This window comes from Motilimonas pumila (assembly GCF_003596335.1).
Lineage (GTDB): Bacteria > Pseudomonadota > Gammaproteobacteria > Enterobacterales > CBDFNC01 > Motilimonas > Motilimonas pumila.
On the sequence record NZ_QZCH01000005.1, the window covers coordinates 57,672 to 115,342 of the forward strand.

Sequence of the window (57,671 nt, forward strand, 5' to 3'; positions counted from 1 at the left end):
GTATTGATACTGGTGTGTGCTTGTATCATTCCTAGTCTTATCATTGGTCTTATTGTTTCGATTTTTCAAGCTGCTACCTCTATCAATGAACAAACATTGAGTTTTTTACCGCGTTTAATCATTACCATTTTAGCTTTGATGTTCGGTGCTCACTGGGGCTTTGGCTTGCTGATGGACTTTTTCTATAACATGGTTGAACAAATACCGAGCATTGTTGGTTAATGAATCTACCTGCTGAAGTTGCTATTGAATGGTTAAGCATCTACCTATGGGCGTTAGCCAGAATAGGGGCCATGCTCATGGTGATGACAGCCATTGGCGCACAAACCACGCCAAAACGTGTTCGACTATTACTGACGCTGGCCATTACTTTTATGGTGGTGCCAGTCTTGCCTGCTCCGCCACCCATAGAATTGTTTTCACTGGCTGGTTTTTTGGTGGTCTTGCAACAGATATTAATAGGAACTGCGATCGGTACTGTTTCGGTATTTGTTATGCAAACTTTTGTTATTGCAGGTCAAATTATCGCGATGCAAACCAGTTTAGGTTTTGCGTCGATGGCCGATCCGATGAACGGACAAACGTCTCCAGTAGTGGGGCAGTTCTATTTAATGTTGGTTACTTTATTGTTCCTAGCGTTTGATGGTCACCTAGTAATGATAGCCATGATAGTCGAAAGCTTTACCACCTTACCTATTTCTATGGAAGGTATAAGCGCGATGCACTACCAAAAGCTGGCTGCTTGGCTTGGGATTATGTTTACCGCTGCACTGACCATGTCTATGTCATCGATTGTGGCGATGTTATTGGTGAATTTTTCATTTGGCATCATGACCCGAGCTGCGCCACAATTAAATATATTCTCACTGGGCTTTTCGATCAGTATGTTGTTTGGTTTATTCATTTTATGGCTCACCATCGGCAATGTGCTTGGTCATTTCGAGAACCAGTGGATCCGCGGCGCAGAGTTTATGTGTGAGTTGCTCAATGGCGCTTGTCGTCCTTAGAGAAGTAAGGGGAGCAGATGGCAGAATCTGACGGCCAGGAAAAAACGGAAGACCCCACGGGGAAAAAACTCTCTGACGCCCGAAAAAAAGGCCAAGTTCCCCGCTCAAAAGAGTTAGGTACCGCTGCTCTATTGATTATGGCATCCAGTAGCCTGCTCTTTTTAGGGGGATACTTAGCTGACGCCTTTATTGTGATGATGACGGATTTGTTCACTTTTGACCGCGACACCGCGTTTGATCCGAAACAAATGGAAGTGATGTTTGCCACTGGTATCGCCGAAATGTTGTTACCGGTAGCAGGGATTTTGATCATTCTATTTTGCACCGGCATCATTGCTAACATTGTCATCGGCGGCTTAAATTTTAGCACCGAAGCCATGATGCCAAAGTTCAGCAAGATGAGCCCATTAGCCGGCTTCAAACGTATGTTTGGTACGCAAGGCATGGTGGAACTGTTAAAATCTATTCTCAAGGTCTCAGTGATTGGCTGCGGCGTTTGGGGGATTTTACACGTCACTTTTGAAGATATACTCAACTTAAGTTCTACGCCACTTTCTGCCAGTGCACCTCGTTCACTTGATATGCTCACTTGGATGTTTATTTTATTGTGCTTTACCTTGATAGTCATTGTCGTGGTCGACGTGCCTTATCAATTGTGGAATCACAATAAGCAATTAAAAATGACCAAGCAGGAAGTGAAGGACGAACACAAGGATCAAGACGGTAAACCTGAAGTTAAGGCAAGAATCAGACGATTACAAATGGAAGCTGCACAGCGCAGAATGATGGGGGAGATCCCCGATGCTGACGTTGTCGTCACTAACCCAACACATTTCTCTGTAGCGATAAAGTATGACTCATCCCGTAATGGGGCACCGATTGTTGTTGCTAAGGGTGTTGATCATATTGCACTTAAAATCAGGGAGATAGCAAGGGAATATGAGGTTCCTGTCATGCGCTCACCGCAATTATGTCGCGCCATTTATCATACTACTGATTTAGATAAAGAAATACCCAGTCAGCTATTCGTATCAGTGGCACAAATACTGGCTTATATTTTTCAGCTGGAACAATTTAGAAAGGGCAAAGGCAAGCGGCCTGTCGCATTGCCAGCAGAATTTGAAATGCCAGATGGTTTTAAATACTGATTTTTTGAGCCAATGCAGGATTTATATTTGTAATGTGCTTTTCGAATCGGAACGTATATTGCATAATGGCCATTACGTCATTTTTTTGTCGATATCGTGAATGGAACTAAAATCAAACTTATCTAGCTTCTGGCAGCAAAGAGACAAGTTAATCAAAGGCATAGGAGCACCCGTGATGGTGCTCGCGACGCTAGGTATGGTGGTTTTACCTATGCCTGCGTTTTTGCTGGATTTATTGTTCTCGTTTAACATTGCTTTGGCAATGATCGTGCTATTAGTGTCTATTTACACCAAGCGACCGTTAGATTTTGCGTCCTTTCCTGCTGTATTGCTGATTGCCACCTTACTTCGCTTAGCCCTAAACGTAGCTTCCACTCGTGTCGTATTGTTGGAAGGCCATCAAGGTGGCGACGCCGCCGGTAATGTTATTGCGGCTTTTGGCTCGGTGGTCATTGGCGGTAACTACGCTGTGGGTTTAATTGTCTTCTTGATTTTGATGATCATTAACTTTGTGGTAGTGACAAAAGGTGCAGGTCGTATTTCAGAAGTAAGCGCACGCTTTACCCTGGACGCCATGCCTGGTAAGCAAATGGCTATCGACGCCGACTTAAATGCTGGCATCATAGACCAAGACCAAGCCAGATTACGACGCGAAGAAGTGACGCGTGAAGCTGACTTTTACGGCTCAATGGACGGTGCCAGTAAGTTTGTTAAAGGCGACGCGATTGCGGGGATCTTAATCCTGTTTATCAATATCATCGGCGGCTTCATTATCGGTATGGCTCAGCATGGCTTAAGTTTCTCACAAGCCGCCGAAATCTATACTTTGCTCACCATAGGTGACGGTTTAGTCGCGCAAATTCCATCGTTGTTATTGTCGATTGCAGCGGCGATCACAGTAACGCGTGAAAACCGTTCTGAAGAGATGGGTGAGCAAGTCATGTCGCAAATGTTTGCGAACCCAAAAGCGCTTGCGATCACGGCAGGTATTTTAATTGTTATGGGTATTGTACCTGGCATGCCCCATTTTGCGTTTATTAGCCTTGGATTAATGGCGGCTGCGGGCGCTTATTGGCTTAACCGTAGAAATAAGAAACAGGAAGAGACGGGCACGACAATGACTGACGCTCAGCTGGCTGCAGCACCTGCTCCTGAAATTAAAGAGCTTGGCTGGGATGATGTGCAACCTGTCGATACTATAGGCCTTGAGGTTGGGTACCGCTTAATTCCTTTGGTGGATAAGAGCCAAGGCGGAGAATTGCTTGAGCGCATTAAAGGGGTACGAAAAAAATTATCCCAAGAGCTGGGCTTTTTGATCCCGCCTGTGCACATCAGGGATAACCTAGATTTACCCCCTAATAATTACAACATAGCATTGATGGGTGTCAGCAGCGGTCAAGCTGAAATTTTCCATGACAAAGAGATGGCAATTAACCCAGGTCAAGTCTTTGGTGCGATTGAAGGCACCCCGACGATAGAGCCCGCATTTCAACTCGATGCTTTGTGGATCAATATCAGTCAACGTGAGCACGCACAATCTATGGGGTATACGGTGGTCGATGCAGCCACGGTTGTCGCCACGCATTTGAGCCAAATTTTAACCAATCATGCAGCCCAATTATTAGGCCATGAGGAAGTTCAGAACCTATTGGATTTATTAGCAAAAACGCATCCAAAATTGGTTGAGGGTTTAGTGCCTGAAATTTTACCTTTAGGTGTCATTGTCAAAGTTTTACAAAGTTTGCTCAATGAAGGTGTGCCGATCAGAGATATCCGTACAATAGTGCAAACTTTATCGGATTATGGTGTTAAAAGCCAGGACGCCGAGATTTTGACTGCGGCGTGTCGTATCGCACTCAAACGTATGATTAGTCAGAATATTGTCGGTTCAGACCCGGAAATCCCTGTGATTACCTTGTCGCCTGAGTTGGAGCAAATATTGCATAACTCTATTCAAGCAGGTGGCAGCGAAGGCGCCGGAATTGAGCCTGGTTTAGCTGAGCGCATACAAGGTTCATTGCATGAAGCTTCTCAGCAACAAGAGTTAGCCGGTCAACCTGCTATATTATTAACATCAGGGGTATTAAGGACAACTTTGGCAAAATTTGTGAAAAACACCATTCCAGGTTTACAGGTGTTGTCATACCAAGAAGTTCCTGAAGACAAACAAATACGCATTGTAAGCTCTGTCGGGCAATAATCGGCCGGAGACACTAGATTGAAGATAAAGCGTTTTTTTGCAAAAGATATGAGAGCCGCACTGGCTGAGGTCAAAGAGATCTTAGGGCCTGATGCGGTCATTATGTCCAACAAGAAAGTGACCGGTGGCATTGAAATCGTTGCCGCGGTTGACTACCAAAATTCAGAAAAAAAACCGGCGCCATCGAGAGACTTAAAAGAAGACAACGTGCAACTTTCGAGTATGCAAGCTCCTACTAGGCCAAAGCCGACTGGACCTCGCCCCTCCACCCTTGCTGAGCAATCGCAAGAGTTGGCTGACTCGCAAGCGACGCGCCAAGCAGAAAAAATAAATGGTCGCTCAGGTAAAGATTTAGCGGATTCATTATCGTCGTTACTGGCTAAACAAGGTCAAGCGACGGCCGCAGCTGCTAAGCCTCGACAGGTCCGCAGTGCGCCGCAACCTGCTACTTTAATGGAGCAGAATGAATGGGGCATGGAGGAGCCTTCGGCGAAACCGGCTCGGCGTCCCGTTCAAGCTTCGAAAGAAGAACAGGTGATAGAAGCGATGCGCGAAGAAATGGCATCCATGCGTAAACTGCTTGAACACCAAGTTTCTGGATTAATGTGGCAAGAGATGGAGCGCAAAGAGCCCGTTCGTGCCATGCTGATCAAATGGCTTAACAAATCAGGTTTTTCTGATGATATTGCAGACCAGCTTGCCGGCTGTATTCCTGAAACTTGCAGTGCCATGGAAGCCAAGCAGCATTTATTTCAACTCCTTGAAGGGCAAGTTGAAATTGGCGCCAATGAAATACTTAAATACGGCGGCGCGGTGGCTTTGTTAGGCCCGACCGGAGTCGGTAAAACGACGACGATTGCCAAGTTAGCGGCACGCTTTGCGATGGAGCATGGCGCAGAGCAAATTGGCATGATCACTACCGACACATTTCGAATTGGTGCCCATGAGCAACTAGCCACTTATGGCAAAATTTTAGGTTGTCCTGTGCGCGTGGCGAAAGATGCCGATGAAATGTCTGACATCTTGTATCAAATGCGTAATAAACGCTTGGTATTGATTGATACCGCAGGCATGGGACAAAGAGACGTGCGCCTGTCAGAGCAGTTAGAAACGTTGATGAAAAGCTCGAAGGTTAAAATTCGTAGCTTTTTAGTCATACCTGCCACCTCGCAACGGCGGGTCGTGCAAGAAGCAATCGAGCATTTTAGAAGAATCCCGTTATCTGGGTGCATTTTAACGAAGTTGGATGAAAGCCTTAGTTTAGGTGAGATTTTAAGCGTTACCATTAAGCACGCTTTACCCATTTCTTACATTACCAATGGGCAAAGAGTGCCTGAAGACATCAAAATTGCCAGTGCCAAATATTTGGTAAATAGCGCCTTGACCCTGATGGAAAAAGAAGTAGAACGCGAACAACACCAGTGGTACAGCGAAGAAGGTGATAGTCACAACTCGGGGTATTATGAATAAAGCTATGAGTGATCAAGCAAGCGGTTTAAGAATGATGAAATCAAATAAAGTGAAGGTAATTACTGTGACCGGCGGTAAAGGCGGGGTCGGTAAAACCAATGTAACTTTGAACCTTGCGGCATCGTTGGCGGCTCAAGGCAAGCGAGTGCTTGTTTTGGATGCCGATTTAGGATTGGCAAACGTCGACGTATTACTAGGCTTACGGGTGGAGAAAAATTTGTCCCACGTGTTATCGGGGGAGTGCACCTTAGATGAAGTTATCATCGAGGGGCCACAAGGTTTTATGATAGTACCGGCGACTTCAGGAACCAAGTCAATGGTAGAGCTCTCGCCGGCAGAGCACATTGGGCTGATCCGCGCGTTTAGTGACATGAAAACCCAGGTGGATGTGTTATTGGTTGACACCGCCGCAGGTATTTCTGACATGGTGTTAAGCTTTGCGAAAGCTGCACAAGATATAGTCGTGGTCGTGTGTGATGAACCAACCTCCATCACGGATGCTTACGCGTTAATCAAGTTGTTAAGTGCTCAGTATGGCGTGTTCCACTTTAAGATTGTGGCCAATATGGTGCGAAGCTTACGGGAAGGACAAGAGCTCTTTTCTAAGCTCACTCGGGTAACAGACCGATTTTTGGATACCGCATTAGAACTGGTTGCGTGTATTCCTTACGATAACAATGTCAGACAAGCCGTAAGAAAGCAGCGCTTAGTGGTTGAAGCGTTTCCGAAGTCGCCTTCGTCATTAGCATTTCGCGCGCTGTCGAGCAAAGCCGTGACATGGCCTGTGCCCAATCAGCCGGGTGGCCATCTCGAGTTTTTCATCGAAAAACTGCTTGATAATAACGACGCCGTTAAGGAAAACGTCAGTGATTAAACCCCATACTTATACCAGTCAGGTTCAACCTAATGAACTGGTTGAGCGATATGGTCCGTTAGTCCAGCGAATTGCCCATCATTTGATGGCACGCTTACCTGCCAGCGTGATGGTGGAAGATTTAATTCAAGCCGGCCTCATAGGTTTGTTGGAAGCCAGCCGTAATTTTGATGTCAGTAAAGGCGCAAGCTTTGAAACGTTTGCCGGTATTCGTATTCGCGGCGCCATGTTAGACGATATGCGTCGCGGTGATTGGGTTCCAAGAAGTGTACATAAAAATAGCCGTTCGATTGCCCAAGCAATTGATCATGTTGAAAAAACGCTCGGTCGTGATGCAAAAGATAACGAAATAGCTCAATATTTAGAAGTATCGGTCGATGAATACCATGCCATGCTTAAAGACGTAAACTGCGGCAAGCTTATGGGAATGGATGACTTAGGTGTCAGTGAGGACGCAATCAGTACTGCCGAGTCGGTACAAGAGAACGCGCCTTTTAGTGGCGTGTCGGATGACAGATTTCAGCGAGATTTAGCGGCTTGTATAAAAACTTTGCCAGAAAGGGAAGCAATCGTTCTATCTTTATATTATGACGAAGAATTAAATTTACGTGAAATTGGCGAAGTTTTAAGCGTCAGTGAATCGCGAGTGAGTCAGCTACACAGTCAGGCAATTCACAGATTGAAAGGCCGAATGACGGATTGGCAGACTTAGCGCACATTCAGTGACACAAGTAACTACTAAAGTATGAGTATTTGTGCATACTTAACTAAAAATATCAGATTAAAAGTGATAACCAACTGCCATAGAGGAGATTAAGTTGGATACAAATATGAAAATTCTCATTGTTGATGATTTTTCTACAATGAGAAGAATTATTAAAAACCTATTGCGTGATCTTGGTTTCAATAATACTCACGAAGCGGACGATGGCAGTACGGCTTTACCTATGCTCAAAAACGGGGACTATGAATTCCTGGTGACCGATTGGAACATGCCAGGCATGGAAGGTATTGAGCTACTTAAAGAAGTCCGTAAGGATGAAAACCTGCGCCACCTACCTGTGTTAATGGTAACGGCGGAAGCGAAGCGTGAACAGATTGTTGAAGCTGCTCAAGCTGGCGTAAATGGTTACATCGTTAAGCCTTTTACAGCCGCTACCTTGAAAGAAAAGCTAGACAAAATCTTTGAGCGAATTCAGTAAAGGATGAGCATGGCTGATACCGACGAAGCATTGATCACATTAGAGCAAGCGAATCAGCTTGTTGCTTTGTTAGAGCAAGGCGAGGTTACACAAGCCAACAATTTGGTTTCGAATGCTATTGCCGATCCTGCTAAGAGTGAGTTGTTTGAACAGGTGGGTATGTTAACCCGCCAATTACACGACTCTCTAGTGGACTTCCAAAATGACAATCGTTTATCAGAGCTTGCCAAAAATGAGATCCCTGATGCCAGGGATCGGCTGAGTTATGTCATCGAAATGACAGACAAAGCGGCCAATAAAACCATGGATGCGGTAGAAGAAAGTTTGCCTTTGGCAGACCGTCTAAATGATCACATCCAACAAGTCTTACCCGGTTGGAATGATTTAATGAACCGGAAGATAGATATTGGCCAGTTTAAAGTGCTTTGTCACAAACTGGATGAAATCCTTAAGGTTTCTGAACAAGATGCCGATAGATTAAGGCAGCTGTTAACAGAGATTTTAATGGCCCAAGACTTCCAAGACCTAACCGGTCAAATGATCCGACGGGTCATTACCTTGGTGCAGGAAGTGGAAGTTAAGCTGGTTGAAATGTTGACCATGTTCAGTGCTATTGAAGGTTCATCTGAGCAGAAAGAGACGCCAGAGAAAACAGTGAAATCTGGCATCGAATCTGAAGGTCCCATCATGAATGCAGAGCAACGTGATGACGTGGTATGTGGACAAGATGATGTTGATGACTTGTTATCAAGTTTAGGATTCTAGGGGTATAAAGAATGGGCTTTGAAGTCGACGAAGATATATTACAGGACTTTCTAGTAGAAGCAGCTGAGATTCTGGAGCAGTTATCAGAACAATTGGTGGACTTAGAAAAAAGCCCTGACGACTCTGATTTACTCAATGCAATATTTCGCGGGTTTCATACCGTTAAGGGGGGAGCAGGCTTCCTGTCATTGACAGAACTTGTCGATTGTTGTCATGGTGCTGAAAACGTTTTTGATACGCTCAGAAACGGTGGCCGTGAGGTCAATGCCGAGTTAATGGATGTTATCTTAGAAGCACTCGATAGCATCAACGATATGTTTACCCAAGTACAAGCTCGTGAGCCGTTAACTCCGGCTCGACCAGAGATCATAGCTGCCCTACACAAGTTGAGTGCTCCGGCCAGTGCGGATGAAGTTGTTGCGTCAGAGCCTGAACCCGCACCTTCACCTGAGCCGATCCCTGAGCCCGTTGTTGAAGCTAGCCCTTCTAGTGCCGGTGTTGATGAAATTAGCGATGATGAATTCGAGCGCTTACTTGATGAATTACACGGTTCGTCTGGTTCGCCGACCGCGAAAGCCGAGGCTACCCCTGCTCCTGAGGCGAGTGGCGATATTACTGACGATGAATTTGAGTCATTACTTGATGAGCTTCATGGCAAAGGTAAGCATTCTGGCCCCGCTGTTGTTGAGCCGAGTCCTGCTGAATCTGAGAATATTGACGATGATGAGTTTGAACGACTTTTAGATGAATTACACGGCGCGGGTGGCAGTCCTACTGCCGCGGATGCTAAGCCTGCTGTAACACCTGAGGTTACTCCTCCTGCACCGGCTGCTCCTGTTGCGAAACCACAACCTGCGGCGGCGAAACCTGCGGCTCCAGCGGCAAAAGATAAAACGGCGGAAAAACCGGCTGCTCGAACGCCTGCACCACAAGCCGAATCGACCGTTCGGGTGGATACTCGCACACTTGATGAAATTATGAACATGGTTGGCGAGCTGGTATTGGTGCGTAACCGTTTAGTCAGTTTAGGAGTGAATAGCAACGACGAAGCCATGTCAAAAGCGGTAGCGAACTTAGACGTTGTAACGGCTGATTTACAGGGCGGGGTAATGAAAACTCGCATGCAGCCTATTAAGAAAGTATTTGGCCGATTCCCTCGGGTTGTACGCGATTTAGCGCGCAGCCTGAAAAAAGAAATTAACCTTGAGCTTGAAGGTGAAGATACTGATCTCGATAAAAACTTGGTTGAAGCGCTGGCCGATCCGCTTGTCCACTTGGTGCGAAATGCAGTAGACCACGGCGTTGAAATGCCGGATGTACGAGAACAAAATGGTAAACCTAGATTGGGGCAAATTCGATTATCAGCGTCGCAAGAAGGCGACCATATCTTACTCGTCATTCAAGATGACGGTGCTGGGATGGACGCCGAGAAGTTGAAAGGAATTGCTATTAATAAGGGGATTCTCGACCCTGATACTGCCAATAGAATGTCGGATACTGAAGCTTACAATTTGATCTTTGCACCTGGCTTTTCTACCAAGGTTGAAATATCGGATATTTCGGGCCGTGGCGTAGGCATGGACGTTGTAAAAACCAGTATCACTCAGCTCAACGGAGCTATTCATATCGACTCTAAGTTGGGTGAGGGTACGCGTCTAGAAATTAAAGTGCCGTTAACGTTAGCGATATTGCCTACCTTGATGGTTCAAGTGGGTAAGCAGACGTTTGCGTTGCCACTGACTAACGTGAATGAAATTTTCCACCTAGATTTACAAAACACCAACATGGTTGATGGCCAACTCACTGTAATCGTGCGTGATAGAGCGATACCGCTATTTTACTTGCAAGATTGGTTGTTACGAGACGGTGAAGTTGCGAAAGAAAAACGCGAAGGCTTAGGGCACGTAGTGATTGTGCAACTGGGGACAAATCAAGTTGGGTTTGTGGTTGATAGCTTGATAGGCCAAGAAGAAGTGGTCATCAAAGCCCTCGACAACCTGCTCCAGGGAACCCCTGGAATGGCAGGGGCAACCATAACCAGTGACGGTGGTATAGCCTTAATCTTAGATATACCAAGTTTGTTGAAGCATTACGCTTAATAATTGATTGAGAGATTGAATGGCTATAAAGGTTTTAGTGGTTGACGACTCGAGTTTCTTCCGCCGACGTGTAAGTGAAATCATAAATCAAGAGCCGACTCTTGAAGTGATTGATACCGCAAAAAATGGTCGAGAAGCTGTGGATATGGCTGCACGACTAAAACCGGATGTGATTACCATGGACATCGAAATGCCTGTACTTGATGGCATTTCAGCGGTGCGTGAAATCATGGCCAGTACACCGACACCAGTGCTGATGTTCTCTTCCCTAACTCATCAAGGAGCGACTGCGACATTAGAAGCACTGGAAGCGGGTGCGTTAGACTTTATCCCAAAGAAGTTTGAAGACATTGCTCGAGATAAAGAGCAAGCGGTTGAAATGCTTCAACAAAGGGTTAAAGCTTTAGCTAGGCGTCGGGTATTTGCTTCTCGCCCAGCCAAAGCGCCGGCTAGCAGCACTTCTGATGCCAGTAACCGGTTATCATCTGCAAGACCTGCGCTCAAATCTTCGGCTAAAGCGAAACCTGTGGTGGCGTCTGCCATTGCGCCGTCGAAACCGGTGAGTTTTAAACGCAGTGGTAAAAGCTATGACATGCTTGCTATTGGGACCTCAACGGGTGGCCCTGTAGCATTGCAAAAGGTACTCACTGAGTTACCTGCTAACTTTCCATTACCCATCTTGTTAATTCAGCATATGCCGTCTACTTTTACTTCTGCATTTGCTGCTCGCTTGAATAACCTATGTAAAATCAAAGTTAAAGAAGCACAAGACGGCGACCCAATTGAACGAGGCGTGGCCTACTTAGCGCCAGGTGGCAAACAGATGTTAGTGGAAGGTCGTGGCGCACAAGCACGCATACGCATTGTGCTTGGGAATGACAAGGTCAATTACAAACCTTGTGTTGATATTACTTTTGCGTCTGTTGCTAAACTCTACAAAAACAAAACCTTGGCCATCGTGCTGACGGGCATGGGCGCAGACGGCCGGGAAGGCGGTAAATTATTAAAACAAGCCGGCGCGACCATTTGGGCGCAAGATGAAAAAACGTGCGTGGTTTATGGCATGCCTCAAGCAATGGCAAATGCGGGGCTGTCGAGTGAGTCACTGCCATTAGAACACGTAGCTAAACGCATCATGACGGAATTGACTTAATGGAAAGAGTCGGTCTACTGGGGTTAGTTGTTGCATTTCTTTCTCTCATAGTAGCTGAGTCTCTTTCCGGTGGTGAATTGTCCTTTTTGGTGAATTTACCGGCTTTTATCATTGTTGTTGGCGGCACCGTCGGCGCGGTGTTTTTTCAATCGAGTGTGCCGCAATTTAGTGGTGCCATGCTGGCGCTAAAAGACTTATTTCATCCCCCTCAATACGCATTTCATGAACAAATTTATCGCATTGAGCAATGGTCAAATACCGCTCGACAAAAAGGTTTTCTAGCGCTAGAAAAAGTCGCAGCAGACGGTGAACATGATGGTTTTACTGACAAGGGCTTAAACATGATCATCGATGGTGTTGACGCAGCAACCATGCGAGGCATCTTAGAACAAGATATTGATTTAAAACAAGAGCAACTAGAGCTGCAAGCGAAGGTTTATGAGGCGATGGGTGGCTACAGCCCAACCATAGGCATTATTGGTGCGGTAATGGGGTTAATACAGGCGATGTCTGCGATAGACGATCCCACCGTATTAGGGAAAGGTATCGCGGCGGCTTTTGTTGCTACTATTTATGGTGTAGGTTTTGCAAATTTACTGTTTTTACCGATATACCATAAGCTCAAAGTTATGAATCAACGCCGTGCTTGGTATCAAGAAATGACGGTGGAAGGTTTGGTTGCAATTGTTAATGGCGAAAACAGTTTAACCATTAAACGTCGACTGGAAGCGTTTACTGACGAGGGGCGCTAATGGCTAGACGCATTTCTCGTCGATTACATAATAACGACAAAAATGACGTTGAGCGCTGGCTAGTATCTTACGCAGATTATATGACGCTGATGTTTGCTTTGTTTGTGGTGCTATATGCCGCCGCTTCGGTAAACGAAGGTAAGTATGAGTATTTAGTCGATAGTTTTTACGCTGCAACCAAACAGTTTAACGGTGCCAATGACAAGGTACAAACGTTAGGCCTGTTAGACAATGATGGCCATGAGTTGATAGACCCAATGGGGTCGGGTTTACTCGATGACGCTGGTTCACCCATTGAAGCGGGCCAAGAGATGACACAGGTTGAAAATAAAAACCTCGGCGCGCCTTTAGCCACCATGAAAACAGAAGTTAACGAAGCCCTTTTAAAAGAGCTCGATAATGGTCAAGTTAAAGTCACTGTGGAAGATGATTGGATAACGTTAGATATTAGCGCGGGCTTAATTTTCCCCAGTGGAAGCGCGCGAATATCGCCCTCAGCAGAAAACTTGCTATCGCGGTTGACCAATGTCTTGGCGCAAAATAATAATTTTGTTCGTGTGAGAGGCTACACCGACAATCAAGCTATTAATACTGAGCTGTTTGCTTCTAATTGGGAGTTATCGGTTACCCGAGCGACTCAAATTTTAAAGCGATTTCAAAATCAGGGCATTACTCCACAGCGTTTGGCTGTAGAAGGGTATGGTGAATATGCACCAATTGCGAATAATGATACCGCGCAAGGGCGAGAGCAAAATCGCCGAGTGGTGATTGCGATTTCAAAATTTGCATATCAACCCCCTGCAACCCCAGAGCCTACTCTGGCACCTTCTATTACACCGGCTGTGAGCCAAGCTCCACAGCCTGAAGATAGCAAAGAAATGCAGGAAATAAAGCTACCTAATGGTGGCGTAAGATTTACGACAAGGCAGGAATAAAACGTTGATTGTTTGGACAGTAGCGAATCAAAAAGGTGGCGTAGGCAAAACCACCACTGTGATTTCACTTGCCGGCTTATTAGCTGAGCGGGGCCACCGTGTATTACTCATAGATACCGACCCGCATGCATCATTAACTAGCTACTTAGATTATGACTCAGACGTCTTAGAGGGCTCTTTGTATGAATTATTTCAAGTTTCAGCGCCAACCAAAGAAGACGTTAATCAATATACTTTAACAACTAAGTTTGAAGGGTTAAGCTTGATCCCTGCAAACATGGCGCTCGCGACCCTAGATAGAGTCTTAGGTAATCGCGAGGGTATGGGGCTATTTTTAAAGCGTGTGCTGGATGCTGTGCGCGATGAATACGATTACGTGTTACTTGACTGTCCACCCGTACTTGGGGTCATGATGGTGAATGCATTGGCTGCTTGTGACCGTATTTTGGTTCCGGTGCAAACGGAATTCCTTGCCCTTAAAGGTTTAGAGCGCATGATTCGCACCTTTGATATTATGCAGCGTTCGCGGCCCACGCCCTTTAAATATTGCGTAATTCCAACCATGTATGACAAACGCACCAAAGCCTCTTTGAGTACATTGCAGGCAATTAAAGACAGATACCCAAGGGAGGCTTGGAACTCTGTTATTCCCATCGATACTAAATTCCGTGATGCGAGTTTAAAGCACATTCCACCGTCGGCATTTGCACGCAGTTGCCGTGGCGTATTTGCTTACGAAACCTTACTTAACCATTTACAGCAACTTGAGCACAAAGAGCAGTTAAAACCATGACTCGATTACCCAATGAGGGAGCCATGGAAAGTTACTTTGCTGCCTTGTTAAATGAAGAAGAAAAAACGCTGCGCTCACCGGCGTCAGCGCAGGAAAAATCGAATGAGGCGGGAGACGCAGAGGCAACCACGCAAGCGGATGTGACTAAAAGCGTCAGCCGCGCCAGCGTATCTAATGAGCTTGCCTCGGGGGAAAACATGCGCCGTGCTCACAACCTATCTTCTTTACTTGAGAAAGTACCAGAAGTAGAAGCGGCACAAGTTCAACCCAAACAAGCGACTCATCCCGAACATGCTGAGCCTGAATCCTTGCCGCTGGTAAGCTTGCCAGAGGTACTGCCAGAGCAGCTAATCTTTGCAGAGCCAGAGCCAGAGCCAGAGCCAGAGCCAGAGCCAGAGCCAGAGCCAGAGCCAGAGCCAGAGCCAGAGCCAGAGATACCGATTTGGCAAAATATTGACCCAGGTGAAGAGTTTCAAGCGTTATTCTTTGAAGTTGCAGGCATTTCTTTTGCCGTATTACTGACAGAATTAGGTGGTATTCATCAATTAAGCGAAATCACCAGCTTATTTGGTAAGCCGGCGTGGTTCAGTGGCGTCATGACCCAAAGAGAGCAGCAGCTACACGTTGTTGACACGGCGCAATGGGTATTACCGAGTAGTCAACCTGAAGATGTAGCCTATCAATACTTGATCATGCTTGGCGAAACGCGATGGGGCCTCAGTTGCTGCAAATTATTGGGCACAGAGCTCTTGCACCGTGATGAAGTAAAGTGGCGAACTACCGCAGGTAAACGCCCATGGCTTGCCGGCATGGTCAAACAGAAGATGTGCGCGCTGATTCATGTCAAAGAATTGATTAAATTACTTAATCAAGGGGTAAACATTGAGGGTTTGTAGCCGATAACAAACCTATCAGGATAACAAGGTGTTTGAAGTAGCGATGAAAAACCGGCTGAATTGCTGGACTACTGCTAACATGATAATAAATAACGGCTCTCAAGAGTTGAGGATAACTAGATGAGTGAACAAAGAAATGTATCTGAGAATGTGACGGACGACGAAGTTGTACAGTGGGTCACATTTCAATTAGAGCATGAAACCTATGGTATCAACGTTATGCAGGTGCAAGAAGTATTACGTTATACCGAAATCGCTCCAGTGCCTGGCGCGCCAGCTTATGTGTTAGGGATAATCAACTTACGCGGTAATGTGGTTACCGTTATTGATACCCGTTCACGGTTTGGTTTGATGCCTTCTGAAGTGAGTGATAACTCACGTATCGTGATCATAGAAGCTGAAAAACAAGTGATAGGCATTTTGGTGGACAGTGTGGCTGAGGTGGTTTATTTACGTGCGTCGGAAATTGACATCGCACCTAATGTGGGCACCGAAGAAGCGGCCAAATTCATCCAAGGCGTCAGTAATCGCGATGGCCAGTTGCTTATTCTTGTGGACTTAAATAAATTATTAAGTGACGAAGAATGGGATGAATTAAGTTCACTATAAAATATGATATTAAATTACCTTGAATCGGGTGCCACGTGGTTGGCGCTCATTTTGGCTATTGTAGCGATAGTGTTTTGTTTTTTATGGCACAAAAGTCAGCAAAAAAAAATCCAAGCACTTGAGGAAATCATCAAAGAGCTAATCCGTTCAAAGGATAATTTAACTAAGCAAGTCAATGAGCTACATGTTGGTTCGGTAGGGTTGGGTAAAAAAGTATTTAGCCTAAATAGCACCATTCGTGATTCTTTAGAGCGGCAACAAGAACTCGTAGCTCATGATCCTGATAGTAAACTTTACACTCGTGCAGTAAAGATGGTGGAGTTAGGCGCGGACTTAGAAGAAGTCATGCGTGAGTGTGATTTACCTCGAGCAGAAGCCGAGCTGCTGCTTAACCTTCATGCCAAAGCTAGATAGACCTGCGACCCGCTGAGGGAAAGACGTAAGTGGCGTCATACCCTCTGTTTTTCTGAATGTAAGTTTCGGTAAAACCGCCTGAACACGGCTTATTCCTCATGCTTTTCTATGCTACTATCTGCCGGATCTTTAATTGAGCCCAAATATTATGCTGGAAGCACGCGCACTTTCATGTGTCAGGGAAGACAGGTTATTATTCAAAGACTTATCTTTTTCCGTCGATGAAGGGCAAATCTTACAAATTGAAGGCCCCAACGGGGTAGGCAAAACCAGCTTGTTTCGATTGCTTGCCGGTTTGCAACCCGCTTACGCTGGAGATGTGTTTTGGCACGACCACGCGATCGCGAGTATTCGGGAACAATTTTACCAACAACTGTTATTTCTTGGTCACTATACGGGCGTCAAGCCTGAACTCACCGCGTTTGAAAATTTGCGATTTTTCCAAAAAATGCATAACCCTACACAGCAGCAAGACTTATGGGCGGTTTTGGCTCAAGTTGGGCTCGCAGGCTATGAAGATTTACTGAGTTCGCAGCTTTCCGCAGGTCAGCAGCGTCGAGTCGCCCTTGCTAGGTTATGGCTTTCTGACGCCAATATTTGGTTGCTTGATGAACCATTCACCGCCATCGATAAAAAAGGGGTGAAAGTATTGGAGCAATTGTTCTTAAAGCATGCCGCGCGTGGTGGCAGGGTGATCTTAACGACCCACCAAGACTTACAACTTGATAATCAAATGTTCAGCACTCTTTCGTTACGTAAACCCGCTCCGGAGCAACAGTATGTTTAAAGCCTGTTGGAGTGTGATTGAAAGAGAATTACTCAGTGCCTCACGGCGAAAATCAGATATTCTAAACCCCATTTGGTTTTTCTTGATTGTTATTACTTTATTTCCATTAAGTATTGGCCCAAAAGCCAATACGTTAACCAGTATTGCCCCTGGCGTCATTTGGGTGGCCGCTCTGCTTTCTTGTCTATTATCGCTAGAGCGACTTTTCAAAGATGACTATGTAGACGGCTCCCTTGAGCAGCTCATGCTCACGCCGTACCCGCTCACTTTATTGGTCGCCGCGAAAGTGTTGGCTCACTGGTTGTTGACTTGCTTGCCTATTATTTTATTTAGCCCATTAATGGCGGTGTTCTTTTCTCTCGATTGGCCCACTTTTTGGGCCATCGCGTTGACCTTACTACTGGGTACCCCAACCATTTGTTTACTGGGTGCGATAGGCGTAGCTTTGACGGTAGGATTAAGAAAGGGCGGCATCTTATTAAGTTTAATCATGTTGCCTTTGAGCATACCGGTATTGATTATTTCAACCTTAGCGATTGATGCGGCATCGATGTCGCAGCCAAACATTGCCTACTTAGCCATGCTTGGGGCTATTTTAGTGGCCGCTATTACATTGGCGCCGATGGCAATAGCGGTATCGCTGCGGATAAGTATGAGTTAATGCCGCAACAATAATAACATTAAGCAATAACTAACAATGAGAGCAAACTAATGTGGAAGTTTTTACACCCCTACGCTAAAGCGCAGCGCAGTTATGAGCTAGCCGGTACCTTGTTGCCATGGTTTGCGGTATTGGCCGTTGTGTCTTTTGTGCTTGGCACCGCTTGGGGCTTGGCATTCGCCCCTGCCGATTATCAGCAAGGCGACAGCTTCCGTATCATTTACATCCATGTTCCTTCTGCAATTATGTCGATGGGCGTGTATACCAGCATGGCGATTGCCGCTTTAATTGGCTTGGTGTGGCAAATTCGTTTATCTGATATGGCTGTGGCCGCCATGGCCCCAGTGGGCGCTGTTTTCACGTTTATTGCCTTATTCACAGGCGCTGCTTGGGGCAAGCCAATGTGGGGGGCATGGTGGGTCTGGGATGCCAGATTAACTTCCGAGTTAATTTTACTGTTTTTATATCTAGGGGTTATCGCCTTATATAATGCCTTTTCTGATAAAGCCTTAGCTGGAAAAGCGGCCGGAATACTGACTTTAGTCGGTTGGATAAATGTGCCGATTATTCACTTTTCGGTTGAATGGTGGAATACCTTGCACCAAGGCGCCACTATTACCAAGTTTGCTAAGCCTTCGATAGCTGGCCCTATGTTATGGCCTTTGTTAATCATGCTATTGGCGTTTACTTGTTACTTTGCAGCAGTGATGCTGATTCGATTTAGAAATGAAATTCTGATTCGTGAAAGTCATCGTCCTTGGGTTAAGCAATTACTGCTTAAGTCGGCGTAACTTAGCCATCACCAGAGCATCAAATTGAGGTATTACTGTGGAATTTAATAGCATTGCCGATTTTTTAGACATGGGTGGCTACGCCTTCTATGTGTGGTTATCTTTTGGGGTAAGTTTTTTTGCGTTAATTGCACTGCTTGCAAGTAGCCTTCGTACTCAAAAGAAGATAAAACAAACCGTTCAAGCCAGAGCAGCGAGAGATGAGCGTGTCAAAGCTGCCAGCCAGTTGGAGAATACCTTATGAACCCAAGACGTAAAAAACGCCTTACTATTATTCTAAGCCTAGTGATTGGTTTGGGCAGTGCGGTGGGTTTAACGCTGTTTGCGCTATCGCAAAACATTGACTTGTTTTATACCCCGACTGAATTAGTTCAAGGCAAAGGTAAAGACAAGCGTTTGCCGGAAGTTGGCGACAGATTGCGTATCGGTGGCATGGTAGTGCCGGGGACCGTAAGCCGAGACAGTCAGAGTTTGCGTGTTAGCTTTGATTTGGTCGATGCTGGCGGACCTATCGTGACCGTGGAATATGATGGTATTTTGCCGGATCTATTTCGTGAAGGGCAGGGCATTGTGGCTATGGGCACCCTTAAAGACGCCACGACGGTTGTTGCCTCTGAAGTATTGGCTAAACACGACGAAGAATACATGCCGGCAGAAGTGGCTGAATCGTTGAAAGGCATGAAGCATTTCAAGCCAGAATACACAGATGAACAATTAAAAGGACAGCATTAATGATCCCTGAGTTAGGACAGTTTACCCTCATTATTGCTTTGGGGTTATCGGTGCTGTTGAGCATTTACCCTCTTTGGGGCGCTCACATTGGTCATAGTGGTATGATGAACAGCGCTAAAACACTGGCGGTGACCCAGTTTTTATTTGTCGGTTTATCCTTTGCGTGTTTAACCTACGCCTTTATCGTAAATGATTTCACCGTTGCTTACGTGGCCTCTCACTCAAACAGTGAGTTGCCCCTGCAATATCGCATTTCGGCAGTGTGGGGTTCGCACGAAGGGTCTTTGTTGCTTTGGGTGTTGATTCTTGCGGGGTGGACAGCTGCTGTTGCACTGCTTAGTAAGCAATTGCCGTTAGAGTCTGTGGCACGTGTATTAGCCGTGATGGGCATGTTGGGCGTGGGTTTTTACCTTTTTATCGTCATTACCTCCAACCCGTTTGAGCGTACTTTGCCATACTTCCCAGTAGACGGACGTGACTTAAACCCCTTGCTCCAAGACATCGGCTTGATTTTGCATCCGCCGATGCTGTACATGGGCTATGTCGGTTTTTCTGTTGCCTTCGCATTCGCGATTGCTTCACTCATGGCTGGCCAGTTAGACTCGGCTTGGGCCCGCTGGTCGAGGCCTTGGACCATGGCTGCTTGGATCTTCTTAACCATAGGCATTGCTCTTGGCAGCTGGTGGGCGTATTACGAGCTTGGCTGGGGCGGTTGGTGGTTCTGGGACCCGGTTGAAAATGCTTCTTTTATGCCATGGTTGGCCGGCACGGCATTGATTCACTCTTTAGCGGTGACTGAAAAACGCGGCGTGTTTAAGTCTTGGACCGTGCTGTTGGCACTATCGGCTTTTTCATTGAGTTTATTGGGTACCTTCTTAGTGCGTTCAGGGGTATTGGTTTCGGTGCATGCATTTGCCAGCGATCCAGAGCGTGGCTTGTTTATTTTAGCCTTTTTAATACTGGTGATTGGCGGCTCTTTGTTGTTGTTTGCCATCAAAGCGTCAGCAGTAAAAAGCAACGGGCGATACCAGCTATTTTCGCGTGAAACCTTCTTGTTGGGTAACAATATTTTACTGATCGCAGCTTTGATTGTGGTGCTATTAGGTACATTGTTACCGCTCGTTCATAAAGAGATTGGCTTAGGCAGTATTTCTATCGGTGAACCTTTCTTCAATAAAATGTTTACCTTGTTAATTGTGCCTTTCATGTTGATGCTTGGCGTAGGACCTTTAGTGCGCTGGAAAAAGCAACATGCGGACGATTTGCTCAAGCCTTTGTTGCTGAGTCTAGTGATCAGCGTGCTGCTTTGCGTAGCCTTCCTCAGCTTGTTTGCGCCTAGCATCACATGGTTAGCGATTTTAGGCGTTTTCTTGGGCTGCTGGGTCAGTGTGTCAACGGCACAAGAAACGTGGTTGCGAGCTACCCACAGAAATGCTTTTGTGGTTGGCATTCGTAAACTCAGTCTCAGTCATTGGGCTATGGCTCTCGGACATTTAGGGTTTGCTATTTGTGTCATAGGTATCACCATGACACAAAACTTTAGCATCGAAAAAGATGTACGAATGGTGCCCGGTGACAGCATTCAGTTCCAAGATTATGAATTTCAATTCGAAGGTGTTAGCCCGTTGAAAGGGCCGAACTTTGACGGCCACACCGGTGTGCTTCAGGTCTATAAAGGTGGCCAATACGTCACTGAACTTGCGGCTGAAAAGCGTTTTTATCGGGTGCAACGAAATGTCATGACAGAAGCGGCCATCGACGCAGGCATTACGCGAGACTTGTATGCTGCGCTAGGTGAACAGTTGGACGATGGTGCTTGGGCACTGCGCATTTATTACAAGCCGTTTATTCGTTGGATTTGGGGAGGCGCGCTAATTATGAGTTTAGGCGGATTACTGGCTATGCTTGACAAACGCTATCGCGTTCGTCGCCGACCTGTGCGCAAGGAGGCTATTGCATGAGTAAAAAGCAACGTTTGTTGATTTTTTTAGTGCCATTAGTCTTGTTTTTAGTGGCATGTATCTTTTTGTTTAAAGGCTTATTCTCAGACCCTACCAAGCTTGAGTCTGCGTTGATTGGGCAACCGGTTCCCGCATTCACCTTGCAAGATATTTATCAGCCAGAAAAGCAACATGACGCCAGTATTTTTAAGGGCAAACCCATGCTGCTTAATGTGTGGGCGACTTGGTGTCCAACTTGCTATGCAGAGCATACTTACCTTAATAAGCTGGCTGCAGAGGGTATTTTTATCGTTGGCATGAATTACAAAGACGATAGGAAAAAAGCAATTCGCTGGCTCAATGAATTGGGCGACCCTTACCAAATTAGCTTGTTTGATAAGGACGGCATGCTAGGTTTGGATTTAGGTGTCTATGGCGCACCAGAAACTTATTTAATCGATAGCCAAGGTATCATTCGCTACCGTCATGTTGGCGATGTTAACGACCAAGTGTGGAACAACACCTTGCTGCCTCTTTTTAAGGAAATGAAATAATGGCTAAGTTGTTATTCATTTGTTCATTGCTGATGCCCGGTTGGGCGATGGCGGCGATTGATGTGTATGAATTTGACTCTTCAGAACAAGAGCTGTTGTTTCATCAGCTCACAAAAGAGTTGCGTTGCCCTAAGTGTCAAAATCAGAATATCTCTGACTCCAACGCTCCTTTAGCGAAAGACTTAAGACAAAAAACGTATGAGTTAGTCAAGCAAGGTAACGATAGAGACCAAGTGGTTGATTACATGGCCGCACGCTTTGGTAATTTTGTTCGTTATGACCCGCCTATGACACCTGCCACCGTGTTTCTTTGGCTAGGTCCTGTGTGCTTTATTGCCATTGGGCTATTTTTCGTTTTTCGCCACGCCAGTAGGCCGAAAGCCAAAATGCAAGTGAGTGAATTGGCTACCCAAGAACAAGAAAAGTTGAACCGAATTTTGAACAAGGATAATACTGAATGATAGTTTTTTGGTCAGCCTGTGCGCTGTTACTGTTTTTGGCGTGCTTGGCATTCATAGTGCCAATTATCCGAGATAAAAAACCGTCACAGGTTGACCGTGACGAGCTCAATAAAGTCTTTTACCAAGGCAGAATGCAAGAGATTGAGCAAGACGACGAGCAAGGTATCATCAGTGATAAACAGAGTGTGATCACTGAGTTACAACGGGGCTTAGTGGATGACGTTACCGAGCAAAGTGCGCCTCAGAGCCGAGTATCGAATGCCAGTACCCTAGTACCAGGGGTGATAGTGCTGGTGCTATTGTGCGTAGGATTCTACCTGCAGTTTGGCAGTCATAAACAAGTGAGCCATTGGCAGCAAGTCATGGCTGACTTCCCCGCCTTACAACAAAAAATGATCATGGGCCAAGGCGCTGCGCCAACCGAGATTGAAGTCGATAACTTTATGTTAGCTTTGAGAACACAGCTATCAGAAAAGCCGGATGATGCAACCGGTTGGTTGATGCTTGGCCGTTTAGCGATTGCTGTGCGAGATGGACAACTGGCGTTAGATGCTTTAGCGAAAGCTTACGAGTTAGATGCTACCCGCTCAGACATTCGTGTGCCTTATGCTCAGGCTTTGCTGCAAAGCGGTGAACCCTTGAACATAAAAACAGCAGAAAACTTATTGGTTGCCACCATAGGTTTAGAGCCTAACAACCTACAAGCGTGGTCAATTTACGCCTTTATGGCACTGCAAAATGATGACTTTGAGCTTGCCATTGCCCGCTGGCAAAAAATGTTACCGTTATTGCAAGACGATCCTGAGAGGTTGCAGATGGTGCAAGGCAGTATCACTTATGCCCAGCAACAGCTAGGTGAAAAAGTGGCAGAGCAGGCGCCCCAAAAGGCGGCTGATATTGGCCATGAGTATACTGTCTCGGTGCAACTTGATCCAAAAGTGATGTTACCAACACAAGGATATGTCTTTATTTTTGCGCAAATGGTCAATGGGCCTGCGATGCCTCTCGCGGCTAAAAAATTGCCATTGGGGGATATTTTCCCGCTTACGCTGACTTTATCTGACGCTGATGCGATGCAAGCGTCTTTCAAATTAAGTCAGCAAGCGGAGTTTAAAGTAAAGGCGAGGATCTCAATCGATGAGAATGCTTCCGTGGCTGCGGGAGAGTGGGAAGGTGTTAGTCAGCCTGTACAATCGGGTGAAACGGATACCATCAAGGTTATCATCGACCAGCAAATGTAATTAAGCGAAATGGGGTGGGGTAGCCTAAAATAATACCTTGCCCTGTTTTATGTAAGGAAGGATCCAGTGCAACACGTTGCCGCTTATCGGTTAAGCCCCTATTTTCGCATGATCATTTTATATCTGCTGGTTATGCCACTTTTTACCATACAATACGCAATGGCTTCTACGGCAACCGATGAGCCCGAAATGCACACTGGTGTTTACGATCCTGCGGAAGGACTGAACCGCCAATTTTGGCAGTTTAACCTTCAAGTCGATAAGCATATTGCGAAACCAGCTACTGAGGTTTATGTGGAATATATTCCTCTAGCAGGCCGAGAAGCGCTGAATAACTTTGTGCAAAACTTTGATGAGCCCTCGAGTGCGGTGAATCATTTGTTGATGTTAGATATTACCGCTTCGATGGACAGTTTGATGCGGTTTATGTTTAACACCACCTTTGGTGTAGCTGGCTTTTTTGATTTTGCGGGTAATGCCGGTTTGACGAGGAATCGAGCAGAGTTTCAAGATGTCTTAGCCAATGTAGGAGTAGGACACGGGCCGTATTTAATGATCCCAATCTATGGCCCCGAGACCACCAGGCGTTTGGTGGGAAACGTGGTTGATGCCTTATATTTTCCATACAGTGAATTAACTTACTTTGAACGGTTTTTGCATTGGGGTGTAGACTCGGTGTACAAGCGAGCAGCGTTGCTGCCGCAAGATGCGTTAATTGAGCAGTCCCTTGACCCTTACATTTTTGTCAGAGACGCCTATATTCAATATCAAGACTTTCGAATTAATGGCGAGGTATTTATCCATCAGCAGCAAGATGGTTTGTCCGATGATGAACTCGATGCGTTGTTAGATGAATACGAATAAGGCAACCCTGTGAACCCATTACAAGCTCCGGATACTATTAGGGACCTCACTATCTTAGTGATTGAAGACGAGCTTGTGTTTCGTCATCAGATATGCAGCTTTTTAAAACAGCGAGGTGCGTTGGTCGCCGAAGCTGAAAATGGGCAACTGGGCATCGAGCTGTTGGCCGATTTACAACCTGATATCGTGTTATGTGATTTGAATATGCCGGTGGTAGACGGCCACCAAGTGATCAAGCATATTCTAACCCACAACGCCGAGACGCCGGTGGTTGTTATCTCCGCGCGTCAAAGTATGGATGATATCGGCAATGCGCTGCGCCACGGGGCGAAAGACTACTTATTAAAGCCGATTGACGACTGGCCGGGCTTAGAGCAGCTCATTCTGCGTTTGGTACATGGTAATACTAATGACGCTTGCGTGGATGTATTAGACGAGCAGTTATTGGCCGAGACAGAGTTAGCTGAACACTTGGTTCACTTTAAGCACAGCGATCCCGCTTCGACTCAGTTAATGAATGATCTGATCCCTGCTGCGCGCTACACCTTTTCACAGTGGGTATTAAAGGTTGAGCAGCAAGGCTTATCATTCTTGCCCGACATTTATACCCTCGACGAGCAATATTTTGCTTTTTTAGTGGTTGATTTATCCTTGTTTAAGGACGACAGCGCCATTACTGCGGTATTAATCAAAAGTCTGGTTAATGAGCCTTTTCGCCAATACCAGTCAGGTGAGAGTGGTATGATGCTTTCTCCTAGCGCGCTGTTAAATTATTTGAATAAGCAGCTTTATCACGCGGGCTTATCTCAAATGTTGAAAGCCATGTACGTATTAGTGGATATGCAATCAAAATCGATTCAATTTGCGAATGCGGGGTTTTTACCTGCCCACCCTGCGATGGCCTCACCTCACCCTGGCTTAGCGCTTGGCGTGCTAGAGACCGCACGTTATGAACAAGGAACCATGGACTTATCTGCGCCAATAGAATTTACCTTTGAATCAGATTTACTGTCGCAACTGACACTGACATTAATGCATCAGTAAACCTTGCGCAGCCATCACCGCAAGCTGCGCCAGAAGCCTATTTCACTGACAATAAGGCTTTATTTTTGGTTAGAATGGATTCACCAATCCCATCTACCTGGGTGATTTGTTCAACGGTCTCAAATTGACCATGTTGTTGCCTATAAGCAACAATGGCTTGTGACTTAGCATCCCCAACTCCATTGAGCTTACTTAACTCATCGGCACTGGCCGTATTAATATTTACGGTTTCGCTGGATTGTTCGCTAGTTGTAACTGTTGCTGCATTATCAGCAGCTTGCGCATTTAGCGCGCAGCTGGCAATGGCAATCATGGCCGCTAGGCTTAAAGAGCGAAATGACATAGTACACCTATTTGTTGTGAGTGGAATGTTAAACCTAGGTGTAAATAACATTTATATCAATAATATTTTTTATTTCGATATTTTAGTTACATTGACTAAACTCAGACTGTGGTATTGGTAAGTCAGTGGTAAAAAATGCGGGGTAACCTGATACTTTTGGTATGTTGAACTTTTAACAGTCTCGTTGTTAACTTACTAATAAGGGTATGCTGAGAGTGGCAGCTACAATGATTTAGAGAATCACCTTGAGGGTATTACACAATAGTAAGCTGTCTAGGGCTTGTCTCGCCAAGACAAGCGGTGGCCGAACAGGGCGACCACACTTGTCAACCGGTTACTGAGGTAATACCAGCTTAAAGGGCTTTACGATGACGTTGGCATAAACGCCAGCATCACAATAGGGATCAGCGTCAGCCCATTCTTGCGCCGCAGACAGGGAATCGAACTTTGCAATCACCACTGAGCCAGTAAAGCCTGCTGCACCAGGATCTTCAGCGTCAACAGCAGGCGAAGGCCCAGCAACTAATAACCTTCCTTGTTCGTGTAAGGCTTCTAAACGGGCTAAATGAGCAGGGCGAGCTTGTTTTCTTAGGGGTAAGCTTTCAGGGACGTCTGTTGAATAAATGGAGTACCACATGGCGTTATTCCTTTTCATCTTTTGGTAAATATTTATACAGGTATACGCCGGTAAAAATGGTAAACACTAACATTAATCCCATGAGGCCGAAGACTTTGAAATTAACCCAGAAATCTTGTGAGAGATAAAACGCGACGTAAATATTGAGCAGGCCACAAAAAGTAAAGAAACCGGCCCAAGCCAGATTCAATTTACTCCAAACCGGCTCAGGTAACTTGAGCTCTTTACCTAGCATTTGCTTAAGCAGGTTTTTCTTAAAGCCATAATGACTGATTAACAAGCCGGCAGCAAAAAATGCATATACAACCGTGACTTTCCACTTAATGAAGGCATCATCTCGTAGCAGTAGCGTGAGGCTACCAAAACCAATGATCATGACGAAAGTAATGATGTGCATTTTTTCAAGCTTTTTATATTTGAGCCAGGTGACAAGTAACATCACACCCGTAGCGACCATCAGCGCGGCCGTGCCGACATATATGTCGTATAATTTGTATGCGGCAAAGAAAATAATCAGTGGAATAAATTCAAAAAACTGTTTCATGTGACTCTCTAATGACGTTAGGTGACACTTAGTCTACTGATTAATCAGCGAGACATAAAGTGTCACACACTAAGATTTAGGTTTTGCCCGGAGCATTATCCAGAGCCTGATCTAAAGCGAACTTTAATGATACTTGTTGTGCTTTATCTAAGGCTTGGTTTTCTTGGGTCGTAAGAATAAATAAATCCTCAACCTGTTCGCCAATGGTGGTGATTTTTGCATTGTGTAGCACCAAGTTGGCTTGCTGGAAGATCTCACTGATTTTGGCCAGTAGGCCTGGCGCATCAAACGCGGTGAGCTCAAGCTCGGTGCGGCGGTTTCTATCGGGTAAAAAGTTTACTTGGGTTTTTACGCTAAATTGACGCATTTGGCGTGACATTCGCGGGATGCGTTTTACTTGTGCTTGAGGATCAACTAACGCTTTGACTATTGCCGGCTTTATTTGTTGAGTGCGGTCAACCGCAACTGGGCTGCCATCTGGCTCAAGTACCACAAAAGTGTCTAAGGTATAACCGTCTTTACTGGTTAAGATAGTTGCGTCGTGAATGTTTAAGTTTTTGTTCGTCAACTCCGTTACTACTGTGGCGAAAAGAGAATGATCATCTTTACTGTATACGAATATCTCTGTGCCACCACGGCTGGCATTTTTACTGATAAGTACCAGTGGTTTAGGTTCGTTATTATGTTGAATAATATACTCACAATGCCACGCAATTTGCGCCGGGGTGTGGCGCAAAAAGTAATCCGCTTTAAAGCGGCGCCATAAGTTCTCTATGGTACTGTGACAAAATGCTTTGCTTAATAACTTATCTAAGGCAGCCTGTTTATTCTGGCGAATGATAGAGCGCACGCTAACAGGCTGTTCATGGCCTTGCTGAATATAATGGAGTGTTTGGTAATATAAGTCTTTCAGTAAGGCCCCTTTCCAGCTATTCCAAACGTCATCATTAGTCGCGCAGATGTCGGCTACGGTGAGTAACAAAAGGTTATTCAACCTTTCTTTGGTTTTTACGATGGCCGCAAATTCGCTGACCACCTCGGGATCTTGAATATCTCGGCGTTGGGCAGTAACCGACATCACCAAGTGATTTTTTACTAACCAAGAGACCAGCTCAGCTTCTTTCTCGCTAAAGTCATGCATTAAACAAAATTCTTTGGCATCTACCGCACCCAGCTCCGAGTGGTCTCCTCGTCGCCCTTTGGCAATGTCATGAAAAATTGCACCTAAAAATAACAGCTCAGGCTGTTTAATAGTGGGAAATATCTCACCACAAATCGGGTGTACCTTGCGCGACTTTTCGGTAGGGTAGCGGTATATATACTTGATTAATCTGTGAGTGTGTTCATCCACAGTATAAGCATGGAAAAGATCGAACTGCATTTGTCCAAGGATTTTACTCCACTCAGGTATGTAAGAAGCAAGAATGCCATATTTGTGCATCAACGTGAGTGGGCGACCCATGCCTCTTGGGTGTTTTAGTAAGGCAATAAACTTGCTTCGGCATGCAGGAAAATCTTGCAACCAGTAGGTTAAGCGACGCCGGCTTTCTCGAATCTCACGTAAGGTGGTGGCATATACCCCTTTGATTTGAGGGTTGTCTGCCATATGTAAAAACAAATCGAGAATGGATTCCGGTTGATGGAAAAACAGTCCAGGAGTTTTTAAATTAATCAACTTACCTTTGAGTTGAAAGTGTTCGTCTATGTCTTGACTTTCGGCTTCATCATGGCCAAGAATACTTTCTTCAAAATGCTGCAGCAGCATTTCATTGAGCTCTGATACTCGGCGTATGGTACGGTAGAATTCTTTCATCATGGTTTCTACCGCTTCGTAGCCTTTGCCTTCAAAGCCCAATTTAGATGCTACATCTGATTGAAAATCAAATAATAATCGATTATCAGCGCGCTTAGTGACCAAGTGAAGAGCAAAACGAATTTTCCAGAGAAAATTCTGACATTCAGAAAGTTCACGGTATTCCTCTTGGGTGAGGTAGTTTTCAACCGTCATCTCTAGTAAGTTAGCTGCGCCGAAGTGGCGCCTAGCAACCCAATAAATGGTGTGGAGATCCCGCAATCCGCCGGGGTTGCTTTTTATATCTGGTTCGAGGCTGTAGCCATTATCAAGGTAGTGGCTGTGCCGCTCTTTTTGCTCGTCTCGTTTGGCGCGAAAAAACGTTTGAGAAGGCCAGAAATCACTTTTATGAAGGCGGTGCTTAAGTTCAACAAAAACCGTGTTGTTACCGCAAATTAACCGGCTTTCGATCAAGTTGGTAGCTATGGTGATATCTTCAAGGCCAAGGTGAATACAGTCATCGACAGTTCGCACGCTTTGCCCCACCTCTAACCGTAAATCCCACAACAGAGTAATAAACTCACTGATCGCAGACTGCGTTGAATCAGCCAATAAATCGCGACTTAGAATGAGTAAATCAATATCTGATTTAGGGTGCAGCTCACCGCGGCCATAGCCCCCTACGGCTACCAAAGAGAGATCGTTTACCGCACCCAGGCCAAGTTGCTGCCAAATCTGCGTAAGCAAGGCATCCATAAAGCCGGCCCGCTCAAAAATTAATTCGTTGGCTTCTTCTATGCCTTCAAAAGCGCGGGCTTGTTGTTCATTAAATGCTTGCAGTTCGCCTTTAAGCTGGGGTAGATGCAATGGCGAAGCCACCGTAACTTGAGGCAGCTCTTTGGTTGGCTCCGAAATATAGGGGGTCATGCTTTATCCTTAGCTCGCGACGTTAACAAATTACGCAGAAGGTGTTCTTTCAATCGCTTCATCGCTGCGCAGAGTAAGGATTTCGACACCCGTTTCCGTCACCAGCAAAGTATGCTCCCATTGAGCCGATTTACTGCCGTCTTTTGTGGTGACCGTCCAGCCGTCTTTTTTGTCCAGTTTGGTATGACGTTTGCCTAAGTTAATCATCGGCTCTATGGTAAAACACATGCCAGCTTCAAGGATGAGCTTGGCGTTTGGATCGGTGTGAGATTTGTAATGAAGTACCTGAGGGTCTTCATGAAATACAGCCCCAATGCCATGGCCACAATATTCACGTACCACTGAAAACCCATTTTTTTCCGCGTGCGCTTGAATCGCTGCGCCAATATCGCCAAGTCGTACGCCCGGTTTAACCAGCTTTATGCCCATGTAAAGACATTCTTGTGCGTTGTTGACCAGTTTTTTTGTTAATGGGTTAGAGTCACCCACGATAAACATTTTAGATGTATCGCCGTGATAACCGTCTTTGATGACCGTGATGTCGATGTTTATGATATCGCCATTACGCAATTTTTTATGGTTCGGGATACCATGACAAACCACTTCATTGACCGAAGTGCAGATAGACTTAGGAAAGCCATGGTAGTTTAGTGGCGCTGGAATAGCCCCTTGTTCATTGACAATATAGTCGTGACAGATTTGATCTAGCTCGCCAGTCGTAATGCCCTTAACAACGTGAGGTCCAATCATCTCAAGTACGTCCGCTGCAAGTTTGCCGGCAATCCGCATCTTTTCTATTTCTTCTGGTGTTTTAATCACGACGTTCATAGCGTTACTCTTTTTAATTTTGGTCCATGTTCTGGACGCTGAAAGGGAAGTTTTTTAAGCAAAAATTCCATCTCAGATTGTGGTTAGTTGTGGGATATGGTATAAAGCGCGCCGGGAATTGGCAATGTGAAAATGCATTGTTAACCGATAAACCACTATTTTTTATAACACACACACATCGACACGTGATTCGGGGTGCCTTTTTAGGTCGAATTCATGGGATGTGTGGAGGCCTAACCCCAAGAGGAAATTAAAATGGCTAATGTATCTATGCGTGAAATGCTGAAGGCAGGTGTGCACTTCGGTCACCAAACTCGTTACTGGAACCCAAAGATGAAGCCTTTCATCTTCGGTGCACGTAACAAAGTTCACATCATCAACCTTGAGCAAACAGTTCCAATGTTCAACGAAGCACTGGATTTCATCTCTGGTGTATCTGCGAAAAAAGGTAAAATCCTTTTTGTTGGTACTAAGCGCGCAGCAAGCGTAGCAGTTAAAGAAGCAGCAGAAAGCTGTGACCAGTTTTACGTAAACCACCGCTGGTTAGGCGGCATGTTGACTAACTGGAAAACTGTTCGCCAGTCAATCAAGCGTCTTAAAGATCTTGAGCAACAAACTCAAGACGGCACGTTTGAAAAGCTAACTAAGAAAGAAGCGCTAATGCGTACTCGTGAGCTTGAAAAGCTAGAGAAAAGCTTAGGTGGTATCAAAGAAATGGGCGGTCTACCTGACGCACTATTCATCATCGATGCTGACCACGAGCACATCGCAGTGAAAGAAGCTAACAACCTAGGTATTCCTGTAATATCTATCGTTGATACTAACTCTAGCCCTGACGGCGTTGATTACATCGTTCCTGGTAACGATGATGCAATCCGTGCAGTACAACTTTACCTAAGCTCTGCTGCTGACGCAGTGAAAGCGGGTCGTCAACAAGACATCGTTGTACAGGCTGAAGAAGACGGTTTCGTAGAAGAAGCTGCTGAGTAATAACGGTCTAAAGCCCTTATTAACCAAGCCAATTTTTGGTTAGCAGGGGCCTACTTAGGCCCCTGTTTTTCATCTAATTTTTATTGAGGAAACTCAAAATGGCAATTACTGCTGCCCTAGTTAAAGAACTTCGCGAACGTACTGGCGTTGGCATGATGGACTGTAAAAAAGCGCTTACAGAAACCAACGGTGATATCGAAGCCGCAATCGAGAATATGCGTAAATCTGGCCAAGCGAAAGCGGCTAAGAAAGCGGGTAACATCGCAGCTGAAGGTACTATCCTAATCAAGAGCGAAGGCAACGTAGCTGCGCTAGTTGAAGTTAACTGTCAAACAGACTTCGTAGCGAAAGATGATAACTTCCTTGTATTCGCTAACGCTGTTGTTGACGCTGCAGCGGCTAACAGCCCTTCAATTGAAGAGCTACAAGCACAGTTTGAAGAGCAACGTGTTGCGCTAGTAACGAAAATTGGTGAAAACATCAATGTTCGTCGCGTTGAATACGTAGAAGGTACAGCCCTAGCTTCTTACCGTCACGGTGGCACTATTGGTGTAGTTGTTGCAGGTGAAGGTTCTGAAGAAGATCTTAAGCACATTGCAATGCACGTTGCGGCAAGCAAGCCTGAGTTTGTTAACCCAGAAGACGTGCCTGCTGAGCTAGTAGAAAAAGAAAAAGCAATCCAAATCGACATCGCGATGGGCGAAGGTAAGCCTCAAGAAATCGCTGAGAAGATGGTTGCTGGTCGCATGAAGAAGTTTACTGGTGAAGTTTCACTGACTGGTCAAGCATTCATCATGGAACCAAAGAAAACAGTTGGCCAAGTACTAAAAGAGAAAGGCATCACTGTATCTGGCTTCACTCGCCTAGAAGTAGGTGAAGGCATCGAGAAGAAAGAAGAAGATTTCGCAGCAGAAGTTGCGGCTCAAATCGAAGCTGCTAAAGCTAAGTAATCTCTTTTTGATGAATAATTAGCCGCGACATTTGTTGCGGCTGTTTTGTAGATAGCGGTATATTTTCTAGGAAAAGCTTAAATATGAGTACCAATCCAAAACCTTCTTATAGACGAATTTTATTAAAATTAAGCGGTGAAGCATTAATGGGCGAAGAAGGCTTCGGCATCGACCCTAAAGTGCTTGAGCGCATGGCACAAGAAATCAAAGAATTGATTGAGCTAGGTGTGCAAGTTGGCTTGGTAATTGGTGGTGGCAATTTATTCCGCGGTGAAGGTTTAGCAAAGGCAGGTATGAATCGTGTGGTAGGCGATCACATGGGCATGTTAGCCACTGTGATGAATGGCCTTGCAATGCGAGATGCACTGCACCGCGCTTATGTCAATGCCAGACTAATGTCTGCGATTCCGCTAAAAGGTGTGTGTGATGATTACAACTGGGCAGAGGCGATAAGCTTATTGAAATCTGGCCGTGTTGTTATTTTCTCTGCGGGTACTGGTAACCCATTTTTCACCACCGATTCAGCAGCGTGTTTACGCGGCATTGAAATCGAAGCCGACGCAGTATTAAAAGCCACGAAAGTGGAAGGCGTTTATGATAGTGACCCGGTGAAGAACCCAGAAGCTAAGCTTTACAGCGAAATAGATTACCAAACGGTATTAGAAAAAGAATTAAAGGTAATGGACTTGGCAGCATTTACGCTGGCTCGTGACCATGGTTTGCCTATTCGTGTATTTAATATGAATAAACCGGGTGCACTTCGCCGCGTAGTAATGGGCGAAGACGAGGGCACAGTGATTCGAGACCATGTAGAAGAAGCCTTATAATTCATTTGCTTGTGGTATGCTTACCAGATGCAAAAACGAGAAGGAATTAAGTGTGATCAATGAAATTAAAAACGATGCGCAAACGCGCATGGGTAAAAGTATTGACTCTTTAAAGTCGCAGTTGTCGAAGATTCGTACCGGCCGTGCTCACCCGAGCCTACTGAGTAATATCTCAGTTTCTTATTACGGTGCAGACACGCCATTGAATCAAGTAGGTAACATCAGCACTGAAGATTCGCGTACGTTAACGGTTACCGTATTTGACCGCAGTATGATCCAAGCAGTCGAAAAAGCCATTATGGCGTCGGATTTAGGGTTAAACCCAAATTCTGCAGGCACGGTCATTCGTATTCCGTTACCGCCGTTAACAGAAGAGCGCCGTAAAGATCTTATCAAGGTAGTGCGCGGAGAAGTAGAAGGTGGCCGTGTTGCTATCCGAAATATTCGTCGTGATGCTAATAGTGACCTTAAAGCACTAGAAAAAGAAAAAGAAATCAGTGAAGATGAGCTGCATAAAGCGGAAGATGATATTCAAAAGCTAACTGATGCAGCAATTAAAGACGCGGATGCGATCCTTGCTGATAAAGAAAAAGAGCTAATGGAAATTTAATTTTTCGTTACGTCATCTGTCTAAACGCCGTGTATTTTCACGGCGTTTTTATAACTACAGGGGTTGTGTGTGCCTGAATCGAGAGGGACGCCAAAACACGTTGCTATTATCATGGACGGTAACGGTCGTTGGGCAGAACAAAAAGGCAAGATCAGGGTTTTCGGTCATAAAGCTGGCGTAAAAACCGTGAGACAGTGTGTCAACTATGCCGCTAAACAGGGGGTGGAAGCCTTAACTCTGTTTGCATTTAGCAGCGAGAATTGGAAGCGGCCAAAGGAAGAAGTAAGCACTTTGATGGAGCTATTCATGATGGTGCTAAATAGTGAGGTGAAAAAGCTTCACAAGAACAATATTAAGTTGTGTATTCTCGGTGATGTACGAGGTTTTTCCACAACGCTTCAAGACAAGATTGCCAAGTCTGAAGCGTTGACAGCTAAAAATACTGGCCTAGTACTTAATATCGCGGCTAACTATGGCGGTCGTTGGCACATTGCTGAAGCTGCCAAAGAGTTGGCAAAAAAGGTCCAACAAGGCGAAATGGCTGCTTCCGATATTGATGAGTCAGTATTAGACCAACAAATAGCATCTTGGCCACTTACCGATGTCGATCTAATGATCCGCACCGGAGGGGAGCAAAGGATCAGTAATTTTCTGCTATGGCAGCTAGCATATGCAGAATTATTTTTTACTGATACACTTTGGCCAGACTTTAACGAACAGTGTTTTGCCGATGCCATTGCAAGCTTCTCTCATCGTGAAAGGAGATATGGTCATACTAGCGCGCAAGTTCAAGCATCGAAACAAGGGTAACTTTTGTTAAAACAACGAATTCTTACGGCGGCAGTGTTGGCGCCAATCACTATTGCTGCCATTTTCTTTCTCCCTCTAAAATTGTTCGCCTTGTTTGCGGCGGCAGTCTATTTGTTAGCTGCTAGAGAATGGGGTGGCTTTGTTAATAGATCTTGTCAATCTTGGTTTATATATCCGTTGGGCTTGATACTGGCAGCGACTTTAGTGGTGGTACCTATTGATGCTATTTGGGTTCCGCATTTACATCAAGGTGCTAAGTATTTGCTCATAGTTGGCGGCGCATGGTGGCTGCTTTCGGCTATCATGGTACTTTCTTACCCAACGTCTTCCTCTATTTGGACTAAAAATGCTTGGTTCAAAGCGCTGTTTGGCATCTTGACTTTGGTTCCTTTCTTTTGGAGTTTAGTCACCCTTCGCGGCGCTGATGCTATGCATGATCCGTTACACGGTGCTTGGTTAGTCCTCTTTGTGATGTTACTAGTGTGGGGCGCAGATACGGGAGCTTACTTTTCCGGTAAAGCTCTAGGTAAGCATAAGCTGGCCCCTAAGGTGAGCCCAGGTAAAACCATAGAGGGTTTTGTTGGTGGCCTACTGACCACTTTGGTGGTGGCGATCATTGCCATGTTTTTGTTTGAAATCCCAGGTGATCGGCAAGGATATTTCATTTTTTCAGCTGTGATGGCGAGTTTGGCTTCAACATTGGGCGATCTCAATGAGAGCATGTTTAAGCGTGAAGCGGGCCTTAAAGACAGCGGTAACCTACTCCCAGGTCATGGTGGTGTGATGGATCGAATTGATAGTCTTACGGCCGCACTGCCAGTTTTCACGCTTTGTTATATTGTGTGGTTTAACTCATGAAAAAGCTTGCTGTTCTGGGAGCCACTGGCTCGATTGGCGATAGCACTCTTGCGGTAGCTAAGTTACATCCTGAGTTGTTTGATGTTAAATTGCTGAGCGCTGCCAGTAATGCAAATAAAATGGCGAATTTGTGTTTAACGCACAATGTTAATTTTGCCTATATGTTTGAGCCCCAAGCGAATGCTGAGCTGGCTAAGTTGCTTGCTCAAGCTTCCACGCAAGTTTTGGTCACTGAAGCCGAATATTTGGCTTGTATCGCCAGTGATGAAGTTGACACTGTGATGGCCGCAATTGTTGGCGCGGCAGGACTCATGCCAACTCTAGCAGCAGTAGAAGCGGGTAAAACGGTACTGCTGGCAAATAAAGAAGCCTTGGTAATGTCGGGTGCATTATTTATGCAATCAGCAGAGCGCTCTGGCGCACAAATATTGCCCGTTGATAGTGAGCACAATGCGATTTTCCAGTGTCTTCCGCCTGAATGTCAAAGGCAGTTAGGTTACTGCTCGTTACAACAGCATGGCATTTCACATTTGATTTTAACTGGTTCCGGTGGCCCATTTCTAACTAAGCCATTAGCCGAGTTTAATAACATTACCCCTGAGTTAGCAGTCAAGCACCCTAATTGGTCTATGGGCCCCAAAATATCTGTCGACAGTGCTACCATGATGAATAAAGGCTTGGAGTACATAGAAGCCAAGCGTCTGTTTAACACTGAAAAATCTGAGATCCAGGTGCTTATTCACCCGCAGTCGGTTATTCACTCTATGGTGCAATATTGCGATGGTTCAGTGCTCGCGCAACTGGGGCAGCCTGATATGCGCACGCCAATAGCCCATGTCATGCAATACCCTGAGCGGATTCGAAGTGGCGTGCAAGGGCTAGACTTTAATCAAATTAGTCAATTGACTTTTGTTGAGCCAGATTTTGCAAGGTACCCCTGTTTAAAACTTGCCATCGATGCTTGCTACTCTGGTCAAGCGGCGACAACGGTACTTAATGCTGCGAATGAAGTGGCAGTACAACGCTTTTTAGACGGGGATATTGCATTTACAGACATTGCTGAGTTAGTGACGCAAAGCCTCGATGGTCGAAATTGCGAAACTTCCCAGTTAGATATCGAAGGCATTCTTGCGCTGGATAAAGAATCAAGGCGACATGCTTTGTCTTGGACTTCGTCTACTAAAGCCTGGAGTATTTAATGCAGGATTTTTTATGGAATACCGCCTCTTTTATCATCGCCCTTGGCATACTGGTCACGATTCATGAGTTTGGCCACTTTTGGGTAGCCAGGCGTTGCGGCGTAAAAGTGCATCGTTTCTCCATCGGCTTTGGCCCAGCAGTACTAAAGAAAGTGGCTGCAGATGGTACTGAGTATGTGGTTGCGCCGATACCTTTGGGTGGTTATGTAAAGATGTTAGACAGCCGCTTAGAGCAGGTGGCTGAAGAAGAGCTTAAATATGCTTTTGATCAACAGAGCGTTTTAAAACGCATAGCCATTGTGGCTGCTGGCCCGTTAGCCAATTTCATTTTGGCCATCGCTGCGTTTTGTCTTATGTATTTAATTGGGATTAACAATGTGAAACCTATGGTTTCTGCAGTTGCGCCTAATACTGCAGTAAGCCAGTTAGCGGATATCACCCCATTTGAAGTGGTGTCAATTGGGCCGCAAGAGACTCAAGATTGGGAATCGGTGAATTTTGCTCTGGCGGGGATCATCGGCCATTCTGAGGTGACGTTAAGTTATCGCCAAGAAGGTAATTCTCGAGTCGAAAGTACGCAGTTAGATTTATCTGATTGGTCTTTTGATCCAAAAACAACCTCGCCAATCAGAAGTTTAGGCCTGATTCCCTTTCAGCCTGAGGTTTACTTAACCTTGGCCAATGTGTTGCAAAACAGCGCCGCCGACAAAGCGGGTTTAATGGCAGAAGATGAAATTGTTGCCGTCAATGGTCAAGGGATTACGCAGTGGTCAGGTTTTACCGATATAGTCAGAAACCATCCTGGTAAAGCTTTACTGATCACTGTTATCAGGGAAGGGCAACAAATACAGTTAACCGTTACTCCTGATAGTACTGAGCGAAACGGTCAAGAGATAGGTTATATAGGCGTAGTGCCAGACGCGCAGACTTATCCAAAAGAGTACATTATTACGAGTCAATATGGCTTAATTGACGCATTTGCAAAAGCCAGTCAACGAACTTGGGACTTAACCGTTCTCACTTTTGATACAATTGGCAAGCTTATTGTAGGGACAATTTCTATAAATAATTTAAGCGGCCCTGTCTCGCTTGCAAAAGGCGCGGGTGCCAGTGCTGACTACGGATTTGTGTATTTTTTGAGCTTCTTGGCTCTGATTAGCATAAATTTGGGCTTAATTAACTTATTTCCTTTGCCAGTACTTGATGGTGGCCACTTGCTTTATTACTGTATAGAATTAATCAGCGGTCGTCCGGTGCCAGAGCACATTCAGGAAATAGGCTTCAAGATTGGCCTAGGCTTCATATTATTTATCATGAGCGTAGCAATATTAAACGACTTCAACCTGCTATAAAGGTAAAGGTTTAAAGGAAGAATAATAACAAAATGGCTAAACGTAGATTTTTTGCTCCAAGCTTAGTCGCGGGCGCATGCTTGCTGTCTCAGTCTGTTATGGCTGAAGTGTTCACTGTTGAAGATATCAAGCTTGAAGGCCTGCAGCGTGTTACCTTAGGTGCGGCCTTGTTGAATTTACCTATTCGCGTTGGCGATGAAGTTGACTCTTTTACCCTGTCTCAAGCGGTTAAAAGCCTGTATCGTTCGGGCAACTTTGAAGACATTACCGTGTTTCGTGATGATGGCCAACTCATCCTCAAGGTACTAGAGCGGCCCACCATTAACAATATCGAGCTTTCTGGTAACAAAGCCATCAAAGAAGAGCAGCTGCAAGAAACACTCGATGCTGCCAATGTGCGCGTTGGTGATGCTCTTGACCGTACCTCGTTAGCGAATATTGAAAAGAGCTTAGAAGATTTTTATCACAGTGTAGGTAAGTATGGGGCTCAAGTTACCGCTGTTGTTACGGCTTTGCCTCGTAACCGGGTAGACCTTACTTTTGAATTTGTAGAGGGCCGTAGCGCCGAGATTCAGCAAATAAACATTATTGGTAATACCTTATTTGCCGAAGAAGATCTAATAAAGCAGATCGAGCTCACCGACAGTGCGCCTTGGTGGAACTTTTTAGCAGACAATAAATATCAAAAACAAAAGTTGGCCGGTGACTTAGAAACCATCCGTAGCTATTACCTTGATCGCGGTTATATTCAGGTTAATATCGATGATACCCAAGTATCGATGACCCCGGACCGAAAAGGTATCTACATCACGGTGAATGTGGAAGAGGGCGAACAGTTTACGGTTAAAGATGTTACTTTAAGCGGTGACCTACTTGGAAAAGATGATGATATAAATCAGTTGGTTGCTGTTAGCGCTGGCGATATTTATTCGGGCGCAGACGTACGGAGTGTAGAAGAGAGTATTAGCAAATTTCTGGGGCGTCACGGATATGCTTATCCTAAGGTTACTACTTACCCGCAAATCAACGATGATGATAAGACGGTTTCATTAACCGTCTCAGTCGACCCTGGAAAACGCATTTATGTGCGCCGTATTAATATCTCGGGTAACCAAGAAACTAAAGACGTGGTACTTCGGCGAGAAATGCGTCAAATGGAGAGCAGTTGGTTATCCAGTGAAAATATTGAGCTATCAAGAGGGCGCTTAAATCGACTCGGTTACTTTGAAACGGTTGATATTAACACTGTGCGGGTTCCTGGCCGTGAAGATTTAGTAGACGTTGATGTGACTGTAAAAGAGCAAGCCGCAGGGTCTATTAATGCCGGTATTGGTTACGGTACTGAATCTGGTTTAAGCCTATCAGCAGGTGTGCAGCAAAGTAACTTCTTAGGCTCGGGTAATAAAGTGGGCTTTAATGCTTCCACCAATGATTACTCTAAAAATGCTGATATCAACTTTACCAATCCGTATTTTACCAAAGACGGGGTCAGCTTGGGTGGGCGTATTTTCTATACCGACTTTGAAGCTGCTGAAGCCAACATTGTTGATTATAACAATACGACTTACGGTATCAGGGGTACCTTAGGCTTTCCTGTCAATGAATATAACCGTTTGAATTTTGGCGTAGGTTATGAGCGAAATAAAATCTCACAGTTAAAGGCTTATTTGCAAATACAGCAGTTCTGGGATATTTATGAAAGTCAGGTAGAAGATAACGGCTCGGTAACTTTTGATACGATAGATTTTACCGGTAGTTGGACACGTAACACCCTTGATAGAGGTCAGTTCGCTACTTCTGGTTCGTACCAGTCTTTGTCTGGTAAAGTCACTACACCAGGCTCTGATTTACAATATTTTAAAATTAAATATGAACTTAGAAACTATTTCAGACTCTCAGAAGACGGTGATTGGAGCTTTTTAGTACGCGGTACAGCAGGTTACGGTAATGGTTATGGTGATATAGATGGTAATGACCAAATCTTACCTTTCTTTGAAAACTTTTATGCCGGCGGTTTTTCTACGATTCGCGGCTTTAAGAGCAATACCGTGGGACCGAAGGCCTTACACAACAACCACAATAACGGCAATAACAGCATAGTGGCGACCGATGATTCTGTCGGTGGTAACGCTGTATACACCTTAAGTGCTGAGTTTATAGTACCAACCCCATTTTTAGATGAAGCCTATACGCGTCAGGTAAGAACTAGCTTATTTGTTGATGCGGGTGAAACCTGGGATACCGAGTTTAATCCTGATTGGGCTAATCCTGATTACTGTAGCTACAATTGTAACTACCTTGGGGATTACTCTAAGCCAGGCCGAGTGAGAGTTTCAGCGGGCGTTCAAGTTCAGTGGATTTCACCTATGGGCCCGTTAGTATTTACACTTTCCCAACCATTGAAAGAATACGATGGCGACAAAACAGAAGTATTCTCGTTTAATATTGGGCAAACCTTTTAATTGTTAAGGAGCAAAGCGTTGAAAAAGTTATTTAAAGCTGCCAGTTTAAGTTTGGCATTGATTGCCGGTTCATTTTCAAGTGTTGCAATGGCAGCTGACAAAATCGCGGTTGTTTTCCCGAATGAAATCTTTCAGCAAATGCCTCAGAAAGATCAAATTATCAACAAGCTGAAAAAAGAATTTCAGCCTCGTATTAACGAGATGAAATCGTTAGAGAAAAAAATTAAATCTAAGCAAGAAAAAGAAAAGCGTGATGGCGCATTAATGTCTGACAAAGACAAAACTAAGCTGTCTCGTGAAATTCAAAGCTTGGTGGCAGATTACCAACTTAAGCTGAAAGCGTTTGAAGAGGATAACCGTCGTCGTCAAGCTGAAGAACAAAACAAAATGCGTGAGAAAGTCGTGAAAGCAATCGAAGCGATTGCTAAGCGTGAAGGTTACGATCTTGTTGTAAATGGTGAAGCAGCAGTGTTTGCTAAGCCTAGCTTGAATATCTCTGACAAGGTTGTCGCTGAAATCGGTAAGAGAAAATAAGCGTGCATAACATTTCGTTAGCCGAATTAGCCAACAAAATTGGCGCAACGGTTGCTGGAAACGATGAGCATATCGTTTCCAGAGTCAGCTCTTTTGCTAAATCGAGTAAAGATGCGGTTATCTTTGTGGTTGATGAAAAGTACCTCAAACAGCTTGATGTTGTTGATTTTGGTGCGGTTATCTTAAAACCTGAACACGCAGAAGGTTTTGAAGGAACTGCTTTGGTCATGAGCAACCCTTATTTAGGGTTTGCGCTTGCCACTCAGTTGCTTGATACCACTCCCGCGCCTGCAAAAGACATTGCCCCCACTGCTGTGATCGATAAAACGGCCAAGTTGGGCAGTGGCGTCGTGGTTGGTGCGAACGCGGTCATTGAGTCAGGTGTTGAGATCGGCGCGAATACCGAAATTGGCGCGGGCTGTTTCATTGGTAAAAATACTAAAATTGGCGAAAATGGCCGCATTTGGGCCAACGTATCTATCTATCATGAAGTGGTGATTGGCCACTCTTGTTGCATTCAAAGTGGCACAGTGATTGGCGCTGATGGTTTTGGTTACGCTAATGAAAAAGGCCGCTGGGTTAAAATACCTCAACTAGGCACAGTGTTAATTGGTGACAGGGTTGAGATTGGCGCTAATACTTGTATCGATCGCGGCGCTTTAGATGACACGCTCATCGCTGATGGCGTTATTATCGATAACCTTTGCCAAATAGCGCACAATTGTGAAATTGGCGAAAATACCGCTATTGCCGGTGCAGCCACTTTTGCAGGCAGTTTAAAAATTGGTAAAAACTGCATGGTTGGCGGTGCCAGTGTGCTAAATGGCCACATGGAAATTTGCGATAACGTGCATATTACCGGCATGAGCATGGTGATACGACCGATTGATAAGCCTGGTGTTTACTCGTCAGGTATCCCACTGCAACCGAATAAAGAGTGGCGTAAAACAGCTGCGCGAACACTCAACATAGACAGCATGCATAAACGCATCAAAGAATTAGAAAAACAATTAGCCAGTAAAGCTAAGGACTAAATTTTGAGTAACGAATTAAACCAATTACAAATCCAAGAAATCATGGACTTGTTACCTCACAGATACCCCTTTCTTTTGGTTGATCGTGTATTAGATTACAAATCTGGTGAAACCCTTCATGGCATTAAAAACGTGTCATTTAACGAACCTCAGTTTACCGGACACTTTCCCAATACACCTGTATTCCCAGGCGTAATGATACTTGAAGCTATGGCGCAAGCCACTGGCATTCTTGCGTTTGCAACTTACGGTAAGCCAAAGGACAACGAGTTGTACTTCTTAGCATCTATTGATAATGCGCGTTTTCGCAAACCTGTGGTGCCAGGTGACCAATTAGAATTATTTGTAGATTACCTCAAAGAGCGTCGTGGCATGGGTAAATTTGCGTGTACCGCCAAGGTCGCAGGCGAGGTTGTTTGCAGTGCTGACATCATGTGTGCAAGAAGAGAAGTGTAAATGACTATTGCCAATGAGCTTATTCACCCGACCGCCATTATTGATGATAGTGCGGTGATTGCAGAGGGCGTAGAAATCGGGCCTTATTCAATTATCGGCGCGAATGTCGAGATTGGTGCGAGCACTTGGATTGGTCCGCATGTTGTTATAAAGGGCCATACCAAAATTGGCCAGAACAACAAAATATTCCAATTTGCGACCGTGGGCGAAGATTGCCAAGATTTAAAATACGCGGGCGAGCAAACGTATTTAGAAATTGGCGATCACAATATCATTCGTGAAAGTTGCACTATTCATCGCGGTACGACGCAAGATCAGGGGCTGACTAAAATTGGCAGCTACTGTTTATTTATGGTGAATGCCCACGTTGCTCATGACTGTATTATTGGCGATCACTGTATCCTTGCTAATAATGCAACGTTAGCCGGACATGTTGAGATGGGCGATTACGTAATCTTTGGCGGCATGTCAGCCATTCATCAATTTAGCAAGATTGGCGATCATGCCATGATTGGCGGTTGTTCTGCTGTTAACAAAGATGTACCGCCCTATTTGATGGCCAGTGGTAATTACGCTGAAGCCCATGGTATTAACTCGGTCGGGTTAAAGCGCCGCGGATTTAGCTCCAGTCAGATTATGGCGATTAAACGTGCATTTAAGATTATTTGCCGTAATGGTAATACCTTGGATGAAGCGCGTGTTTTATTAGAAGAGATGGTCAAAGAAAGTCCAGAAGTTCAACCTATGCTGGATTTCATCAGCACAAATACCCGAGGAATTGTGCGCTAATATGAGCGCACCGCTTCGTATAGGTATCATCGCGGGTGAGGTGTCCGGAGACATCTTAGCCGCGGGCCTTATTAAATCCCTCAAAGCTCGTCATCCTAATATTCATGTTGAAGGTATAGCTGGCCCAGAAATGGTGCAACAAGGCTGCCACTCGTTATTTAATATGGAAGAGCTGTCAGTGATGGGGTTTGTTGAAGTCATGGGACGGTTACGTCGAATCTTGACCATTCGAAAACAAATAACCCAGCACTTTCTCGATAATCCTCCTGATATTTTTATCGGAGTAGATGCCCCTGACTTTAATCTTGATGTTGAGTTAACACTCAAACAGTCGGGAGTTAAAACCATTCATTATGTCAGCCCTTCTGTCTGGGCTTGGAAGCAATGGCGGATCCATAAGATTGCCAAAGCGACGGATCTCGTGCTGGCTTTCTTACCTTTTGAAAAGGCTTTTTACGACAAATTTAAGGTACCGTGTAAATTTGTTGGTCATACCTTAGCTGAACGATTGCCTATCGAACCTCAGAGTGCGGATAATAGATCCTTATTAGGGTTGAAAAGCAACGCTCCGTACCTAGGTATTTTACCGGGAAGCCGCAAAGCGGAAGTCGAGCTACTAACACCTTACTTTTTACAAGCAGCTAAGGTGATTAAACAACGCCATCCTGAAATCGAATTTGTTGTGCCTATGGTTAATGCTACTCGAAGGCAGCAGTTTGAGCAGTTATGGCAGCAACATGCCCCAGAGTTAACAATCGCGGTTGTTGATGGCAAAGCGAGCCAAGTGCTCCAGGCCGCTGATTATGTACTGTTAGCGTCAGGAACGGCCTCACTAGAAGCCATGCTCGCGAAATGCCCCATGGTGGTCGCTTATCGAGTTAACTGGCTTACCTATCGCATAGCCAAAGCTTTGGTAAAAAGTAAATATGCGTCTCTTCCTAACTTACTGCACGATGGCCCATTAGTGCCAGAATTGCTGCAATACGATTGCACCGTAGACAATATTGTAACGGAGCTGGATAAATTGATTGCAGAAGATAACACTCAACTCTTAAAGCGTTTCACCGAGTTACACCAAAGCATCCGTTGCCAAGCTGACGAACAAGCTGCGACTGCGGTTTGCGAACTGCTTGAGTTAAAATAGTCCTTTCTCTTTTTAAATAGGTTGTGTCATGGATACCATTAAATATCCACCTGGAAAAATTGTTGCAGGTGTCGACGAAGTGGGTCGAGGGCCCTTGGTAGGGGATGTGGTAACCGCCGCGGTAATATTGGACCCTCAAGCCCCCATCTCTGGCTTAGCTGATTCGAAGAAGTTAAGTGAGAAGAAACGCTTAGCTTTATTTGAACAAATACAGCAGCATGCTTTAGCCATTGGAGTGGGCCGCGCATCTCCCCGTGAAATTGATGAGATCAATATTTTACATGCGACTATGCTTGCTATGCAGCGAGCGGTAGCAAACCTGAGTATAGAGCCTGGCTTTGTGTTTATTGATGGCAATCGTTGTCCGCATTTAGCCATGCCTGCAGAAGCTGTCGTAAAGGGTGATTCAAGGGTTGCTGAGATCAGCGCAGCTTCAATCATCGCTAAAGTAATTCGAGACCAAGATATGAAAACGCTGGATGAGCAGTTGCCAGAGTATGGTTTTGCTCAGCATAAAGGGTATCCGACAAAAGCCCATTTTGCAGCGCTTGCCCAATATGGACCGACCGAGTGGCACAGAAAAAGTTTTAAACCAGTGCAAAATGCGTTGAAAAGGTAACTTATGAATCAGCCTAAATTTATCCATCTGCGCGTACACAGTGATTTCTCAATGGTTGATGGTTTGTCGAAAGTCAAACCGATCATAAACCGAGCCAGTGAATTAGGCATGCCTGCTATCGCGGTAACAGACCAGACCAATTTATGTGGCTTGGTTAAGTTTTATGGCGCAGCCCATGATGCAGGCATCAAACCCATCGTCGGGGCTGACTTTTGGGTTCAAAGTGATGAGCTTGGCGATGAAGCGTTTCGTGTTACGGCGTTGGCAATGGATAACGATGGCTATAAAAATGTAACCTTACTCATCTCACAAGCTTATTTGCGTGGTCACGTGAATGGCAAACCTATGCTAGATAAAGCTTGGTTAGCAAAATACAACAAGGGCGTATTGCTGTTGTCAGGAGCCAAAGATGGTGACATAGGTAAGTCATTACTCAAAGGCAATCAAAGTCTTGCTCAGCAATGTTGTGAGTTCTATAAAACGCACTTTCCTGATCGCTTTTATATTGAGCTTGTGCGCAGTGAACGCCAAGACGAAGAAGTCTACTTACATATGGCGGTTGATTTTGCGCTTGCGCAAGACTTGCCTGTTGTCGCGACCAATGAAGTGGTGATCCTAGACCAAGACAAGTTTGACGCTCACGAAATACGTGTCGCGATCCATGATGGCTACACCTTAGCAGATAAAAATCGCCCGAAATTATACAGCCCGCAACAATACCTGAAATCTGAACAAGAAATGTGCGAACTGTTTGCCGATATCCCAGAGGCGTTGGCAAACAGTGTGGCTATTGCTAAGCGTTGTAACGTGACGGTAAGGTTAGGGGAGTACTTTCTTCCTGACTTCCCAACGGAAGGCATGCCAATAGAAGAGTTCTTCTGTAAAGTGTCGTGGGAAGGACTGGAAGAACGATTAGACTTTTTGTTCGATCGTAATAGCCCAGACTTTGCAGAAAAAAGAAAGCCTTACGATGAGCGCCTGCAAATTGAACTCGATGTTATCAACCAAATGGGTTTCCCTGGCTATTTCCTGATCGTAATGGAGTTTATTCAGTGGAGCAAAGATAATGATATTCCAGTAGGGCCTGGACGGGGCTCTGGTGCGGGGTCGTTGGTTGCTTATGCGCAAAAAATTACCGACCTCGACCCGCTTGAATTTGACCTGCTCTTTGAGCGATTTTTGAACCCAGAGCGTGTTTCCATGCCCGATTTCGATATCGATTTTTGCATGGACCGTCGTGATGAAGTGATTGACCACGTTGCCGAATTATATGGCCGTGACGCGGTATCCCAAATTATCACCTTTGGAACCATGGCTGCTAAAGCCGTTATACGTGATGTTGGGCGTGTGTTGGGACACCCTTATGGCTTTGTGGATCGTATTTCTAAATTGGTCCCGCCCGATCCTGGTATGACCTTGGCAAAGGCTTTTGACGCCGAGCCAAAATTGCCAGAGTTGTACGATCAAGATGAAGAAGTACGCGATCTTATCGATATGTGTCGCTTATTAGAAGGTTGTACTCGAAATGCCGGTAAGCATGCCGGTGGTGTGGTGATCTCTCCGACTACCATTACGGATTTTGCACCGCTGTATTGTGATTCAGAAGGTAACTTTCCAGTTACTCAATTTGATAAAAATGACGTTGAATACGCCGGCTTGGTTAAGTTTGATTTCTTAGGCTTGAGAACTCTGACCATAGTGCAGTGGGCGATTGATATGGCGAATGTGCATAAGCAAGCGCGTGGTGAAGATACCATAGATATCGCTAGAATAGACGTGGCTGACCCCGCGTGTTTTAGGTTGCTGCAAAACTCAGAAACCACCGCGGTGTTCCAGTTAGAATCTCGCGGTATGAAAGACCTTATTAAACGTCTTCAGCCCGATTGTTTTGAAGATATGATCGCATTGGTGGCGCTGTTTCGACCTGGTCCGCTGCAATCAGGCATGGTTGACAACTTTATCGAACGTAAGCATGGCCGTGAGGAAGTCTCGTATCCGGATGCAACCTGGCAGCACGAGTCACTCCAACCGATTCTTGAGCCGACCTACGGCATCATTTTGTATCAAGAGCAGGTTATGCAGATTGCCCAGGTGCTTGCGGGCTATACCTTAGGTGGAGCAGACATGCTTCGCCGCGCCATGGGTAAAAAGAAACCCGAGGAAATGGCCAAACAACGGGCCGGCTTTGAAGCGGGGGCGGTCAAAAATGGCGTTGATGGCGAGCTCGCCATGAAAATTTTTGACTTAGTTGAAAAGTTCGCGGGTTACGGCTTTAACAAATCACACTCTGCCGCTTATGCTTTGGTGTCTTACCAAACGCTGTGGATGAAAACCCATTATCCGGCTTACTTTATGGCCGCAGTAATGTCTGCTGATATGGATAACACGGATAAAATCGTTACCCTAGTGGACGAATGTGATCGCATGGGGCTGCCGCTTTTACCCCCAGACGTGAATTTAGGTTTGTACAAATTTAACGTGTCTGAGCAAGGTGAAATTATCTATGGCATAGGCGCAATTAAAGGCGTAGGTGAAGGGCCAATTGAAGCCATTATTGACGCCCGAGAACAAGGTGGCACATTTAACGACTTGTTTGATTTTTGTACGCGGGTTGATCTAAAGAAAATTAACCGCCGGGTACTTGAAAAACTGATCATGGCGGGAGCGATGGATAAACTTGGCCCACATCGCGCGGCGTTAATGGCGACGTTACCTGATGCGATGCAAGCGGCGGTGCAACACGCGAAAGCAGAGGCTCAGGGCCAAAGTGATTTATTTGGCGTACTGACTACCGAGCCTGACGATATTCAGCATGCCTTTGCGAATGTGCCTGAATGGACCGATAAAGTATGGCTTGAAGGTGAAAAAGACACTTTAGGACTTTATTTAACGGGCCACCCAATCAATCAGTACTTAAGTGAGTTACGCCATTACACGTCTGGACGATTAAAGGATTTAGTGGCTACAGATCGAGGCAAAAATACTAACGCTTCGGGCTTGGTGATTGCGACGCGGGTAATGATGACTAAAAAAGGTAAAAAGATGGGGCTGCTTACCTTAGACGATAAGAGCGCTCGTTTAGAAGTGATGCTATTTTCTGATGCGTTTGACCAATACGAGTCTTTGCTTGTTAAAGATAAAATTTTAGTGGTCTCGGGTCATGTTAGCCATGACGATTTTTCAGGTGGTTTGAAATTAACCGCAAGGGAAGTATTAGACGTTTCAGAAGCCAGAGAGAAGCACGCCAAAGGGCTACAGCTCAATCTTGACCACGGTCAGCTCAATGATAAGTTTTTCCCTCAATTTAGCGATATTATTATGCCTTTTAGTGGTGGAATGTGTCCTCTGCAAATCAACTATACGCGGCCTGGCGCCCAAGCACAGTTAACTTTGGGCACTCAGTGGCGAGTAACGCCAACCGACGAGTTAATTGAAGCCTTGGCTGAATTGTTAGGGCCAAAGAAAACCAAGCTGGTATTTCATTAGGAGATAAAGCCTTGGCGCAACCATCGGACATCGTCGGTCAAGTTAAACAGCAGCTGCAAGCTCACCCTAATCCGCAACGCTGCCTAGCACTGAGTGGCGGTGTTGATTCAGTGGTGTTGTTGCATATTTTGGTTTCGCTGAGAGACTCGTTAGGTTTTACTTTATCCGCGGTGCATGTTGATCATGGCTTAAGCGCTTATGCGCACGATTGGGCACAGTTTTGTCAACAGCTTTGTCGACAGTGGCAAGTGCCGCTTCATATCAGCAAGGTCAGTGTGCCTCAGCACGCTCGGCAAAGCTTAGAAGCGAATGCCAGAGCGGCAAGATACCAAGCGCTAGGTAGCGCTTTGACTGACGGAGGTCAATTGCTCACCGCTCAACATCAAGACGATCAAGTTGAAAGCTTCTTACTTGCCGCAAAACGAGGCAGTGGCGTAGCAGGACTGGCGGCAATGCCAATGTGTAAATCTTTTGGCCAAGGCGAACATTGTCGGCCCTTATTGGCATGTTCCCGGCAGCAAATAGAAGCTTATGCGCAGGTTAACGCATTAAATTGGGTCGAAGATGACAGTAATCAAAGCACACGGTTTGACCGCAACTTTTTGCGTTTAGAAGTGTTGCCGCTGTTACAGTCGCGTTGGCCGCAAGTATCGCAAACCATGGCCAGAAGTGCTGAGCTTTGCGGCGAACAGCAAGCGTTATTAGAGCATTATGTAACCATGGATCTTGATCGTTGCCAATACACTGATAATAGTTTGCTAATCGCTGAGCTAGCAAGCTGCAATCCCGCTCAGCGTATGGCTATTATTCGGCTATGGCTGAAACAGCAAGGCTTTCATTGCCCTGCGGCCGCAAGGCTTAAACTGGTTTGGCAACAAGTCGCTCAAGCGGCAACATCTGCTGAGCCGGAGATGGATTTCAAGCAGTTTTCCATTCGCCGCTATCAACAAAGGCTATATTGTGTTGAGCCGCTTGCTGAGATCCCGAGCAAGCCCATACCTGTGATGCCTAATCAAACCGTTGCATTAGCTAATGGATTGACTTTGTGCTTGACCAAAGCCTGCAAACCAAACAGTTCTGACTCACAAGCAGGGGAGCACTCTTTGGGTGTTAAGGCCGGAGACTGTCTTTTAACACTCAGGTACCCTCACTCTTTAAACATGAAGGTCACGCCATACAAAAAGCGTCAACAAAGCTTGAAAAAAGTGCTGCAAGGGGCTGGTATTCCCCCTTGGCTTCGTCCTCGTACAGGCCTGCTTTATCAAGGTGATGATTTAGTTGCTGTTATTGGAGTATGCCAATGTGAACGACTTAATCACCAGCCAATCGATTATCGAATGACGTTATCCTCGGCAAAGACGTCTTGAATGAGATCGCGATAAAACCGACTACTGCTTGCGCATGCTGCTTTTATTGCTGCTTGGTTATCATCTGACTCGGTGCGAATAAAACTGTGGGAAGGTATTACCCAATAACACAATAATTGCTGAATACTGCCTAGAGGCAGATTGTGTTTAATATTTTGCAACAAATAATCGACTTCGTTTAGGCACTTATCCATGGCGCTAAAGGTTACTGCGGGGGGTAAGTTACAACGCAGCAAACTGGTAAGCTCGTAGATTTTACTCAACAACAGCAGACATTTTTGTTGTAAAGAATGCTGTTGGCTTGGCGTTAGTTGACCAAACAATAACAATTCCCCTAAAACGGCTTGTAAGTGAGAGAGCTTTTTAACCGCAATAAAGTAATTGAGCTCTTTTGCCTTAAATTTGCCAATGGGGCGAAATCGATATCTTGCGGCATAAATAAGCTGACTCATACTATAGCCGTAGTGAGAGAAAATGTGGCTATCGAACGCTGTTATATCGGGATCGGGCCAACACGCTAAATACTCTTGAGTTAGAAAAGGATGACAGCAATATAAATACTGAAAATAGCTTTGAGGTGTCATCGTTGTTGTTTCATGTCGAGTATTTTTAACAATTCGATTCAATAAGTCACAAATCAAAGGCGCATTTTCGCCATTATCTAAGCCAACACAAGTCATCATTATACTGGCTTCATAAGGCACAAGGCGTTGTAATAAAGCCTGCGCTTTATCATCTTCTTGTTGCGCTAAGTATTTCAGTAAAGCGCGCTTCATTTCTGCTGACTGCAGCGCAGTTTGCAATAACTGTTGTTTAGCTTGAAAACCTTGCCAAAGTTGATGGCTTTGCACTTCGGGAAGCCTTTGCCAAGGCGCAGTGTTTTTCATTTGTGAAGTTAAGATTGTATGCGGAAATTGCAAGATATTGAGCCAATACTCGTCTTGCTTTTGCTCAATAATGATTTCGCTTACCACCTTACTGGCCTCAACGAAGAAGGCTTGTCGGCGACAAGACGTATCAGTAGGCGCATAAATTAACAGCAAGTACTGCGGTGAAAAAGGGCAGGGTAACGGCTTTTCAAGCGACTTCCCTTGTTGTAAAAGTGCTAGCTCAGCGTCATCTAAAATAAAGCTTTGCCAAGTAGCGGGGTCATTATGCCAAGGTTGTGACGGGGATGCGTCAGTATTTGGCGTCCATTGTTGGATATCCAAGCTATTAAGTGATGCAAGGTGCGCAGCAAGTTGCATATCAGCGTTGGCCACTTTTTGGATCACCTTATGACAGAAATACAAGCTGTAGCCCGTTTGCTCAATGTCTTTGGCGGGACAAAGCCTGAGGAAGCCTTGTTGTAGAATAAGTGACCAACATGGCTTTGCAATGCTATTTAAACTGCTGGGGTGCATTAAGCTTAGGCGGCAAAGGTTGTCTACTGGGCCAGTTAAAAATGCTTGCTCCGCCGCGCTTAAGCGCGGTGCACTGAGGGTGAATAAATCTTGCCAGCGCAAACGCCCGGTGCTTAAAGGTTGCTCTAACCAAGTATTAAAACTGGTCGGCTCTGGTGCTGGCCAATGATGACTATAACGAATAAAGAGTTGTAACAGCCCCTGACTGATATATTGCCTTCGAAGTGAGCCATGGTTCAGCAGTACAAAGCCGCATAAGTAAAACAGCCATAACCAACTAGGTAAGAAATCCAGTGATATAGTGACTAAAAGCGCCACGCCCATCAACAGGCTGCAAGTTAACAGCGATAGCTTTAATGCACATAAAACCAAAGTAAAAACAAAAAGTAATAATACAACTAGCATCGTTAACATAACCCACCTCAGTATAAGCTAAGATGTAATTTGATGAAGTTGCAAGCTGTTAGTTCTGAAATTGCACAATTGTCGTAGGCAGATAAAATGATGTGTGTCAGAATGTTGTTTTTTGCGATGGGAGCCCAGATGTATCAAGATTTAATCAAAGCGGAATTAGCGCAAGCCGGGCAAGTTCTTGAAGCTTTTATTCAAGATACGGCGAACATGCAAAAGATTGAAGCGGCGGCAAAATTGATAGCCGATAGCTTCAAGGCTGAAGGTAAGGTGTTATCTTGTGGTAATGGCGGTTCACACTGCGACGCAATGCACTTTGCTGAAGAGCTTACCGGCCGTTATCGAGATGACCGACCTTCATTACCTGGGATCGCGATTTCTGATGCTAGCCATTTATCTTGTGTCAGTAACGATTACGGCTTTGCTGAAGTGTTCTCTCGCTATGTCGCTGGGGTTGGCCGCAAAGGTGATGTGTTAGTCGGTCTTAGCACCAGTGGTAACTCTGAAAATATAATTAAAGCGATAGATGTCGCCAAAAGTAAGGGCATGCAAACCATTGCTCTCACGGGCAAAGACGGTGGCAAAATGGCAGGACTAGCCGATATTGAAATTCGAGTGCCACATTTTGGTTATGCCGATAGAATTCAAGAAGTGCATATTAAAATCATTCATATATTGATCTATCTAATTGAAAAAGAAATGGCTTAAGCTCAAGCTAGCAGCATTAAGGAGCAGACCGAGGTTATATGTGTGAGTTATTGGGCATGAGTGCCAATGTACCAACAGATATTTGTTTTAGTTTCACTGGCCTAGTTAAGAGGGGCGGCGAAACCGGCCCCCACAAAGATGGCTGGGGCATTACCTTTTATGAAGGAAAAGGGTGCCGTAGTTTTAAGGACCCTCACCCAAGTTGCGAGTCAAAAATAGCCGAGCTGGTAAAAGCTTACCCCATTAAAAGTGAAGCGGTGATTAGTCATATCCGCCAAGCGAACCGGGGGGGGGTGAGCTTAGAGAATACTCACCCTTTTAGCCGGGAAATTTGGGGCCGAAACTGGACCTACGCCCACAATGGCCAACTCACAGGCTACAAAACCCTTGAAACAGGGGACGCGATACCTGTCGGCGCAACTGACAGTGAAAAAGCGTTTTGCTGGATTTTACATCAGCTGCGTCAAAAATATCGCCGTAAGCCTGCGAACAAACTGGCGGTGTTTAAATTCATTGCCCAGTGTTGTGATCAGTTAAGAGCAAAGGGTGTGTTTAATATGCTATTGACCGATGGCGATTATGTGATGGCTTATTGCAGTAATAACCTGCACTGGATCACCCGGCGAGCGCCATTTGGAGAAGCGCGCTTGATTGATGAAGACGTAGTGATAGATTTTCAAAAAGAGACCACTCCCAATGACGTTGTCACTGTGATTGCGACTCGCCCACTAACAGATGGCGAGGTGTGGCATAAAATGCAGCCCGGCGAGTTTGCTGTTTTTAAGCAGGGCGAAAAGTTATTGTAGCCAAGCTCAATATTTTCAGATAAAAAAACCTGCCAATGGCAGGTTTTTTTATTGGGTTATCTTTCAGCTACTATTCTGCAGCATAGCCAGCAGGACTCAATACTTGTTGGTCAAGCAAGGCTTTGCCGTCTTGCATCTGCAAGCGCCCTGCAACAAACCATTGTACCGCCAGAGGGTATATACGGTGCTCTTGATCCAGCACTCGAGCCGCTAAATCTTCCGCAGTATCGCCTTCAAACACCGGCACTTTAGCCTGCAGTATCACAGGGCCACCATCAAGCTCTTCAGTGACAAAATGTACGCTTGCGCCGTGAGCTTCATCACCAGCATCTAAAGCTCGCTGATGAGTGTGTAAGCCTTGGTATTTAGGTAATAAAGACGGATGAATATTCAGCATTTTACCGGCATAACGGCGGACAAAATCCGGCGTCAGAATCCGCATAAAGCCAGCTAATACGATAAGATCAGGTTGATACTTATCGATAGCTTGACCAAGCAATGCATCATACTCTTCACGCTTAGCAATGCCTTTGCTTACTACCACGTCTGTAGCAATGCCGGCTTCCTGAGCGCGCGTTAAACCGAAAGCATCGGGTTTATTACTGATAACCGCGACCACTTCCCCTGCGTTATCACTCAGGTGCACTTTATCAATCACTGCTTGCAAATTACTGCCAGAGCCAGAGATTAATACGAGTATTTTTTTGCTCATGGCTAACCTTAGTTAATTTCTACTTGCGGCTCACCGTCTTTAGCATCTTCGATGTGGCCAATCACCCATGCTTGCTCGCCGTGAGCATTAAGCAGCTCAACCGCTTTTTCTTTGTCAGCATCAGCCACGGCAATCACCATGCCTACGCCACAGTTGAACGTGCGGTACATTTCTTCTGTTTCAACGTTGCCGTTTTGCTGTAGCCAGTTGAAAACTTCTGGCCACTGCCAGCTGTTGCCATCGATCACCGCCTTGGCACTGGCGGGTAATACGCGAGGAATGTTTTCCCAAAAGCCGCCGCCAGTAATATGAGAAAGTGCGTGTACGTCAGCTTGTTTGATCAGTTCAAGCACAGACTTCACATATATACGAGTGGGCTCTAGCAAGGTTTCGCCTAAGGTATTATCGCCAAAAGCTTGCATTGGATCTGCGCCAGACACTTCTAGGATTTTACGTACTAGTGAGTAACCGTTAGAGTGCGGGCCACTTGAACCAAGTGCGATTAAGGCATCGCCAGCAGCAACTTTGGAGCCATCAATGACTTCTGATTTTTCAACTACACCGACACAAAAACCGGCCATGTCGTAGTCATCGCCTTCGTACATGCCTGGCATTTCAGCTGTTTCGCCACCAATCAATGAACAGTTAGATTGTTCACAACCGTCACCAATACCTGTTACAACTGCTGCAGCAACGTCAACGTCTAGCTTACCGGTGGCGTAATAATCAAGAAAGAATAATGGCTCTGCACCCTGTACGATAAGGTCGTTAACACACATCGCCACTAAGTCGATGCCTACTGTGTCATGTTTTTTTAGGTCAATCGCCAAACGCAATTTCGTGCCAACACCGTCGGTGCCTGCAACAAGCAAAGGCTCTTTGTAGCCTGTTGGCAGTTGGCACAATGCCCCAAAACCACCTAAACCGCCCAATACTTCAGGTCGTTTGGTGCGCTTAGACACACCTTTAATACGTTCTACTAGAGCGTTACCAGCATCGATATCAACGCCGGCGTCTTTGTAACTTAAGGAAGTGGTTTCGTTGCTCACTGAGATCCCTCGCCAAAATAACCAGATATGAGGTGTCAAAGGCAAAATTTACCAATGACAGGAAAAAAACGCGGCCATTTTATCAGACACTCAGCGGTAGCAAAAATTTTTCTGCCTATAATTCTGCATTTTTATTAATGATCAATTATGAGACCAGCAGCTTTTGCTACAATTTTTCAGTAATTTGCCATTTTATAATGAGACGGAGAAATAAATGCAGATACGTGAAGTTAAACACCCGCTGATTCAGCATAAACTGGGTTTGATGCGAGAAGCTGAAATAAGCACCAAACGATTCCGCGAATTGGCACGAGAAGTGTCTGCATTACTGACTTATGAGGCCACGGCTGATTTAGCCTTGGAAACTGTCACTATTCAAGGTTGGGCGGGTGACATTCAGGTTCAGCAAATCAAAGGCAAAAAAATCACAGTGGTGCCTATTTTACGCGCCGGATTAGGCATGATGGATGGGGTATTAGAGCACATGCCAAGTGCAAAAGTCAGCGTGGTGGGCATCTACCGTGATGAAGAAACGCTTCAACCTGTGTCTTACTTTGAAAAGTTAGTCAGTCAAATTGACGAGCGTTTGGCGCTGGTGGTTGACCCTATGCTTGCAACGGGCGGGTCTATGATTGCTACCTTGGACTTACTTAAGAAAAAGGGTTGTAAGAATATTAAAGTCTTAGTGTTGGTTGCAGCGCCAGAAGGTTTGGCCGCGCTAGAACAAGCGCATCCAGATATTGAACTGTATACCGCGGCCATAGATGAGCGTTTGAACGAGCATGGCTATATTATGCCTGGCCTTGGCGACGCGGGCGATAAAATTTTTGGCACCAAGTAAGTTTTCCAGGTAACCGTAACTGAGTAAGGATTCACTCATGGACTCAACCTCTGAGACCGAACAACCTTGGCTTGATCAAAGCCCATTGCAGCAAGCGATAGCGGGCTCCCAAATGCTGTTTGTGGCGTTCGGAGCCTTGGTTCTTATGCCCCTGATTACCGGGCTCGACCCCAATGTGGCCATGTTCACAGCAGGCATAGGTACACTATTGTTTCAGCTGGTCACCAAACGCATGGTGCCGATTTTTTTGGCTTCCTCGTTCGCATTTATTGCGCCGATTATGTATGGCGTACAAACGTGGGGAATTGCCGCCACCATGTCCGGTCTAATGGTGGCAGGGGTGATGTACATGGTTATGGCGGGTTTTGTGCGCATTCGTGGCTCTGAGTTTATCCACCGTTTGCTTCCTCCAGTTGTGGTTGGGCCTGTGATCATGGTGATAGGCCTTGGCCTTGCACCGCTTGCCGTTAACATGGCCATAGGCAAGACTGGTGATGGCAGCACAGAATTAATGGCGCAAAATACGGCGTTGATGATCTCCATTCCTGCGTTGTTGACTACTTTGCTTATGTCGACGGTGGGCAAGGGCATTTTTAAACTTGTGCCGATTTTATCTGGGGTACTCGTGGGGTATGGCCTGGCCGTTGTATTTGGCCAGGTAGATTTTAGCATCATCGCTGCCGCGAGTTGGTTTAGCGTGCCAAATTTTGTCGCCCCAGAGCTGCATTGGGGAGCCATTTTATTTATGATTCCAGTGGCAATCGCACCTGCGGTTGAGCATGTCGGCGACATATTGGCGATTGGCTCCGTGACCAAGAAAGACTACCTGCAAAAACCTGGATTACATCGCACCTTGTTCGGCGATGGTTTAGCGACTACCGCGGCCGCGTGTTTTGGTGGACCGCCTAATACTACTTATTCTGAGGTAACAGGTGCGGTAATGCTGACCAAAAACTTTAACCCTAAAGTGATGACATGGGCAGCAGGTTTTGCCATTTGCTTAGCGTTTATTGGGAAGTTTGGCGCGGTGTTGCAAACGGTGCCTCCGGTTGTCATGGGCGGCATTATGATCTTGTTGTTTGGTACTATCGCGTCTGTAGGATTAAATACCCTGATTCGCCACCAAGTGGATTTATCAAATGCCCGTAACCTTTGCATTGTTTCTATTGTATTGGTGTTTGGCATCGGTGGAATGGCTTTTGGCATAGGATCATTTAGCCTGCAAGGCGTGAGTTTATGTGGTCTGGTGGCCATTGGCCTTAACCTTGCTCTACCAAGGCGGTAATGAACACGGCGGGCACTCGCGCGTTACATTTATGGCGAGTGCTTTAGCCGCAATACGAGAAAACTTGTGAACCAGTAATCAATTCTTGTTTGATTATTTTGTGACCTTTTTTGAATCTTGATATCATGCTCATAAATCATCCAACTTGCCTCGTTGAAATACGCTAGGCTTAATATGAGAGCAGATCATGAAGTACTTATGCCAATCGTTGATGCTAGTGTTGAGCTTATCACTTGCCCCATTATTACAAGCTGAAGTTTATCAATGGACGGACGCCAACGGTACGGTACACTTTAGCTCTCAACCGCGTATTAAGGGACAATCCAAAACAGTTGAGGTGAATGAGGTTAACGTGGTAGCACCGCAGCAAGCCGCAGCGACACCTGCCCCTGTTGCAGTCCTTGATGCTGTTGAACAAAAAGTGAGCACGCAGAAAAACTCCACCACTTCTTTTGCTGCCACCGACCCTCAAAATACTTCAGTAGTATCAGGCATCGAGACAGATT

At 45.4% G+C, this 57,671-nt stretch carries 58 protein-coding genes (2 of these 58 cut by a window edge); 50 read left to right on the forward strand and 8 right to left on the reverse strand.

Annotated features, from left to right (window positions below):
* The 28 genes from fliQ to D1Z90_RS06745 form a co-directional block, all read left to right on the forward strand.
* Window positions 1-222, forward strand: partial view of a flagellar biosynthesis protein FliQ gene (fliQ, locus tag D1Z90_RS06610; RefSeq protein WP_119909964.1) — the 3' portion only. It extends 48 nt beyond the left edge of the window; 222 of the gene's 270 nt are visible here — the last part of the coding sequence; the start codon falls outside the window, past its left edge; the stop codon is at window positions 220-222.
* Window positions 222-1,007 carry a flagellar biosynthetic protein FliR gene (fliR, locus tag D1Z90_RS06615; protein ID WP_119909965.1) on the forward strand — a complete coding sequence of 262 codons (786 nt, stop codon included), beginning with the start codon at window positions 222-224 and terminating at the stop codon, window positions 1,005-1,007. The genes fliQ and fliR overlap by 1 nt, the downstream gene beginning before the upstream one ends.
* Window positions 1,008-1,024: 17 nt before the next feature.
* Entirely contained in the window at window positions 1,025-2,155 is a 1,131-nt protein-coding gene (gene flhB, locus D1Z90_RS06620) for a flagellar biosynthesis protein FlhB (RefSeq protein ID WP_119909966.1), read from the forward strand.
* Between the two features lie 100 nt (window positions 2,156-2,255).
* The gene (gene flhA / locus D1Z90_RS06625) at window positions 2,256-4,355 is read left to right on the forward strand and encodes a flagellar biosynthesis protein FlhA (protein ID WP_119909967.1); all 2,100 of its coding nucleotides are present in this window, start codon (window positions 2,256-2,258) and stop codon (window positions 4,353-4,355) included.
* Between the two features lie 18 nt (window positions 4,356-4,373).
* Entirely contained in the window at window positions 4,374-5,825 is a 1,452-nt protein-coding gene (gene flhF, locus D1Z90_RS06630; protein WP_119909968.1) for a flagellar biosynthesis GTPase FlhF, read from the forward strand.
* Window positions 5,818-6,699: a MinD/ParA family ATP-binding protein gene (locus tag D1Z90_RS06635; protein ID WP_198419066.1), complete on the forward strand. Its 882-nt coding sequence runs from the start codon at window positions 5,818-5,820 to the stop codon at window positions 6,697-6,699. Before flhF ends, D1Z90_RS06635 begins: the two co-directional genes overlap by 8 nt.
* Window positions 6,692-7,411 (forward strand): RNA polymerase sigma factor FliA, encoded by a 720-nt coding sequence (locus D1Z90_RS06640; RefSeq protein ID WP_119909969.1) that lies wholly within the window; start codon window positions 6,692-6,694, stop codon window positions 7,409-7,411. Before D1Z90_RS06635 ends, D1Z90_RS06640 begins: the two co-directional genes overlap by 8 nt.
* Before the next feature lie 106 nt (window positions 7,412-7,517).
* Window positions 7,518-7,901 (forward strand): chemotaxis response regulator CheY, encoded by a 384-nt coding sequence (gene cheY / locus D1Z90_RS06645; protein WP_119909970.1) that lies wholly within the window; start codon window positions 7,518-7,520, stop codon window positions 7,899-7,901.
* 9 nt (window positions 7,902-7,910) lie between these two features.
* Entirely contained in the window at window positions 7,911-8,666 is a 756-nt protein-coding gene (locus D1Z90_RS06650; RefSeq protein WP_119909971.1) for a protein phosphatase CheZ, read from the forward strand.
* Window positions 8,667-8,677: 11 nt separating this feature from the next.
* Window positions 8,678-10,765, forward strand: coding sequence for a chemotaxis protein CheA (locus D1Z90_RS06655; RefSeq protein ID WP_119909972.1), 2,088 nt, complete (start codon window positions 8,678-8,680; stop codon window positions 10,763-10,765).
* A gap of 19 nt (window positions 10,766-10,784) precedes the next feature.
* Window positions 10,785-11,918, forward strand: a complete 1,134-nt coding sequence (locus D1Z90_RS06660) for a protein-glutamate methylesterase/protein-glutamine glutaminase (RefSeq protein ID WP_119909973.1) — start codon at window positions 10,785-10,787, stop codon at window positions 11,916-11,918.
* Window positions 11,918-12,670: a flagellar motor protein gene (locus tag D1Z90_RS06665; RefSeq protein ID WP_119909974.1), complete on the forward strand. Its 753-nt coding sequence runs from the start codon at window positions 11,918-11,920 to the stop codon at window positions 12,668-12,670. Before D1Z90_RS06660 ends, D1Z90_RS06665 begins: the two co-directional genes overlap by 1 nt.
* The gene (locus D1Z90_RS06670; RefSeq protein WP_119909975.1) at window positions 12,670-13,605 is read left to right on the forward strand and encodes an OmpA family protein; all 936 of its coding nucleotides are present in this window, start codon (window positions 12,670-12,672) and stop codon (window positions 13,603-13,605) included. The genes D1Z90_RS06665 and D1Z90_RS06670 overlap by 1 nt, the downstream gene beginning before the upstream one ends.
* 4 nt (window positions 13,606-13,609) lie before the next feature.
* On the forward strand, window positions 13,610-14,398 hold the full coding sequence (locus D1Z90_RS06675) for a ParA family protein (RefSeq protein WP_119909976.1): 789 nt from the start codon (window positions 13,610-13,612) through the stop codon (window positions 14,396-14,398).
* Window positions 14,395-15,294 carry a chemotaxis protein CheW gene (locus tag D1Z90_RS06680; protein WP_232525210.1) on the forward strand — a complete coding sequence of 300 codons (900 nt, stop codon included), beginning with the start codon at window positions 14,395-14,397 and terminating at the stop codon, window positions 15,292-15,294. The genes D1Z90_RS06675 and D1Z90_RS06680 overlap by 4 nt, the downstream gene beginning before the upstream one ends.
* Window positions 15,295-15,414: 120 nt before the next feature.
* Entirely contained in the window at window positions 15,415-15,903 is a 489-nt protein-coding gene (locus D1Z90_RS06685; protein WP_119909977.1) for a chemotaxis protein CheW, read from the forward strand.
* A gap of 51 nt (window positions 15,904-15,954) precedes the next feature.
* Window positions 15,955-16,317: a DUF2802 domain-containing protein gene (locus tag D1Z90_RS06690; RefSeq protein WP_158587070.1), complete on the forward strand. Its 363-nt coding sequence runs from the start codon at window positions 15,955-15,957 to the stop codon at window positions 16,315-16,317.
* A 148-nt stretch (window positions 16,318-16,465) separates the two neighbouring features.
* Window positions 16,466-17,104: a cytochrome c biogenesis heme-transporting ATPase CcmA gene (gene ccmA / locus D1Z90_RS06695; protein ID WP_119910054.1), complete on the forward strand. Its 639-nt coding sequence runs from the start codon at window positions 16,466-16,468 to the stop codon at window positions 17,102-17,104.
* Entirely contained in the window at window positions 17,097-17,765 is a 669-nt protein-coding gene (gene ccmB, locus D1Z90_RS06700; RefSeq protein WP_119909979.1) for a heme exporter protein CcmB, read from the forward strand. The genes ccmA and ccmB overlap by 8 nt, the downstream gene beginning before the upstream one ends.
* A gap of 50 nt (window positions 17,766-17,815) precedes the next feature.
* Entirely contained in the window at window positions 17,816-18,556 is a 741-nt protein-coding gene (locus D1Z90_RS06705; protein WP_119909980.1) for a heme ABC transporter permease, read from the forward strand.
* Window positions 18,557-18,593: 37 nt separating this feature from the next.
* The gene (gene ccmD / locus D1Z90_RS06710) at window positions 18,594-18,800 is read left to right on the forward strand and encodes a heme exporter protein CcmD (protein WP_119909981.1); all 207 of its coding nucleotides are present in this window, start codon (window positions 18,594-18,596) and stop codon (window positions 18,798-18,800) included.
* A complete protein-coding gene (gene ccmE / locus D1Z90_RS06715; RefSeq protein WP_119909982.1) occupies window positions 18,797-19,288 on the forward strand; it encodes a cytochrome c maturation protein CcmE in 492 nt (163 codons plus the stop codon). The genes ccmD and ccmE overlap by 4 nt, the downstream gene beginning before the upstream one ends.
* Entirely contained in the window at window positions 19,288-21,249 is a 1,962-nt protein-coding gene (locus tag D1Z90_RS06720) for a heme lyase CcmF/NrfE family subunit (RefSeq protein WP_119909983.1), read from the forward strand. The genes ccmE and D1Z90_RS06720 overlap by 1 nt, the downstream gene beginning before the upstream one ends.
* Window positions 21,246-21,782, forward strand: a complete 537-nt coding sequence (locus D1Z90_RS06725; protein WP_119909984.1) for a DsbE family thiol:disulfide interchange protein — start codon at window positions 21,246-21,248, stop codon at window positions 21,780-21,782. The genes D1Z90_RS06720 and D1Z90_RS06725 overlap by 4 nt, the downstream gene beginning before the upstream one ends.
* Complete coding sequence (locus D1Z90_RS06730) at window positions 21,782-22,243, forward strand: cytochrome c-type biogenesis protein (protein WP_119909985.1); 462 nt, start codon at window positions 21,782-21,784, stop codon at window positions 22,241-22,243. Before D1Z90_RS06725 ends, D1Z90_RS06730 begins: the two co-directional genes overlap by 1 nt.
* Window positions 22,240-23,484: a c-type cytochrome biogenesis protein CcmI gene (gene ccmI / locus D1Z90_RS06735; protein WP_119909986.1), complete on the forward strand. Its 1,245-nt coding sequence runs from the start codon at window positions 22,240-22,242 to the stop codon at window positions 23,482-23,484. The genes D1Z90_RS06730 and ccmI overlap by 4 nt, the downstream gene beginning before the upstream one ends.
* Before the next feature lie 66 nt (window positions 23,485-23,550).
* The gene (locus D1Z90_RS06740; RefSeq protein ID WP_119909987.1) at window positions 23,551-24,348 is read left to right on the forward strand and encodes an MlaA family lipoprotein; all 798 of its coding nucleotides are present in this window, start codon (window positions 23,551-23,553) and stop codon (window positions 24,346-24,348) included.
* A gap of 9 nt (window positions 24,349-24,357) precedes the next feature.
* Window positions 24,358-25,392, forward strand: coding sequence for a response regulator (locus tag D1Z90_RS06745; protein ID WP_119909988.1), 1,035 nt, complete (start codon window positions 24,358-24,360; stop codon window positions 25,390-25,392).
* Window positions 25,393-25,429: 37 nt separating this feature from the next.
* On the opposite strand, the gene D1Z90_RS06750 is transcribed toward D1Z90_RS06745, so the two are convergent.
* The 5 genes from D1Z90_RS06750 to map form a co-directional block, all read right to left on the reverse strand.
* Window positions 25,430-25,735: a ComEA family DNA-binding protein gene (locus D1Z90_RS06750; protein WP_158587071.1), complete on the reverse strand. Its 306-nt coding sequence runs from the start codon at window positions 25,733-25,735 to the stop codon at window positions 25,430-25,432.
* Window positions 25,736-26,069: 334 nt separating this feature from the next.
* Window positions 26,070-26,372, reverse strand: coding sequence for a YciI family protein (locus D1Z90_RS06755; RefSeq protein WP_119909990.1), 303 nt, complete (start codon window positions 26,370-26,372; stop codon window positions 26,070-26,072).
* Window positions 26,373-26,376: 4 nt separating this feature from the next.
* Window positions 26,377-26,916, reverse strand: a complete 540-nt coding sequence (locus D1Z90_RS06760; RefSeq protein ID WP_119909991.1) for a septation protein A — start codon at window positions 26,914-26,916, stop codon at window positions 26,377-26,379.
* A 76-nt stretch (window positions 26,917-26,992) separates the two neighbouring features.
* Window positions 26,993-29,635 carry a bifunctional uridylyltransferase/uridylyl-removing protein GlnD gene (gene glnD / locus D1Z90_RS06765; protein ID WP_119909992.1) on the reverse strand — a complete coding sequence of 881 codons (2,643 nt, stop codon included), beginning with the start codon at window positions 29,633-29,635 and terminating at the stop codon, window positions 26,993-26,995.
* 30 nt (window positions 29,636-29,665) lie between these two features.
* Window positions 29,666-30,481 (reverse strand): type I methionyl aminopeptidase, encoded by an 816-nt coding sequence (gene map, locus D1Z90_RS06770; protein WP_269777032.1) that lies wholly within the window; start codon window positions 30,479-30,481, stop codon window positions 29,666-29,668.
* A gap of 237 nt (window positions 30,482-30,718) precedes the next feature.
* Here map and rpsB point away from each other — a divergent pair, with 237 nt between their 5' ends.
* From rpsB to tilS, 17 genes are all read left to right on the forward strand, one after another.
* Window positions 30,719-31,453, forward strand: coding sequence for a 30S ribosomal protein S2 (gene rpsB, locus D1Z90_RS06775; protein WP_119909994.1), 735 nt, complete (start codon window positions 30,719-30,721; stop codon window positions 31,451-31,453).
* Window positions 31,454-31,551: 98 nt separating this feature from the next.
* On the forward strand, window positions 31,552-32,403 hold the full coding sequence (gene tsf, locus D1Z90_RS06780) for a translation elongation factor Ts (protein ID WP_119909995.1): 852 nt from the start codon (window positions 31,552-31,554) through the stop codon (window positions 32,401-32,403).
* A gap of 83 nt (window positions 32,404-32,486) precedes the next feature.
* Complete coding sequence (gene pyrH / locus D1Z90_RS06785; protein ID WP_119909996.1) at window positions 32,487-33,230, forward strand: UMP kinase; 744 nt, start codon at window positions 32,487-32,489, stop codon at window positions 33,228-33,230.
* 52 nt (window positions 33,231-33,282) lie between these two features.
* Window positions 33,283-33,840 (forward strand): ribosome recycling factor, encoded by a 558-nt coding sequence (frr, locus tag D1Z90_RS06790; RefSeq protein ID WP_119909997.1) that lies wholly within the window; start codon window positions 33,283-33,285, stop codon window positions 33,838-33,840.
* Between the two features lie 69 nt (window positions 33,841-33,909).
* Window positions 33,910-34,650 carry a polyprenyl diphosphate synthase gene (gene uppS, locus D1Z90_RS06795; RefSeq protein WP_269777031.1) on the forward strand — a complete coding sequence of 247 codons (741 nt, stop codon included), beginning with the start codon at window positions 33,910-33,912 and terminating at the stop codon, window positions 34,648-34,650.
* 3 nt (window positions 34,651-34,653) lie between these two features.
* A complete protein-coding gene (locus tag D1Z90_RS06800) occupies window positions 34,654-35,508 on the forward strand; it encodes a phosphatidate cytidylyltransferase (protein ID WP_119909998.1) in 855 nt (284 codons plus the stop codon).
* Window positions 35,505-36,707, forward strand: coding sequence for a 1-deoxy-D-xylulose-5-phosphate reductoisomerase (gene ispC, locus D1Z90_RS06805; protein WP_119909999.1), 1,203 nt, complete (start codon window positions 35,505-35,507; stop codon window positions 36,705-36,707). The genes D1Z90_RS06800 and ispC overlap by 4 nt, the downstream gene beginning before the upstream one ends.
* Window positions 36,707-38,059: a sigma E protease regulator RseP gene (rseP, locus tag D1Z90_RS06810; RefSeq protein WP_119910000.1), complete on the forward strand. Its 1,353-nt coding sequence runs from the start codon at window positions 36,707-36,709 to the stop codon at window positions 38,057-38,059. Before ispC ends, rseP begins: the two co-directional genes overlap by 1 nt.
* A 32-nt stretch (window positions 38,060-38,091) precedes the next feature.
* Window positions 38,092-40,521 carry an outer membrane protein assembly factor BamA gene (bamA, locus tag D1Z90_RS06815; protein ID WP_119910001.1) on the forward strand — a complete coding sequence of 810 codons (2,430 nt, stop codon included), beginning with the start codon at window positions 38,092-38,094 and terminating at the stop codon, window positions 40,519-40,521.
* An 18-nt stretch (window positions 40,522-40,539) separates the two neighbouring features.
* Entirely contained in the window at window positions 40,540-41,055 is a 516-nt protein-coding gene (locus tag D1Z90_RS06820; protein WP_119910002.1) for an OmpH/Skp family outer membrane protein, read from the forward strand.
* A 2-nt stretch (window positions 41,056-41,057) separates the two neighbouring features.
* The gene (gene lpxD / locus D1Z90_RS06825) at window positions 41,058-42,089 is read left to right on the forward strand and encodes a UDP-3-O-(3-hydroxymyristoyl)glucosamine N-acyltransferase (RefSeq protein WP_119910003.1); all 1,032 of its coding nucleotides are present in this window, start codon (window positions 41,058-41,060) and stop codon (window positions 42,087-42,089) included.
* A gap of 3 nt (window positions 42,090-42,092) precedes the next feature.
* On the forward strand, window positions 42,093-42,545 hold the full coding sequence (fabZ, locus tag D1Z90_RS06830; RefSeq protein WP_119910004.1) for a 3-hydroxyacyl-ACP dehydratase FabZ: 453 nt from the start codon (window positions 42,093-42,095) through the stop codon (window positions 42,543-42,545).
* Entirely contained in the window at window positions 42,546-43,334 is a 789-nt protein-coding gene (gene lpxA, locus D1Z90_RS06835; protein WP_119910005.1) for an acyl-ACP--UDP-N-acetylglucosamine O-acyltransferase, read from the forward strand.
* Between the two features lies 1 nt (window position 43,335).
* A complete protein-coding gene (gene lpxB, locus D1Z90_RS06840; RefSeq protein WP_119910006.1) occupies window positions 43,336-44,478 on the forward strand; it encodes a lipid-A-disaccharide synthase in 1,143 nt (380 codons plus the stop codon).
* A gap of 28 nt (window positions 44,479-44,506) precedes the next feature.
* Window positions 44,507-45,097, forward strand: coding sequence for a ribonuclease HII (gene rnhB / locus D1Z90_RS06845; protein WP_119910007.1), 591 nt, complete (start codon window positions 44,507-44,509; stop codon window positions 45,095-45,097).
* Between the two features lie 3 nt (window positions 45,098-45,100).
* Complete coding sequence (gene dnaE / locus D1Z90_RS06850; RefSeq protein ID WP_119910008.1) at window positions 45,101-48,583, forward strand: DNA polymerase III subunit alpha; 3,483 nt, start codon at window positions 45,101-45,103, stop codon at window positions 48,581-48,583.
* Window positions 48,584-48,594: 11 nt separating this feature from the next.
* Complete coding sequence (tilS, locus tag D1Z90_RS06855) at window positions 48,595-49,950, forward strand: tRNA lysidine(34) synthetase TilS (protein WP_119910009.1); 1,356 nt, start codon at window positions 48,595-48,597, stop codon at window positions 49,948-49,950.
* Here the strand turns inward: tilS and D1Z90_RS06860 are convergent.
* Window positions 49,914-51,767 (reverse strand): acyl-CoA dehydrogenase domain-containing protein, encoded by a 1,854-nt coding sequence (locus tag D1Z90_RS06860; protein ID WP_119910010.1) that lies wholly within the window; start codon window positions 51,765-51,767, stop codon window positions 49,914-49,916. The two genes, tilS and D1Z90_RS06860, sit on opposite strands and share 37 nt — an antisense overlap.
* A gap of 129 nt (window positions 51,768-51,896) precedes the next feature.
* Here D1Z90_RS06860 and lpcA point away from each other — a divergent pair, with 129 nt between their 5' ends.
* Window positions 51,897-52,472, forward strand: coding sequence for a D-sedoheptulose 7-phosphate isomerase (gene lpcA / locus D1Z90_RS06865; RefSeq protein ID WP_119910056.1), 576 nt, complete (start codon window positions 51,897-51,899; stop codon window positions 52,470-52,472).
* A 38-nt stretch (window positions 52,473-52,510) separates the two neighbouring features.
* Window positions 52,511-53,278 (forward strand): class II glutamine amidotransferase, encoded by a 768-nt coding sequence (locus D1Z90_RS06870; protein ID WP_119910011.1) that lies wholly within the window; start codon window positions 52,511-52,513, stop codon window positions 53,276-53,278.
* A gap of 70 nt (window positions 53,279-53,348) precedes the next feature.
* On the opposite strand, the gene purN is transcribed toward D1Z90_RS06870, so the two are convergent.
* Together purN and purM are read right to left on the reverse strand one after the other, a co-directional pair.
* Window positions 53,349-53,990, reverse strand: coding sequence for a phosphoribosylglycinamide formyltransferase (purN, locus tag D1Z90_RS06875; protein WP_119910012.1), 642 nt, complete (start codon window positions 53,988-53,990; stop codon window positions 53,349-53,351).
* Between the two features lie 8 nt (window positions 53,991-53,998).
* On the reverse strand, window positions 53,999-55,039 hold the full coding sequence (purM, locus tag D1Z90_RS06880) for a phosphoribosylformylglycinamidine cyclo-ligase (RefSeq protein ID WP_119910013.1): 1,041 nt from the start codon (window positions 55,037-55,039) through the stop codon (window positions 53,999-54,001).
* A gap of 214 nt (window positions 55,040-55,253) precedes the next feature.
* On the opposite strand from purM, the gene upp reads away from it, so the two are divergent.
* The 3 genes from upp to D1Z90_RS06895 form a co-directional block, all read left to right on the forward strand.
* Window positions 55,254-55,880, forward strand: a complete 627-nt coding sequence (gene upp / locus D1Z90_RS06885; RefSeq protein ID WP_119910014.1) for a uracil phosphoribosyltransferase — start codon at window positions 55,254-55,256, stop codon at window positions 55,878-55,880.
* A gap of 37 nt (window positions 55,881-55,917) precedes the next feature.
* Window positions 55,918-57,165, forward strand: a complete 1,248-nt coding sequence (locus D1Z90_RS06890) for a uracil-xanthine permease family protein (RefSeq protein WP_119910015.1) — start codon at window positions 55,918-55,920, stop codon at window positions 57,163-57,165.
* A gap of 187 nt (window positions 57,166-57,352) precedes the next feature.
* A protein-coding gene (locus tag D1Z90_RS06895) for a DUF4124 domain-containing protein (protein ID WP_119910016.1) crosses the window boundary here: on the forward strand, window positions 57,353-57,671 show its 5' portion. Its footprint extends 146 nt past the window's final position; only the first 319 of its 465 coding nucleotides appear in the window; the start codon lies at window positions 57,353-57,355; its stop codon lies off the right edge, out of view.

Coding starts and splice junctions, on each gene's coding strand:
- fliR (WP_119909965.1), top strand. CDS start 222: ATGAATCTACCTGCTGAAGTTGCTATTGAATGGTTAAGCATCTACCTA.
- flhB (WP_119909966.1), top strand. CDS start 1,025: ATGGCAGAATCTGACGGCCAGGAAAAAACGGAAGACCCCACGGGGAAA.
- flhA (WP_119909967.1), top strand. CDS start 2,256: ATGGAACTAAAATCAAACTTATCTAGCTTCTGGCAGCAAAGAGACAAG.
- D1Z90_RS06635 (WP_198419066.1), top strand. CDS start 5,818: ATGAATAAAGCTATGAGTGATCAAGCAAGCGGTTTAAGAATGATGAAA.
- D1Z90_RS06650 (WP_119909971.1), top strand. CDS start 7,911: ATGGCTGATACCGACGAAGCATTGATCACATTAGAGCAAGCGAATCAG.
- D1Z90_RS06655 (WP_119909972.1), top strand. CDS start 8,678: ATGGGCTTTGAAGTCGACGAAGATATATTACAGGACTTTCTAGTAGAA.
- D1Z90_RS06660 (WP_119909973.1), top strand. CDS start 10,785: ATGGCTATAAAGGTTTTAGTGGTTGACGACTCGAGTTTCTTCCGCCGA.
- D1Z90_RS06665 (WP_119909974.1), top strand. CDS start 11,918: ATGGAAAGAGTCGGTCTACTGGGGTTAGTTGTTGCATTTCTTTCTCTC.
- D1Z90_RS06670 (WP_119909975.1), top strand. CDS start 12,670: ATGGCTAGACGCATTTCTCGTCGATTACATAATAACGACAAAAATGAC.
- D1Z90_RS06680 (WP_232525210.1), top strand. CDS start 14,395: ATGACTCGATTACCCAATGAGGGAGCCATGGAAAGTTACTTTGCTGCC.
- D1Z90_RS06685 (WP_119909977.1), top strand. CDS start 15,415: ATGAGTGAACAAAGAAATGTATCTGAGAATGTGACGGACGACGAAGTT.
- ccmA (WP_119910054.1), top strand. CDS start 16,466: ATGCTGGAAGCACGCGCACTTTCATGTGTCAGGGAAGACAGGTTATTA.
- ccmB (WP_119909979.1), top strand. CDS start 17,097: ATGTTTAAAGCCTGTTGGAGTGTGATTGAAAGAGAATTACTCAGTGCC.
- D1Z90_RS06705 (WP_119909980.1), top strand. CDS start 17,816: ATGTGGAAGTTTTTACACCCCTACGCTAAAGCGCAGCGCAGTTATGAG.
- ccmE (WP_119909982.1), top strand. CDS start 18,797: ATGAACCCAAGACGTAAAAAACGCCTTACTATTATTCTAAGCCTAGTG.
- D1Z90_RS06720 (WP_119909983.1), top strand. CDS start 19,288: ATGATCCCTGAGTTAGGACAGTTTACCCTCATTATTGCTTTGGGGTTA.
- D1Z90_RS06725 (WP_119909984.1), top strand. CDS start 21,246: ATGAGTAAAAAGCAACGTTTGTTGATTTTTTTAGTGCCATTAGTCTTG.
- D1Z90_RS06730 (WP_119909985.1), top strand. CDS start 21,782: ATGGCTAAGTTGTTATTCATTTGTTCATTGCTGATGCCCGGTTGGGCG.
- ccmI (WP_119909986.1), top strand. CDS start 22,240: ATGATAGTTTTTTGGTCAGCCTGTGCGCTGTTACTGTTTTTGGCGTGC.
- D1Z90_RS06750 (WP_158587071.1), bottom strand. CDS start 25,735: ATGTCATTTCGCTCTTTAAGCCTAGCGGCCATGATTGCCATTGCCAGC.
- D1Z90_RS06755 (WP_119909990.1), bottom strand. CDS start 26,372: ATGTGGTACTCCATTTATTCAACAGACGTCCCTGAAAGCTTACCCCTA.
- D1Z90_RS06760 (WP_119909991.1), bottom strand. CDS start 26,916: ATGAAACAGTTTTTTGAATTTATTCCACTGATTATTTTCTTTGCCGCA.
- glnD (WP_119909992.1), bottom strand. CDS start 29,635: ATGACCCCCTATATTTCGGAGCCAACCAAAGAGCTGCCTCAAGTTACG.
- rpsB (WP_119909994.1), top strand. CDS start 30,719: ATGGCTAATGTATCTATGCGTGAAATGCTGAAGGCAGGTGTGCACTTC.
- tsf (WP_119909995.1), top strand. CDS start 31,552: ATGGCAATTACTGCTGCCCTAGTTAAAGAACTTCGCGAACGTACTGGC.
- pyrH (WP_119909996.1), top strand. CDS start 32,487: ATGAGTACCAATCCAAAACCTTCTTATAGACGAATTTTATTAAAATTA.
- ispC (WP_119909999.1), top strand. CDS start 35,505: ATGAAAAAGCTTGCTGTTCTGGGAGCCACTGGCTCGATTGGCGATAGC.
- rseP (WP_119910000.1), top strand. CDS start 36,707: ATGCAGGATTTTTTATGGAATACCGCCTCTTTTATCATCGCCCTTGGC.
- bamA (WP_119910001.1), top strand. CDS start 38,092: ATGGCTAAACGTAGATTTTTTGCTCCAAGCTTAGTCGCGGGCGCATGC.
- lpxA (WP_119910005.1), top strand. CDS start 42,546: ATGACTATTGCCAATGAGCTTATTCACCCGACCGCCATTATTGATGAT.
- lpxB (WP_119910006.1), top strand. CDS start 43,336: ATGAGCGCACCGCTTCGTATAGGTATCATCGCGGGTGAGGTGTCCGGA.
- rnhB (WP_119910007.1), top strand. CDS start 44,507: ATGGATACCATTAAATATCCACCTGGAAAAATTGTTGCAGGTGTCGAC.
- dnaE (WP_119910008.1), top strand. CDS start 45,101: ATGAATCAGCCTAAATTTATCCATCTGCGCGTACACAGTGATTTCTCA.
- D1Z90_RS06860 (WP_119910010.1), bottom strand. CDS start 51,767: ATGTTAACGATGCTAGTTGTATTATTACTTTTTGTTTTTACTTTGGTT.
- lpcA (WP_119910056.1), top strand. CDS start 51,897: ATGTATCAAGATTTAATCAAAGCGGAATTAGCGCAAGCCGGGCAAGTT.
- D1Z90_RS06870 (WP_119910011.1), top strand. CDS start 52,511: ATGTGTGAGTTATTGGGCATGAGTGCCAATGTACCAACAGATATTTGT.
- purN (WP_119910012.1), bottom strand. CDS start 53,990: ATGAGCAAAAAAATACTCGTATTAATCTCTGGCTCTGGCAGTAATTTG.
- upp (WP_119910014.1), top strand. CDS start 55,254: ATGCAGATACGTGAAGTTAAACACCCGCTGATTCAGCATAAACTGGGT.
- D1Z90_RS06890 (WP_119910015.1), top strand. CDS start 55,918: ATGGACTCAACCTCTGAGACCGAACAACCTTGGCTTGATCAAAGCCCA.